Here is a 57671-nt window from a genome sequence, read left to right as displayed (position 1 = left end):
AGAGGCATGAAATGGTCAACGAAAAAATAGCACTAACAGAAACACTGCAAGAACAGATTATAAAATCAGTTAAATCGTATAAAGAAACAAATAACGGTGAAAAGCCTACTGCTCGAGACACGATCCTTTACATATTCAATACCCATTCCAACGTGAATATTGCCGTTGAAGATCTAAAGGGGATCTTACTCAGTGCAGGACTACATCGGTCCACATATAGCAAATACATAAACCAATTAATGGATGCCGACATACTTTACGAAGATAAATCTGGTTATTTACATAAATCGGAAACTGAATTATCTGACATTGTAAAATACCTGCTGGATAAACACAAAAGAAAGATTGAAAGCGGTAAAACGGTTATCGTTGACTTTCAAGAGGAGTTTGGTACCGATAAATTTCTGCTGAATAAACTCGATAGCAGTCCCAATGACGTCTTCAAAATGTTTTCGGAAGCGTATACTGAAGCTTACAGGTTATTGAAGAATGAAAAACCCGATTGTGATGGAATCGTTATTCAGAACCTACCTGATAAATACAAATGTGATATCGAAGACATAAACTCTGCTAAAATCGGAAAAGTCGTAGAATTTGAAGGTATCATATCAATTGCGTCATCTAAAAAGGTAATGCTAAAAAAAGGTGCTTACACATGTGGTTGCGGCAATAATCGGGAAGAAACACTTGACAACATGTTTGAGGACATTTCAAAGGTGTGGTGTAAATGTGGAAAAGAAATGATGTTGAACGAATTGGAATCTGATTATATCGATATTCAGGAAATTAAGTTACAGCAACCGTTAGAAACAATGGATAACCCACAGGAACCTCCAAAATACATTACCGTGTTCTTTGAGAATTCACCGGGACTCTTTAGCGGTAAACTAAATGTTATCGGAATCCCGTTCAAGAGAAAACAGAAAAACGGACTTATCTACGATATTTACATTTACGCTAAAAGTATTGCGGCTGTCGAAGATATTATAGTCGATAGATTGGACGAAAACAAAATAACGTACATAAAACAGGTTGTTGAGTACTGTTCCAAAAACGATATCAAGTTACTCGATAAGCTCTCTGAAATACTGATCCCGACAATCCATAGTCACGAAGACGTAAAAAAAGCGCTGCTACTTCAACAGCTGAAAGGCGCCGTTGGATTAAACCGTAATAACTTACATATCCTGTTAGTTGCAGATCCGGGAGTAGGTAAATCTGAAATGCTTCGTACCGTGTCAAAACTTCCAAAAAACATATACGGATCGATTACAGGAAGCTCGGGTGTTGGATTAACGGCAGCTGTGGAACAAGAAAGAACTTCAGTTGGTGATAGTGGCTGGGTAACTAAACCGGGATTACTCGTCTGTAAAAACGGTGGAACTGCATCACTTGATGAATTAACGGTAAATAAAGAGATGTCAACACATCTTTTAGAGGCGATGGAATCTCAAGAAATCCACATTTCAAAAGCAGGATTAAACATATGCCTACCTGCGGAAATTGCAATTCTTGCTGCATGTAACCCTCGAAATGGGTGTTGGGACAATACAAAAGGATTAATTGAACAGATTGAGCTAACTAAACCAGTTATAGATCGATTTGACTTGATATTTGACATGGGTATTGGTCAAAACAAGGAACTTGATGCTGAAATTGCTCGAAAAACGATTAGAAACCATAACCTCGGATCAGTCAATCCCGATAGCTTATTGGATAAAACCATAGATATTGGAGATTATACGGTTAATCGAGAATTTTTACTGGATTTCATTGAATACACAAGGACACTGTCCGTTAAAGTTCCTAAATCGGTTGAAGATTCGATTGTTGAATATTACGTTAACAGAAGAGCTAATCAAAATACATCAACGCGTCTGGTTGAAACAATAATTAGGCTTTCAACCGCATTTGCGAAAGCCAGGTTAGATACTGAAGTTAATGAGCGAGATTTTAAGGATGCGTGTGCGTTATACACATTATCAATCAAAGTGGATAACCCCTTGAAAAATTTATTTAATTCGAAGTCAGTGTTTGATATCTAAGACGATTAGGAACTTATTTCACCATATCTAAAATACCTGAAACGCCCGTAGCGAAACTCTCGCATATGTGTTCCTGTCGCTACGGTACGTTCGTGTAAGATTTTGAATCTATGGTGGTTCAGTGATCTTATCGACTGGCTGTTTACACCAATATGTTAAATTGTTGAACGTTAACCAGGTTACTGAATAATACTGCCTTCTTGCCGATGTAATTCTGAACTGAATATCAAACATTCGAAACTACACGATCGACGAGTACTGAAAAGCTCATAAAATTGAAACTGTCGCTACTTAGCGTATTCGTATGATTTTGAATCTATGGTGGTTTGTGAACATTTTCCCTACCATTTAGAGTCATGTTGCAATAATTTCGAAAATGTTAAGTTACAATAGTAACAGAATAATTGATTATATTATATCGGTGGTGGTTATTCTGACAAATTACTTCATGTGTATCACAAACGAAGAAAACTGGAACGTTGTAAAAGACAAAAAAGTCTGGGGCGTTTCTGAAATGTACAAAAACACGATTGCGAAAGTTGAAAAAGGCGATATGTTGCTGATTTACGAAATGGGTATAACCGGAAAAGAACCCAAACCACAATACATTCGTGGACTTTATGAAGTCACTTCAGACGTTAATCGTGATGGAAAAAAGATATTTGGAGCACATCCTCGCAATCCAAATGAAACGTACCCTTTGAGAGTTAAATTAAAGGAAATAGAAGTGTTTGAATCGCCGATTCTGTTCAAACCGCTTGTAGAAAAGTTGGAGTTTATAAAAAATAAAAAACAGTGGTCAGGTTCATTGCGACGTGCGATGGTTCCGTTAAACGAAAAAGACTTTAACACCATTCGAAACGGTAAATAACACATTTTATTTATTCTTCTTGATTGAACATAACTTCTTTAGGTTTGTTTGTACATTCCATTTTATGTTCGTGTAGTTCAAGCTGAGACAGTATATGCAATATAAAACCATATTCTTTTTCCTCGAATGCTTTGTTCAATTTATAATCTATTCGGTGTCTGACCTCATGTTCCAACGTCTGACTGTTATTATAACAAAAATTTACCATCATCCTCACCTCCTTTCGTTTGTAATTGAACCGCATTCTGGATGGTATATATACTTCATCGATGTGTTAGAATATATGGATTAAATGTTAGAAAGAATTGCGATACGGAGGTTAAAAAAAGATAATAAATAAAAAAAGTTAGGAAAAGTTACGCATACAGTTTATTGAACATTTTGCGTATACATTCGTGGCCGTCTTCTAAGAATAATATGTTTTTATTTTCCAATTCATCTTTGGTCGCATCCCATTGGGTTTTTAGATCCCTGTAATTTGTAACCGAGGTTATAAAGGCATCTAAATTTAGTTGGATATCCCCACGTTTATTAATACTATCTTGTATTTGCTTAATGTCTTCATAAAGCCTTAATTTTTCATCATCCTGATTCATCAGCATAAGTCCTTTTGGATCTATAAACGCAATGCTTTGTTTATTTCCATTGATAGTCCATAGTATGAAATCAGGATAAAATCCCTTTGTTTCAAAGAATCCAATTCCTGTCCTCGATGGATTTCTAAGAAGATATGCGCGATCAAATGGTAAATTATCCTTATTTCGTTCAATATACTCGGTCAGATAATTCAAAAATTTCCTTTCACTTTCAACAAGCGCTGTGGGCGATAGTTTGATAAATTTCAGACGTTCATCTTCGTTTTTGTAAATTAGCGGTTGGAATAGATGCGTTTCGTTTGCAAAAAATTCCAAAATGGTAGCTTCGTCATATCCAAACGAGCTATTTTCAGAATATATTACATCGTCGTCGGATGAAGCGTTTTTGCGGACATATTTTATTAATGTATCCGTGAATTCATTCATATCCCATTTTAGATCGCGTTCTGTACAATTTATAGTGAATATATAGTCTTCAGGGATCATACGGTGATCTTGTTCATCGAGGACCTCATAACTGAGGTTCTTTTGATACCACCGTTGTTTTTCTTGACCATATATTTTATCCACCATTGATTTTAGAAGTTGAATTGCATAATCTTCTAATTTTTGAAGTTTTCCGAGATTATGATCTTTTGTTATTTCGAGTATTTCTTCCTTACATCTAATATAGTAGGCTTTTTTATTTATGAGCTCAATTAAGTCTTTTTTTGTAAAATACATATTACTATATTTCTTTAAACCCTTATATTTCATTATTTCAAGGTAAACTCTATCAAAATCCATCATAGAAACGATTTCATCAGTAAACAGTAGTTCTTTTATTGTTGAATCGCCATGTGTTTCGGCTATTTTGTCTTTTGAATCAAGCCGTTCAATTTTTGATCTCAAATCAAGACCCACGGTAGATTTGAAATTATTATATGTTGTTATTTGGACTTCATCTTTGAATTCGCCTGCATCTTTACTTTTTCTAGGAATATATAGATTAAAACCCGGTAATGTTGGTTTTATTTTGAGTTTGAACGTTTCGTATTCTGAAATGCCCTCTCCTTTCAAAGTTTCACGGAATACCTCCATGTAATTTGCGTTCATTCCAAATATGTTCAATGTTTCGAGTATTTCCAATTTTTCAGGCACTATTATCGAATCATCTAACCTTTTGTGATCCTTTAGGTATTGGCTACGTTTAAGTGAGTTTTCATAACCTCTAAGACGCACCCCCCTACCAAATAGCTGGATAATTTGTGCCCCTTCTTTTTTACCAATATTTAGTAAACACATTGAGGATACACGGTATGAGTTCCAACCTTCGATAAATTTCTTGGAGCCAATTAGGAAATTTATTTTGGAATTTTTATTTTCGATTTTTCCAAATAGTGTTTTTTCGAGATTGGATTTTATATCGGTTTTGAAGTATTCATTTTCATTTTCGGATTCGGCGAGCTTAATAAACGATGCAGTGTCCCCAATATTTATCACACCAAAGTAATCGGCATCGTGTCCAAACCGAAGACCTATTTCCCCTTCTGCTTTCTTTATATCTACAAATTCCAGAATTTTTGATGATTTAACGTAAAAAAGATCAGATATGACGTTATCATATATTTCATCGATATTTAACTGGTTGTTTCGTATAAGCTCCCGTAAATAGGAGAATTTTCGGTTAAAGATCGGCTGATCATGTTCATCGACAATAGATGATTTGTTAGTAAATATGTTTTTTATACATTTTTTCATTGAGTTTTCTTCATTTACAAATTTTGCAATGAATTTAACCACATTCAATACATCTGACTCGGTTTTTTTGCCACTAACACTACTTCCAACAAATATCATGAGCGGATTTTCCAGTTTGAATTTTCGAATCCCTCTTGAATTGTCATTCATGTATTTTTTCTGTTCGTACAATGACAATAATGCGCCTACGAGGTATTCATCGTTGTCATAATCGTTTTTATTCCTCAAATTCAGTATACTGTAGTCTTTTCCAAAACCGTCCTCATAAAAGTACTTGTATCGGTAATCAAAAATTATAGATGTTGCATATTCCTCAAACAAGTCATCATCAGCCGCTAATTCGCCAAAAGTTGCACTGTATTCAAAAATGAAACCGTGTTTACCAACAAGCGATTCCCGGTTTGATTTCCACTCTTTTCCCCCGCTACCCTTGTGACCTTCATCAACGAATACAATATTATTCTCACCGAAAAATTCAACAGGTACGGATTTACCATCTTGAGTTTTCACATCCTGTTTTAGTTTGTAGTTATCGATTACAATTATTGGGTTCTGAACTCCAAAATTATCTAAATTCAGCTGGAAATTAAAACATCGGTTTCGAATATTACTTATGCTTAATTCGGCCATATGTTGCGCAGTTAGGCTTTCACTAGGTGTTATCAGCAGTATATTATCATACGATGTTTTATTGTACCGCATTATCTGCAAATAATTGATATGCATGATTATCGTTTTACCGCTACCCGTTGCAGCCCAATAAACTAATTTATTTAACCCATTTTCTTTTGGATAAGGAACGTTTTTATCCCTTTCCACTTCCCGCATATGTTCTGCATAATTGATTAATTCATCATAAAATACATCAAATTCGTTGTAATACTTATCCAGGTACAATTCCGTAAATAATACTGCCAGATATTGGTAATATTTCAACAAGATTGGAGTTTCTCTTTTTTCATTTATCTTGTTCAAGTACTCCTGAATATTTTCATCGTATTGTTCCAATTTTTGCCTTAGTTCATCATTAATGTTCAAATTCTGTAAAACTTCAGTAAAGTAAAACTTACCGTTTTGGTTTATTCCTTCCGGAATATCGTCTAGTTTTCGCCTAAAGTCGTCTAGTTTTTTGAATCCGAACAATGAGCTGATGTAGCGGTTCAATAGCAGGTGATTTTGTAGCTTTCGTTGTTGTTTTGCTCTTGCCATGTTAATCCCCGAACATGTTTGCTTTGAATACTTCATCAAGTGGTTTTGCATTAGTTACGAGTGAATTTCCATTCATAAATATCTCATCTACCTGTTCTGTAAGAATATTATTTTCAACGAAATCCTTATCTGCAGTTGGATCGAATTTATCATCCTTGTTTCGCCAAATTACGATTACAGAGTTTCCGTTACGTTTTCCACTAACTACAACATAGCTTACGTTATCGCTATTCGTTTTATAGATCTTGTTTACAGTAATTCCTGCAATGTAATTGAATGTTTCAATTAAATCGATTTTCTGTTCTTTGATCTCGTTATTTTGTTCGATTTTTAGAATATAATTGAAAGGGTTGTCCAAATTATCCAAATTTAAGAATACATTGTTATCTCTTGATTCAAATTCAAGCATGTATTTGATTGCGTAATCTTTGCTCTCCAAAGCTGTCAATGTAGGTATTTTGAATTCGATATTGTTTAATGTGTCTTCATACTGTTCTAATTTATGGTATTTTATAATCTGGTTTGTTGATCCATTATTATCCAGTGGTTTTCCGTCTTTCCAATTTTCCGAATAAATTGCTTTTTGAATCCTTGGTTTGAGTACCGTATCAAAGTACTGCCCCATTTCAACTAAAATAAATTTTCTTTTTCCATTGTCTTCTTTGTTTAAATTAATTACTGCGTGTCCTGTTGTTCCTGATCCAGCAAAGAAATCAAGCACCAAAGATGATTCATCTGCCAAATAATTTATAATAAATTCCATTAGTTTGATCGATTTTGGAGTGGAATCTATAGAATAGCCTAAAATATTTGTTAAGTCGTTGCTAGCCTGACCTGCAGTTCCCATTTCATTAAGAACGGTTGAGGGTATTTCATGCGTTTTTTCTTTTACATACTTTAATTTTCCCGTAGAACTAAAGAAAAACTCCAAAACTTTCTGATTTTTGGTGTCAAAAACTTCTTCATCACTATAGAAATACTTATTCATCTGGTTAAGTTGAGTCCAACCTGCTTTTAGAGTTACATCTTCAGCTAATTTATTGCCTTTGCACATCATTCTTCCATTTATTAATTCAGTAGATTCTACACCACCCCAGGTGCCGTTTAACTCGAAACCATCTTCAGCTTCAAATCGGGTTCCTTTTGGAAAGGTAAATTCTTGAAGTTTGTGCCGTTTAGATTCTTTTTTCTGTGCTCCCGCTATTATTTTTCCATCTGCCCCCAATATTGCATTAAACTGTGTCCGATTTTTAGAGTAACACAATACATACTCATGATATAATTTGAAAAAGCCTGCCTGTGCTGAATGATTCCTATTCCATATTAATTTTGCAAGCCTATTTTCATTCCCTAAACACATATCTGCCAAAGCCGTTAAATTATGTTCTTCATCATCGTCAATACTTATTGAAATAGATCCATTTTCCCGAATTAAATTCTTAGATAGTGCTAATCGATCATAGATCAATGAATTCCAACTACTGTGTTTAAAATTATCCTTATAAATAAATCCATCATAACCTTTGTTATAGGGTGGATCGATATAACAGCACTTAATTTTTTCACGATATTTTTCAAGCAACAAATTCAAAGCTTGGAAGTTCTCAGAATTTATGAGAATACCTGTTATATTATCCTCTAAATTATCAATTTCACTCAAAAGTTCGTATTTGAAGTCTTCGTCAAAGAATTTCGTGTCAAGGGTTAAAGTTGGATTTTGTACCAGTAGTTCAATTTCAGGATTTCCTGTACTTGTGTATCCCAACAAGTTGCTTTTTGAATCCTTGGTTTTCACATTAACATCAAAATCAAACAGTGTTTTCCACTCATCAAGTTGTGAATGGTTAGAAAGGATCTTTGAGTAGTGTTTTTTGTCAATACGGTCAAGAGTGATACAGTAATCCGTAGATACCACAAATTTCTTCTTTTCCCATAGTTTCTTCTGAAAGTTCTCAACTTGTGCTAAAAAGTCAATTATGTTTAGAGAAATTTCTTTGAATACTTTTATACGACGAAGTTCGATGTCATATTTGTTCCAATTGTCCTCAAGAACGTTATCGAGATGAAACATTTCGTTTTTGATGTAAAAGTCAAGTTCACCAGTTAAAAACTTCTTCAAGTCCTTGTGGATGAAATAGTCAGATGTGTTCTTTGTAGCGTACTTATTTAGGTGCCATTCGATTTCCGATTTATCCGACATTGTGCCGTCCATTTTGAGGTGTTTTTTGAATAAACTCGAAATTCCGTAAATCCCAATCTGTTCAGTTATTTTTTCGACGTTGAATTCATTTACCGTATCATTTGTAACGGTTTTTTTACCAGATATTTTGTTTACTTCGTTTTCCTCATCTTTTGTAAGGCCACGGTATCCAAATGTAACCGTTAGTTCCTTAGAATCTTGGTTGTATTCTAGATTGTTGAAAATAAAGAATTTTTTATCCGATGATTTAACGTTGTTTTGTTCAACTTCTGTATCTTCCGAACTAATTTCAAAGTTAACACTCAATGAACCAAGCTTAAACGAATAATTGAGGAAGTTTTCCGAGGTTTTTATGTAGTATTGGTCGTTATTAGCCCAGTAGAGATACACTTCTTCACCGTTGTATGGTATTGCATATTTATTCGATTTTGAATATCTTCTTTTGGAAATAAAGTCTCCACTGTCATAATATCGTGAAAAAAAGTTGATAATATCTTCGTAAATTCCTTCTTCGATTGAATTTTCATTTTTAGACTGATTCAGCAGCTTTTGTAAACCAAGATAGTTTTTAACTCCATCGGTATCTCCATGTAACTTCACAATTGCATCAATTTTTTTACCGAATACCCCTTCCAATTGACTTTTCAGCTCATCAATCTTCTTTTCGATTTCTTTTGTATCTTCTACCGATTTCATTTGTAATTGAATAATGTTAATCAAATCTTCCTCAATGAATTTCTTTATTTCATTACGTTTGATGTTTATAATTCGGTATATCCCAAAATCAAGATCGGATTCCTCGAATTGAAATAGGTTTCGTAAAACAGCTTGCATTTGCGTTAATTTATCGTTATTTACCATTATTAGCACCTTCTAATTTGTAACAAAGACCATAAAATGGACATTTACCCTCTGTTGTATTACAAAACTTACATCCCCAGTTTCGCTCAAATTCCTTATTATTTATTGAATCTTCGACATTCATTATTAATTTTTGTGTTTTTTGAATTCCTTCCTCACTATTTGGAATGTGTTGCATGTGGTTGTCTTCGATAGAATATGCAATCAAATGACTTATGGGTTCAGGATACACTTTACTCAATGCCATCCCATACGTTTGAAGTTGAATTTCAACATTTGTGGATTCGATACCCTTTTTTGTCATGGATTTGAAATCCAATATACACAATTCACCGTTTTTATTACGGATAACCAGATCTGCCTGACCATTTACCACTAGATCAGAATTTATATATGTAAATGGTCTTTCAACATCAACAATTTCGCCGATAAACTCTTTTGCATTCTTGTGGTAATCCCTAACAAGGTCAATTACGCTATTCCGATATTTTTTTGTGTTTTCTTCCTTGCAGTACTTATCTACAATACCCATGATATCGCGGATACTGATGTTTTTGCCTTCCGACATCATAATGTGTAGTTTTTTTAGACAGTTGTGTATAATACTGCCATAAATCTGCCTTTCCCATTCAGGTGTTACAAATCCAAGCACATAGTATAAATAAAACCTAAATGGGCAGTCCATGTAGTAATTTACCGATGAATAAGTCATCCTGATCTTTTCGTCCACAGGCACATAATGATCATCTTCACCAAATGTGGCAGTGAAGGCTGACGGAGATATAAACTTGTAATCTCCAATTTCACCAATAAATTTTGACATTTTTCGATTTCTTCCGTCAATTGCACTTATTGTGAGCAGTTTTTGTGCTCTTGACATTCCCACATAAAATACCCGCCTAACTTCTTCATCAAAATCAACATCATGTTTATTCATCATAAATTGCTTTGGAATGTTAACTAACCTATCATCGGCTCTTGCACCATAACGGCGTTCTGTAACCCCTCCAAGTACCACAACAGGGAATTCAAGGCCTTTAGCTTGGTGTATTGTCATTATTTTTACTACATCCTGACCTTCCGGTGATGCTGCATCCTCTAATTTATTATCTGGAATTTTTGTAAGTAAATATATGAAAGATTTGAAGCTGTTGGAACCAGTGTTTTTCTTGAATTTCTCCAAAATCGTGGTAAATTTCGCAAGGTTTTTCAGTTGTAGTTCCGCTTTTTCAGCATTGTACTTGTCTGCTTCGTCTTTTGAAGCTTCAAATAATCTCCTAAGATAACCTGTAGCATCCATAAGTTCATAAAAAATGTCAAGCTGTGGTTTCTTCACATCTTTATTGCGGATATTTTTGATATTTATAAGTGTATCTATGTCTTTAGTAGCGATACCTTGGTTTTTCAGGCCTTCATAATTATAAACATCACAAAACTTGTGTGGTTCACCACGATAGTCTAATTTTTCGACTGTTTTTTCATCCAAATTCAACAAATCAGAACCCAATATGTCATAATCCAATAATGACATTAGTTTCCTGTTTCGAGATACCTTCTCATTAAGTTCATATTCATTAATGCATGCCATAGCGTGGATCACTGACCGTATTTCCGGTTGATCTATCAATGAACTGTCACCATAAACCACATAAGGGATATTACGTTCCATTAATTCATCAACAAGTTCATTTGCATGATTCCTAACACTTTTGAACAGTACCGCAATATCGCCGTAGTCAACATTGTGTTTTGTTATCAATTTTTCAATCCATTCTGCAATCTTTATTGATTCTTCTTCGGGCGATTCCGAAACAATTAACACAGGATCGCTGTAATGTCCATTTTTAGAAATTATTTTTTTCTCGAAAGTACGGTGTGGCCCCATAAATTTATCAAACGCATCCACTATTTCTTCAGGGGATCTGAAGTTTTCCTCAAGTTTTATCATGTGCGCCTTGATTTTTTCAGGTCCAGAATACCGTTCCAAAAACTGCCTAAAGTTTTCAACCGATGCCCCCCTAAATCCATAAATACTCTGATCTTCGTCACCCACAACAGTGATATTGAATTTGGGTTCTGCTATCAATCGTATAATGGCATCCTGTATCGGGTTAGTATCTTGGTATTCGTCAACAAAAATGTAATCAAACATTTCTCTTACTGAGTTTAATGCGTCCTCATTATTCAGTAACATGTGGTAAAACTGTTTTTGTAGCATTGCAAAATCTAACTTTTTTGGATCGGTTTTATCAAGTTCCGCTTCATAATACTCATAACTTTCAGTAAGCAGTTCTTCAGTCTTTAATGAACGTTTACCCGAATAATACGTTTTGAGCGCTATGGGATCTATATCATTTTCCGTTAACAGGTTGTAAAAATTAGTTAACTTATCAACAAATCTAATCCGTTTGCCCGTTTCGAGCCTTTCTTCAATGCCGTTAAGCCCAAACCCACGATAGTTATTGTCAACGTAAATAAACTGATCTAACTCATCCATTACCTCAAAGACGCTTCCGTAATTGTGATATTCTGGAAACATTTCTAGCATTCGCTGACAAAATGAGTGTATAGTAGAAATCTGCATTGTTTCAACACGATCACCCAATCGTTTTCTGAGCCTATCCTTTAGTTCATCGGCAGCTTTAATGGTAAAAGTCACAACCAATAACTTATTTGGATCATATCCTAGTTCTTCAACCAGATAGACAACTTTTTCGATTATTGTTCGCGTTTTACCAGTACCTGGGCCTGCAACAACAAGTAATGGTGATTCAACGTATTTTATAGCATCCATTTGGCTTTTTGTTAATTTATATGGTGTCGTGTACATCTACATCCCCCTCGTAAAATGTAACTGTTATAATATACCTATTACGTTATATTCACCCCCCATTAAAAACATTGCGATTTAAACGGGAAAATACTCGATTAAAACGAACAGTTCGGTTTAATCTGACGTGTTACGTTAACCATGACCCCCAATAAAGTTTTTTGTTGAGTAAGCCTATTGAAATTCGCCGTAATTCATTTCTGTAACCCGTATTTTATTACGGGAACCGTTCCTATGGCCACATTTAGTAATATGTCAATTATAACATACCAAATTATCACATTAACTTTTTTGACGTATTTAACCCCAAAATAACCGTTTTTCAGGTGATACCATGACAATCAACAACTCAAAGGAAACTTACCACATATGACGGTCAAGTTTCCAAAAACTCACTACGGTGATATAATGGACGATATAACTGACATGATATTGCTCAAAAAAGATTCCAAAGAGCACACTGCACCAAACGACACTAAAAAACTCGAAATCGATAAGTTAGTTGATGAATTCAGCGAACAGAGACGATTTGACAATATAAAAGAAGCTACAATATCCAACGATAACGACCGAATCAGAGTATTCTTGCGATACATATATTACACACTGAATAAAACACCCGAAACTCTAACTAACCGAGATTACATGGCTTTTTTCACATACGTCAAACGAGAGCGAAACTGCAGCGATAACACAGTGAACAAATACTTCAAGCTGCTCAAAGTGTTTTATCGGCTGATGAAATTCAAAAACTTCAGCGACTTTGTAGTTGAAAGTAAAGAACGAAAAAGGTTTTCACGGTTTGATATCAAGCATTACGATGCAATAGATGAAGATACATTAAACCAAGTATTAGTTAAGCTGCTGAAATCGAACAGTGGTACAAAAATTCGTGATGCAACATTTATCCGACTCCTGTGGGATACTGGCTGTCGAGTGTCTGAAGCGTGCAATCTGACATATTCAGCGTCAGACTTAAACAAGGGTGTGTTCAAACTAACACACACGAAAACCAAACAAGATCGGACAGTTGTGTGTTCCAAAGAGACACTGAAACTCCTAAACTATTTTCTACAGCACGACCCGGATAATTCACCTGAAGATCACCTGTTCAAGTCAGCTAATGGTGCCAAGTTGAACAAATACACTCTTTCAGCTCGGTTCCGAAATATTGTGAAGGAATTGAAAAAGGATGGAACAGTCCCCAAAAACCAGTGGCTGGTTATTCACTCATTACGCCACGGCCGTGCGGTTGATTTGCTCAATAAAGGTGTTTCAATCGACGTTGTAAAAGAGTATTTGGGTCATGCCTCAATCGAAACCACCCTCATTTACTCACATTCAACCGAGCGAAAAAACAAAATGCTTGACCAGATTTCAAAGATTTTGTAAGCAGTCCCGTGGTATCCGAGCGCATCGGCCAAAAGTGGTCCGGTGAGATTTATCGCATCCTTTGCAAAAAAAGATGCGGTAGGGGTTGCTAAAGCGCCGGACTTTTTTATTTCACCCACATCTAGACGATAGCTTAAATACGGTGTTACAACGATATAATCGATTTTTTACGTGATTTAAAGTGGACGATGTTTTCGGTTATTCGGAATAACTGTACCGCAATAAATTACCATTTTTTTCCACGTGTTTTGCAACCAGTATTGTGTTTCGATTCTGGTTATAAACTGGGTACACCCGATTGGACAACATTTGAGTCATAACTTGGACACGTGTTTGGAAAGCGCAGAGGGAGGGATTTGAACCGCCGGTCTTTAGTGGAGAACCGGATATCAAGTCATACCACAGTACGTTAACATTGATACTGTGTTACAGCGCATTGTGTAGCCGTTTTTAGGACGTTGTAGCTATCGCGTTTAATATGGTTTGCGCACAAATTTTACGGTACCGCGCACTCGGAATAATAGAAAAGTATATATAGCTGAATCGCTTAAGTACAAGTGCGAGCAGAGGTGGTTGAGCTTGGCCAAAGGCGCCGGACTTGAAATCCGGTTCTCCACTGGGGAGCGGGGGTTCAAATCCCTCCCTCTGCGTTTTTAATTTCACGTTCAAACGTTGTGGCTTTTTTTAGTATTGTTATCTCTTCACTGTTTTCAGCAAATTTAAACGATTTTCCGCGAGAAGGACCTCATTTTTACCACAGGTAGGGTGCCGGATTTTTTTAATACACCATGCTATCTCGATTCTACGGGCTTCTTTTAATTTTTAAGGTGTCGGACTGAGTCCGGCACCTTAGGCTTACAAAACATAATAGTTACTCGACAGATTATCCGTTTTTTACCAATTTATAAATAATATAAGCTCTTTTATTTAATTAGGTAGAGTAAATTTTTTTAATTCTTATTTTGAGATATATCAATCGTTGAAAAATAAGATACGCCCCCCGTGATAACTCTATCGATTTTTTTTAAATACTCCCATTTCCCCCTCTTTTCAAGGTGATTATTTTGATTAAAATCTGTCCGTATTGTTTAAAGCCTGTTGAACATTTTGAAAAGGATTATCACAAATCTGAAGTCAAAGCTGTCAATGTTCATACGAGTAACAAAAATTGTAGTGTTTTACAGACCAGTTTTGTTAAAGATCAAGCGAAATGCTCAAACATTCAGAGTTTGAAAATGAATGCAGGAAAAATTTCAAAAGATTTGAATTTATCTGAAATTCAAAAAAAAGACTTTTTTAATTCGATTATCAAGTTAAAACGAGATCGAAACCACCTGAAAGATTACATTATTTTACAGAGTGCATTAAACACCGTTTTGGTGGGTGGTTAACTTGATAAAACGTTCTATTCTTTTTTTGTTAGTTTTGTTGTGCGTTTCAACAGTAAACGCAGGTACAACAAGTATATTGTCTAGTGATCAAACGAGCGACTATTACGTAGAACTGAATAGTCAATATACTGATGAATTATTACTCTCAGCATTAAACACCACTTCGTGGAGTGCTTATGTTCCGGTCGTTGTCGGGTATGGAGATAATAAAATATATTTTTCTTCGGAAAAAGATTTAGCACGATTTTGTACGGCTTTAGCATATAATGTTAGAACATTGGCGTTTTCTGGAGAATATACAGTATATATCGAAGATCAACTAGTACCAGTTACAACATATTATTCAACATCAACTACGACACGTACAGGATATGTTGAAAACGCACAATATGCGTATATTTATGCAGTGGCATATACTGGAGCAGATTATTATGGGTCCGAATCATGTATTTACTTTAATTCTGAGTCTTTAGCCCATGCTGAGGGAAAAAGTGCGGCTTCTGGTCAATTTACTTCAAGGGCGGTTTCTGGAACCTATGACCATAGGGTAGCGTGTTTAGGATACCAAGGTTACGGGTTTTATTCTGTAACAATCTTTGATTATGTAGATTATGATGATACATTAGTTACTACATTAATAGAACCTCCCGACCGGGGGACTGTATCGATCAATACTGAACCAGAAACAGCAGTCTATGACGGGGATATATTACTAGGTACAACCGATAACGGCGGACTTTTACAAATCGATATTCCGGTAGGGGAATATAATTTAAAACTAGTGAAAGAAGGGTACTGGGACGCGTACGAATCTATCAACGTAAATATTGAGAATGAAACGGAGTTATTTGTTTCACTTGCTCCAAAAACCGCAATATTCCAAGTTTCAAATGAATTTTCTGGGAATTTGTATCCAAATTCCGTTGGAACATTATCTATGGATATAACTCCATTAAAGGAAGCTTATGCAACAAAATTGAGGGTTTCAGGAGTTGAAGTAAGCAAAGTTTATTATCAGACTCAAGAATTGCCAAAAGGATCCGATGGATATTACATATTAGGTGATGTAACAAGCATTCAAAATATTGAAATCGAGTTTAAAACTCCGGCATCCTGGGGAGAAAAGACGTTTACAGTAGAATTAGATGCTGTTGATATCGAAGGTACGGCTTACACAAACCTTGAAACGATTAATTATGAAGTTTTAGAACTTCCATTTTTACTTGAAATGCCTGAAACTTTTGGAATCGGAATAAATGATATTACATTAACAGACCAGTCTGGAACTGCTTATTCAGTTTTAATGGTTCTTTATGATTCTGAAGATGTTGAACAGTGGAGTTCAAGTTCTAATCTTTTAGAATACTGTGATTACACGTTTGAAGTTCCAATTGATGATGCAGGAGATTACACACTTGAATTAACTGCAAAAACAGGAACTGTAAAAACCTATTATTCAATCGAGATCATTGAACCAGTAACTTTGATTACTGAAGAAATCACTGCAAATCCAGGAAGTGTCGCAACAGTGCAGTTTAAGATTTCAAACCCTACTTCAAATGTAAAATATTATACTTCGGAGTTAACGTGTCCGTTTTTTAACGAATCAATTGCTAAAACGTTTTCAATAGCTCCAAAAACGGTTGACAAAACAGTTGACATTTCTTTTGAAGTTCCAGAAGAGCTTGATCTTGAAAACTACCAATTAACTTTAGAAATATTTGATCCTGATAAAACAGATCCGATTTATTTTGGAAATGTTGTTTTAACAATACCCAGTAGTTCACTTTTCCTGGCTTCAGTTCCTGGAGGTAACACTACACTAATTCTTTTAGCTGCTGCAGTTCTTTTAATTGCAGGAACATTTGCAGCATTGAGGCTGAAAAAATGATGAAATCAAAACTATTTTCTATTTTCTGCATTTTTTTAATTGCTTCACTCCCTTCAGCAAGTGCTTTTTCTGTTTTAGGTACTGAAGTAAATGCAGGATGGGATGATGTTGGAGCTCTTGGAATTGGTGGCCTTGCTGTTGGTGCACTTGCAGTAACTGCTGGAGCTCCAGTTCTTGTTGCGGCTGGTGTTGCATGTATTGGTGCAGCCGGTGTGGACTATGCTTACAGATGGGCCACAGGAAAAGATGTTGAAGAATCTGCAGCAGTCACCGGAGCTGCAAAGACTAATGTGACAGATTCAGAATACATTAATAATTCGTATATTTACGAAGAACTTGCAGGATACAGGCAATATTCAGAAGAATCTGCAGCACAAGATATTGCAGAAATTAAAGATAAATTAGAATCTGGAATTGGAACATATTTATTTAAAACTACAGGAACCCTGTCAGATGTTTCAGTTTCAATGAAGGGGCCTGACAAAATATATGGTTTTTCAGCTTTTCCAGTTCAATTAAAGTTTGATGAAGCATTAACTGGCTCAGAAAGTTCTTATGTAAAAATTGAAAGTGTAAAAATCTACCTTGTAGATTCTGATGGCGTTAAATGGAATGAAAAAACGTATTCAGACGATATAAAACTTCAAGAAAATTGTGAAGATTATCCTGATGCAATTGAAGAATATATTTTAAATTTCACAATGAAAGCACCTGATCCATACATTGGAAAGGCAAAATCGCAAGTAACAAATGCCCCAGATAGAGAAATTCTTCAGGAGTTACTAAATGCAGAAGTCAAACAGTTTGAACTTGTCGTTGAAATTGATGGATATGCTAAACTTTACAAAGAAGAATCTGGATGGAGATATAATGAAGATTATGGTCTTGAAATGTGGGAAACCTGGGAAGAATACGATAAAACAATTACAATAGATACAAAACTTACCACTCTTGAAGCATGGGATATGATCCATAACGGTGCTTACTATGTTGATGGGGCCGATGGATCTCTTCCAACAACATTCGTAAACGAAGTGACGCCAATTGCTTACTCTTCATATGCAAATGGAGCAACTTCAAACGTAATTGGTCGAGTTTGGGCAAGTCCAGTACATTGCTACAATTCATCAGCACAGTATAAATTTATCCTTGTTGGTCAGCCCGACAACTTAGAGCCTGTTGAAGTAACTATTGAAGATGATTATCGAGCCATGGTCTTGAAACTGAGAGATGATCTGGTAGCAACAATTGCATCAGAAACTCCTGGAAACTTCCACGACATGTCAGTTCATAACGGGGTTACAACTTCGCTTAATTACTTAAAAACTGACAGTACTGAAGCATTTGAAACCTACTTTTTAGTAATTGCAGATGTTGATGACGATATTGACGCAGCACTTCCAGTGTGGTGTATTATTCAGCCAAGGATTTCTGTAATCGATAACGTGAAATATTCACTTTCTGAAGAATTCAAAGAAGAAATTCTTGAATTGTTATCAGATGGTTCAATTTCTGATTCAGATACTGAAAGAATTACAGAAATCATTGAAATTTCTGAAAACAGTTTAAAAGAAAAACAGTATGTTGCAGAAATAGAAGCTGAAAAATACGAAGATGATCAAAAAGCAAGTAATGCAATTTCAAATGCTTTAGAAGATTATGAAAAAGCCTTTGAATACTATGAAAAGGCCAAAAATACAGATGATCCTGAAGAAATAAAAGTTTACACTTATCTTGCAGGGGATATCTATGAACCTGCAGGGGACTATTGGAGTGAAGCTGCAGAAAAATATAATTTAGGACTTGATGATCAGGGAGACGCCCTAGCTGAAAATGCTGAAAAACTTGAAAGTCTTGCAGCTGAATATGAACCTTCACTCTGGTTTACTGCAGGATCCACTATTTCTGAATGGTGGGATCAGTTTAAGTCTGGTTTTGGCATTGGTGACGTTCCAGACACTGTTTTAATTATCGTTTTACTTGGAGTCTTGGTCTCTGGTGCAATAATTGTCACTAAAATACTATAACAATTCTTTAAAACTTTTTTTAGGTGATTTTTTTGGCTTCAAACTCAAATAGCTCTGGCTCTAAATCATTGCCACCTTGGCTTATTTTTTCTTTGAAAATGGTTGGTTGTGGTGTTGGTTTTGCTGCACTAATGTGGTATGTAATGAATAATTCTGTTATGGGTTCTGATGTTGTTCGGGGTCTTGCAGCAGTTCCTTTTGTGTTCTACTTGATGGCGGAACTATTAGATACGATAGTGGACATGAACAAAGTTGTCTACACACCTCTTTTTAAAAACTATTCTGGAATCGTTGCTGTTGGCTTAACTGTTATAACAGTAGTTTGTATGTTCTTTGTAACTCTCTGGGCCTTGTCGGGTTCAATTACTCTTTCAATTGGTTCAGCAGGTGCTTCAAGCGTTGTTGTTGCAGCAATCTTTGCATTGTATCTCCTTGCTCCAAACACTGGAAAGGAAAAATTCCTTCTGTACCTGTTTGTAGGGGCATCAATTGCAACATGGGGTTCTTATTTATCAATAATTCCAAGTTTCACAGGCTTTGGGCTGTAAGGTGGTTTAAAATGTAGGTGTAAATTATGATTAATCAGTTAATTTTAGTTGTAATGAGTTTTGTGCTATCGATGGTTCTAAAAGAGCAGGTAGAAGTTGTAGGTCAGGTCTTAGGATTACCTGGCCTTGTTTCCTGGATTATTCTAACACTTATTGTGTTAATATGTGTGTGGAAAATAGGTTCTGATAAATGGGATTTAGGCGATTTACTCGCTTCTTTTGTTTTAATTGTACTTGTTTTACTCTATTATTATCAAGATGTTTCCCAGATATTCCTGGAGTGTTCAAGGATTATGCTTGGTGTCTGTCTTGGTGCAATCGTTGTATCTGCAGCGAATGCAAGTAAAAGATAGTGGTGGTGAGGTTATGTGAACTTTGAATCAATAATTCCAATTATTCAATCCTACTGGATTCAGATTGTTTTGATCATGCTTGTAGCTGTTTTAATTAAAAATATTAAGGCAATAATCCTTGCCACCGCAGTTGTTTTTATATTATCTTATTTTGGATTCCAGGATCTTTCAAACTTTGACTTTTCAGGAATCATTGAAAAGATCACTTCTATTTTAGGAGGTATCGAATGGCAGAAATTATTGGTAAGGTAAAACGAAAAAAAGGCTCTTTTGTTTACGTGGATGGTAAAGGAAACGTTATTCAAAAGAATAGAAGTGAAATGAAGAAAAAATCAACTAAAAAATCTAAACGGTGATACTTTTGAAAAATAACATATGGATTGGCCTTGCTGTTGCAGTGATCCTTGTTGCTGCAGGAGCTTGGTACTATTTAGATCAAGGAGAATCTGCAGGAATTATTATTCCAACTGGAACAACATTTTCCTCAGATGCAGCATTTGACAATGAAACTGGTGATGTTTTAATTACATTTAACGCTTCAAAAGAAAATATAACTGCAGATTCGCTTGAACTGTATGTTTCATACGATGAATTAACATTTACTAAAACAAATACCTTTGAAGATGTGGCATTTCCTATTGATGTTGAAGTAACTCCTGAAGATGGAGAAGAAAACCTTTATTACTACGCTGTTATTTCATACAGTGACAAAACTTACAGATTACCTACAGATGCAGGATCCTATGAAACTGTAGAAATTACTGTTGAAAATTCAACTGAAGAAACTGAAGAAACTGCTTTATCATTTACTGCAGTACCCGATTTTAACAGCACCACAAGTGTTGTTTTATTCTCTCTTTCTGCTTCAGAAGAAAACAAAACTGCTGATGTTGTTTTATTCACTTCATACGATAACACAACATTCACAAATACTGTAAATTCAACTGCTTTAGATCTTCCAGGAACTTTCGAGTTCACTGCAGATGCTGCTGAAACAGATCTTTACTACTACTTAGAAATTACATGTGACGAAAACACATCAAGACTCCCTACTGAAGGAGCTGAATGGATCAATATCACAGTTGCTGCTGAGTAAGGTGATTTGATGGCCAATTTCTCACTTGATGTCTGGCTTCCAAAAGCTGTCGGTGCTTCAGCTGTCGTGGGATTACTTCTTTGGTGGACTGGAACTCAGGTAGTTACAATTTCAGAAATTGCAACTTCCCTTTCTTCCATCCCTTTTGCAGTAATCCTATTGATTGAAGGTCTCGATAAATTAGCAGATGTTTCAGGAATGTATAATAAATTAATTCCACAAAACACATCAAACCACCTGTTAAAATCAGTTGTTATTGGAGTAATCGCATTTGTTGCGGTTCTTTACGGAATACTTGGAACAATTAGTTTGTCATTAGGTTCACTTGCAGCACCTGCACTGGTTGCTGCAGGAATATGTGCAGTATATATCTTAGCTCCAGAAACTGGAGATGATGAATTACTATTATTCTTGTGGATCGGTGCAACTGCTGCGACACTTGGCCACAATATTGCTATAATACCACCTATCCCTGGAATCACAGGGTGATTGAAATGAAGAAAATAATTTTCTTCACATTTTTAATTATTTTTTTGCTTGTCTTTCAGATCTTGAACTCATCCAAATCAGATGAAGAGATTATTCAGTTAAAATTATTGAAATTTGGTTATCCTTCATCAGGATACATCATTTGCAATGAAACCGTGTATTATAAAGACGGTTCAAAATCAGAATTAACTAATCCACCTAAAATGTATGAACTCGGTGGGGTAGAAGCATATTATCTTGCTAAAGATTACATTGACAAAGAATATGGCACTTCATTAGAATCAAAGGGCCTGATGATTAGAGTCGAACCCAAATCAATTGAAGAGTCTGAAAACTACTGGAAATTTAAATTCTATTTTGGAGACATTGGCTCAACTGGTCGATTCATGGGTTACATCTCTGTGAATCGTGAAAAGGGCTATGTTGATATGGAAGGATTATTTTAAAAGGTGATTTTATGGATGAATTCTCAAAAGGATGTTATGTAGCATTTTCTGTAAGTCTTTTACTTGCTGGAGCTTTGGAATATATTGGATATCTAACAGTGAACATTTCTGCACTGACTGGATTCTTAGGGTTATAACCAATGCAGAAAAAACTGTTTTTAATTATGATCTTTTGTTTGCTTCCAGGAGTGTATGCAAATAGTGACAATGAAACAGTTTATGTTTTGACAGATTATGATGATCTGAATTATTCAACGTTGATCGTGTATGATGGAAACATGGTTTCAGGTCAGAATGCACTGATCCATGAATTAAAACAAAACATTACTGCACTAAATGAAGAACTCAGTAAAAAAGATAAACAGCTTTCAAGTTATATCGTGGCTAAAGCTGAGAACGTTGAACTAAAAGAAAACATTACAACTCTGAAATCAAAAATCAAACTGTTAGAAGCTGAAAAAGAAATTTTAGAAACTCAAAATGAAGGCTATCAGGACATGATAACAGACCTGATAACTAAACAAAGTAATGATACTAAGGACATCAGCACAGAAGCATACAATAATGCGGTAAAAACTGTAAATAACTTTAAACTTGGTGTTTTAGTCGGAGTAGTAGTATGTTTAGTGTTATTTTTAGTGCTCAGATGGAAGAAAAAACAATTCGATTTTGGAATTTAATTTATGACTGGTACCCATTTTTTTAGTTTTTTTTATTGTCAGGTACCACTAGTACCGCCAGTAACAGAAGTATCTGCCAGTACCCAAACCCCGGGATTTTGGCATTTTAAGATATAGGAGGTCTAAAATGGTACGTATTAATTTAGGCATTGGACGGGCAGATCCCACAAAAAAATTTGGAGAAAGAACTAAAAGAACTTTAGACCTTAAAAACGATGAAGCAAACCATATTACGCTTTTAGGAAAGTCCGGTTACGGAAAAACCACGATAATGCGTGGAATGATAGAAGAAATTTATAGTTCATATTCAGATGCAGGAATTCCACCAATAATTATTGTAATTGAAAGGAAAGTTGACACCTCAAAACCTAAGAAAGTGATTGAAATTTACCATGAAGAGTCTGAATACCTCAGTTCAGCTAAGGCACATCGTAAATATGGTGAAGGAATCTGGAACTATCTTGAACATTATGTTAAAGAAATTGAAAAGGATAAAGAGCTTAAATATGGTTTAATGGGTGATTTTGCCATAGGTTTTCCAAATATTCTCGGAAAATACACAAAAATGGAAAGTGACGAAACTAAATCACTTCTTGGACGACATGGTTTAAGTCCTGCAGCATATCCTGCGAGACGCTTTGTGTTCAGACCTAGGAGGGAGATTGAAAATATCGCTTTTGATAACGGCCCTTTAACTGAAGCGATTAATTCAAAACTTGCTTATCCTGATCTGGCATTTGAAATAATTGCAGATATGAATAATTTAGGTGAACAGACCAGATATTCTGCAATTTTAAAAAATATATGGGATATTTCAAAAATTCGGGATCCAAAAGAGGTATTATTAATTGCAGGAAGTTCTGAAACATCAAATTCAGGACCATCTCAGACTTATTTAAGAATTGACGAAACAATGAATCGTTTAAAAACGGATGTACTGTTTACAGGCGATATAGATAATTCTTTTTTAACAAAACTTACAAATAAAAAAATCAATATTCTCGATTTTTCGCAAAATTCCGAACTAGAAACTTATGAAGAATGTTTAATTTTTAAATTAGTCGTTCAACATGCAATAAACGTTGCAATAAAATACAGAATTCCAGTATTTTTCGTAGTGGATGAAGTTCAAAACTTTATGAAAGATAAAAATGGAAAATGGGCAATTGATAAAATTTTAAGAGAAGGACGTTCTTTATGTATCAATTTGATCTGTGCGACACAATACACCGATAATCTCCCAAAAGATATCTTGATTGGTTCGAGTCATATTGGAATAATGGGAAAATTAGCATCGAACACTGACACAAAAACTCTTGAAAAATTAATTCCTGATTTTAAAGATGTTGTCGATTTTGATGAACCTGGAAGTCTTTCAGAATGGGAAAACATGAAAAGAAAACTTCGATTTAGGGGCTATTTTTCATATAATAAAGATTTCACAGAACATATTGAATACAGGCAACCACAGAGTCTGTAGGTGAGATTTTGGGTATTTTAGAGAATCTTGGATTTAAAAAGAAAAAATCAGATCCTGGAAGTGAAAGATCTGAAAATACTGAAGAAAATATTGATGATCCTGAAAAAGAAACTCCAGGAACATTCAACGTTATTGAAAAAGTAAAAAAGAAAAAAGAAGAGTACAACGCTGAAAGGGAAGCATACGATTCACTTGCTCCCTATTTATCCAGACAAAAACTTTTAATTTGGCATAATGGATCCGGTGCGAAATTATTCGGTTATCCACATGCAGTAATTCCTGACGAAGGAACTTATAAAATATTATATAAAAATAAAGCCACAGACTGGCTTGAAGATTTAATAATTACTATCAAATCGACTCTTTTTAATTATAAAAGACATTATGCAGTTGTTTATGCCCCTAAGTCTTGCGTTGATATTTCTGAAGACATTATAATATTTTTTGTTGATCACTTCAGGGATGATAAATATGCAAATTTTGTAAAATATGCAGTTCCCCTAGAAGACGATGATCCAAGACAAAGAGTAGCTTGGATTACTGAAAGGAAACGTGCTGAAGCATATGAAATTATGTGTGAAAATTTATTGTCTCAAGATATTCCAAACCTTGTTGAAGCTGCATTATACATCAATCCTACGATGAAAATGTATAAAGGAAGTGAAAAGGAAAGCAGCAGAAAGAGCACAAAAGAAAAAAGCTTTGAAGGTGGGGAATTTTCATTTGATAATGCCATTACCAAGATGAAAAATGAAATGATGTGAGGGTGATTTTTTGTCTGAAAAACCTGAAGCGGATCTTGATCTTTCACATCAAGATGCTGAAGAAAATATTGATGAAGTTCCTAGAAAAGTGGGGCCCGAAAATACTAAAGAACTTAATGTTGAAAAAGAAGAAAAACCTGAAAAAGAGACTGACGGGGATTTTGTAGTTTCCAAACCCGAAATTACTGAAGAAAAAGAAAATTCTTCAGATACTAAACCAATTTATGACATTCCAATTGGAAGATCTAAAGCCGGGCCTGAAACTAATGAAGAAGAATTTGACGAAGTGACTCCAAAAACTGCAGGACGAAAAAAGTCCGTTTATCTTGAAAGTGTAGTAAATAAAACCATTATTGATATTTTAGAAGATTTAAAAGAAATCCATTCTGTTTCATATCAAAAAGAAGTTAAAAGAACTTCAAAAAAGATAGGACAGAATATAATATTTTTAAAAGAAACTTTGAAAGGGAATATTTAATTAATACCCCATTTTTCTTTCAATTGAACTAAAGAACCGTCATTTTCCATTTCTAGAAGTGCATCGTCAATAGATCTTTTCAATTCTGGATTAGCATTATCAATTGCAATTGCAACGTAGATAATGTCAAATTTATCCCCTACAATTTTTAGTTCAGTATCATAGTCCTGAATTAGATAAAGAGAAGTAATATGATCAGTCACTTCCGAATCGATTTTACCAGATAACAAATCGTTATTGATATCATTTTGGTTTTCGTAGATTATAATTTTAAAATCCATAGATTTTAAAAGCGATTCTAACCAGTATTCTTCTATTGAATCTTTCAAAACACCAACTGATTTATTTTCAAGGCATTTTATTCCAACACGTACTATCCGATCTGACTAGTATTGTAGAATAAGTATATCCATAGGGCCTTGAAAAATCCATTTTTAACTGTCTTTCCGGTGTTTTTCCAATATATCCTATTCCGCAATCAACTTCGCCCTCGGAAACTGCGTCGAGTAATCCTGAAAATGAATATACTATAAATTCAGGTTGTAAATCGAGTCTTTTTGAAATTTCATATATTAACTCTACTTCAAAGCCTTTAAATTCCCCATCTTCAATATATGAAGTTGGTGCTAGATCAGTACAAACCCCAACAGTTAAAACCTGATTGTTGGCCCCAGTATTATCTTCAGTACAACCTGAAAAAACTATTAAAAATATCGTTGAAATTATTAGAATTTTAGGATTAAACATTCTATTTCTCCATTGCCTGATTTTTTGAATTAATCAAGATTTTGATATATATTATATATTGATCTAATTTTCTAAATGAATTGGATAGATATATTAATATATGGATTAACAGAGGACAAAATGTTAAATATATTTGGATAAATTTTGTGCGTAATAAAAACAAACGATTATATTATAAAAAAACCTTAAATTGTTCACTAAATGAAATAAATACGAGGGGATTAATTATTTCAAAATTAAAATTACCATACTTAATGCTAATTCTTTACATCTGTTTGGGATTATTTTTACAATATATCGAAGTTTCTGAGATCCAGTCTTTTTTTGGGCCATTAAATGGAGATCAGTACTATCAAATGGGTTCGGTAAACCATATATTATCGGGTGGAAATCCATTTGAAAGTTCTTCAATGGTAGGGGGACTTCCGGGATATTTAGCACTTTACGGGATACTATGTGCAGGGTTTTGTAAATTATGTAGTTTAGATGCATTTAATGGAATGATTTATTTTTCTTTGACAATATTTGCATTTGGAAGCTTTATATGGTATTACACATTTAAAAGGATCTTTAAAGACGAATGGACTTCAGTAATAGGCGTTGTTTTAACAAATGGAATCTCAATGTATCCAATACTAAAATATACTGAGTTTACCATTCAAATTATGATTCCGTTATTCATACTGGCCATTTATTTAGTATTCACATCCAAAAAATCATTCAATTATGCATTTTTAGGATTAATCTATGGATTACTTGCAATATCCCACAATATAGCGTTTGTTGGTGCCACATTAATTATTGCAACATTTTTAATCTATGAAATATGTAAAAAATATAGTTCGGATAAAATAAATGGTCTTAGAGAATATTTTAAGGAAAATTTGAAAAATTTTGGAGTATTTTTTATATTTGGGCTACCCATATCCATACTCTACTGGTACAGACCATTATTTGTTTATAAATTACATCAAGTAAATAATTTTATGATTTGGGGTGTTAGCCTAAACTGGTATAACTCCGATGTCCAAATTGAGTTTATATTTGATGTATTAAGGAGTTTGATTAATGTTGATTCGTTATATTCTGCTCTGGTTTCAGTATTCCTTATTAATGGTTTAGTTCAGATGTATAAAACCAGAACGAATAGTCAATGCAAATTTTTAAAAATTTTTGGAATAGGCTGTATTTTTGCAACTTTTTCATATTTTATTACTATTCCATTATTAAACATGCATTTTTTTCCAAATTATATGTCGAAATTCTATCTGGTTACATTATGTTCCATGATATGCATTTATGGGTTAAATAGTTTAAAAAATACCAAAATAATTAAGAATCACCATTTAAGAATGAACTTAGGGTTTACGTCACTATTTATTTTACTTATGGTCCTTACATCCAATATTTTTGTATCAAATATGGATGATTGGTCAGTTGCAGGGAAAAATCCATTCCCAAATTCCCAAATATCATTATATAATTATCTTTTAGAAAATACATCTTCAGAAGATACAATTTTGTCTACAAAAGGATTAAGTTATTTTATAATTGGAACTAGTGGTAGAAAGTTGCTTGTAAATCATTGGGCACAACAGAACGATCCATACTTAGATTTATCAGAACGGGATATCGATGCTGCAATTATTCTTTATGGAAATAATACTGAAAAAAAATTGGAATTAATTGAAAAATATAATGTAAAATATATTTATTGGGATTATCGTTGGAATAGCACGGAATATCAGTTCGTAAACGGGTCAGAAACACCAAAAGATCCATTAATCGCATTTTACAAGGAAAAATACAAAAAACAGCTTGAAGAATACGGCATAAAATATACTGAAAAAACCTGGTGGGTGGATATATATCAAAGAAACGCTCAGACTTTAGACTTATTGATGATATCTCCCGAAAATTATCGAAATTCAATTAAACCGTGGACAACAGATTTGGATCCGTATTTAGAAGAAGTTTGGAATTATAGTTCGGATGGACAAAAAGTTGCGATATTATATAAACTAAATATTGAGTAATCGGTGAAACTTTGAAAAATATAGCAATATTGGGAGCGGGACCCGCAGGACTTAGTTCTGCTTACGAATTAGCTAAAATTTCAGATAACTTCGAAAATGAGTACAATGTTGTAATATTTGAAAAATCGTCTGAAGTTGGAGGCATAAGCAAAACAGCACTAAATAATGGCTATTACTTTGATTTAGGGGGACATCGGTTTTTTACAAAGATAGAAGATGTTTCTAACATGTGGAATGATATTTTAAAGGATGAATTTATTTTAAGACCTCGACTGTCAAGAATCTATTATAATAAAAAATTTTTTAATTATCCGGTTAAAGTGTTTGATGCAGTTAGTAAGCTCGGATTAAAAGAAGATTTTTTAATATTTATGTCATTTATGAAATCCCAAATGTTAAAAAGAAAGGAAATAAGCTTTGAAGATTGGGTATCGAATAGATTCGGATATCGGCTCTATAGTATCTTTTTTAAAACATATACTGAAAAAGTTTGGGCGACCCCTTGTGATAAGATACAGGCAGAATGGGCATCTCAAAGAATTAAAGGCTTATCAATTGGTGCAATTATCAAGAGAGAACTATTGGGGGACAAAAACGAGGTAATAAAAACACTTATCGATGAATTTTTATATCCTAAATACGGTCCAGGCCAGATGTATTCAGAACTTGCAAAAACACTGACTGAAAAAGATGTAAAAATAGCCTACAATTCATATATCTCGGCTATAACGACTAAAGAAAATAAAATTGTAAGTATTGTAGATAATAATGATAATGAATTTGAAATTGATGAATTAATATCCAGTATACCTATAGATGATATGGTAAGACTTTTAAATCCTCCCAACGAAGTTTTAGATGCAATTACTAACTTAAAATTCCGAAGTTTTATAATCGTTAATCTAGTGTTTGATAATCTAGTTGATTTAAAAGATACGTGGATATACATCCATGAACCTGAAGTAAAGCTTGGAAGAGTTCAAATATTTAATAATTGGTCCCCACATCTTGTAAAGAATTCAAATTGTTCATCAATTGGTGCAGAATTCTTCTGTAGTGAAAACGACGAATTGTGGGTCCTGCCAGATAATGAAATAATAAAAAAAGCTGAAGAAGAAATAAAAAAAATAGATTTAATACCGGATAACTTTAAAATAACGGATGCAAAAGTCGTAAGAGTCCCTAAAGCATACCCTGTTTACGATGAAGGGTATAAAAACAATTTAAATATCGTAATAGACTATTTAAATGCTTTTGAAAATCTTCAGTTGATTGGAAGAGCAGGGATGTTCAAATACAACAACATGGATCATTCGATATATACGGGATTTTTGGCTGCAAGAAACATTGCATACGGCAAAAAGTATGATATTTGGGGCGTAAATCAAGATCAAGAATACCATGAAGAAATAAAAAGTGATAAATGGTAGAAATGGATTCTTTAAAAAAAGTCTATATGTTTTATTATTTATTTTAAATCTTAAAAATACGGGAATAACAGAAAGTTCTGTTGTTATCGTGCTATATCGAGTAATATCTTATTTCAATATCGTAATTTTAGGAAGTATTGCATATATTATGTATGGAATATACAAAATAGGGATATATTTCTAAGTTTGAAAAACAAAAGATTATATTAAAAAAACCTTAATGGTATAACTAAATGAAATAAATAGGGGGGATTAATTATTTCAAAATTAAAATTACCATACATAATGTTAATTTTATACATTATTTTAGGATTATTTTTACAATACTCTGAAATTTCAGGATTTCAGTCACCTCCATCCCCCATTTACGGCGGAGATTATTATTATCAAATGGGTTCCGTAAATCATATATTATCTGGTGGAGATCCATTTGAAAGTTCCTCCATGGACGGAGGAATTCCCGGATATTTACCACTTTACGGAATATTATGTGCAGGATTTTGTAAATTATTTAGTTTGGATACATTTAATGGAATGATTTATTTTTCTTTAGCAATATTTGCATTTGGAAGCATACTTTGGTTTCAAACGTTTAAACAAATCTTTAAAAATGAATGGCTTTCAGTAATTGGCGTTATTTTGGCAAATGGAATCTCAATTTATCCAATATTAAAATATACTGAGTTTACTGAACAAATTATGATACCATTGTTTATTTTAGCGCTTTATTTAACATTCACACACAAAAAATCGGTTAATTATGCGTTCTTAGGGATTATTTATGGATTGCTTGCAATATCCCATACTGTGGCATTTGTTGGGGCTACATTAATTATTGCCACATTTATGACCTATGAAATATGTGATAAATACAAATTTAATAAAATAAATGGAATTAAATCATATTTAAAAGAAAACTGGAAAAATTTGGGGATATTTGGCATTTTTGGATTTCCTTTGTCCCTACTCTATTGGTACAAACCAATATTTGTTTATAAATTGCGTCAAGTAAATGATCTATTAATTTGGAATGTTAACCGAGACTGGAATAATTTAAATGTTCAAATTAACTTTGTATTTGAAACTTTGAAAAATTTAATCAACGTTAATTCATTATATTCTGCCCTGGTTTCTTTATTATTTTTACTTGGTTTAATTCATATATATAAAGCTAGGAAAAATGCCCATAACGAATTTTTAAGAATATTTGGAATAGGGTGTATCTTTGCAACTTTTTCATATTTTATTACTATCCCATTATTAAACATGCATTTTGTTCCCAATTATATGGCAAACTATTATATATGGTGTATGGGAATTTTAATAAGCTTATATGGATTAAATTTATTAAATAACACTAAAATGTTTAAAAAAGACCATTCAAAAATGAAATTGTGTTTTTCAGCGATTTTTATATTACTTTTAATTTTATCATCAAATGGATTTATTTCAAATGTTGAAAACAACTCATGGATGAAAAGGGGATATAATCCAATGCCTGAACCGTACCCCTCACTTCAAAAATATATCTCAGAAAATACTGAGGTAAGTGACACGATATTATCTACAAAAGAACTTAGTTTTGCCGTAAATAGTATTAGTGGTAGAAAATTGGTAGTTAACAGATGGGCACAGCAAAATAACCCCTATTTGGATTTTTCAGAACGAGATATCGATGCATCGATTATACTTTATGGGAATAATACTTCAAAAAAATTGGAACTGATCAAAAAATACGATATAAAATATTTATACTGGGATACTAACTGGAATGGGCTAGATTACCGAGTTAGTGAAAATAATTCATTAAGTCATTGTGATCCATTAATTGCATTTTATAATCCATTGTACGAGCGAAAACTGGATGAAAATGAAGTAAAATATTATCGGGTGGACTGGTGGGTAGATCCTTCGCTACACGATGTTTCAAAATTTGATTTATTAATGATATCTCCCGAAAATTATCGAAATCCTGTTAAACCGTGGAAAGAAGATTTGGATCCTTATTTGGAAGAAGTTTGGAATTACAGTGTCGACGGTCAGAAAATAGCAGTGCTTTACAAAATACGGGTGGAATAATGGGTGAAAAAGTTTCAATAGTAATTCCTGCATATAATGAAGAAATTGCAATTGGAAATACGTTAGATTTAATAAATTCAGTAATTAAAAACATTGAAGAATATGAATTTGAGCTTATAGTTGTAAATAATAATTCTAAAGACAATACTAAACAAGTTGCAGAAAAACATGGTGCATTGGTACTTGATGAGTTAAATCAGGGTTATGGAAATGCATACAAAAAAGGAATGGGCTTTGCAACAGGGGATATATTAATTACGGGAGATGCTGATGCATCATACCCGTTTGAAGACATTCCAAGATTTTTAAGATTAATGGCTGAAAATGATTTTGATTTTATCAATACAAACCGGTTTGCTAATTTAGAAAAAAATTCAATGCCAGTTTTAAATTATTTTGGAAATAAAATGTTAACCCTGATGGCAAATGGCATTTATGGAGTAAATATTAAAGATTCACAATCAGGAATGTGGATATTTAAAAAAGAAATCCTTGAAAATATGGATTTTGGTATAATGGGGGCAGGCATGCCATTTTCACAAGAAATAAAGATTTATTCAAATCATAATAATAACAAATTCGTCGAAATTCCAATAAAATATCGGAAAAGACTTGGTGAAAAAAAGTTAAACCCATTAAAAGACGGATATGATAATTTTATAAATCTATTGAATTTCAAGAAAAAGTTAAAATAATCAATAAAATGTAGTGTGGGAAGTTGGACACATTAAAAAAACAGTTGTTAACTAAAAAAACGCTTTTATCATTTTTGATATCGTTTTTGATAATTTATTGGATATTTTCAAAGCTTGATTTTTATTTAATGATGAGTTCTATTAAAAATACCAATTTTTTCTGGTTTTTTGTGGCATTTGGATGTTTTTATGCATCTATTTTTTTAAAAAGTATTCGTTGGAAACTTTTATTAAACGATGCAGAACTTGAAGTTAAATTAAAAGATTCTATATTGATATTCTATCTCTCGATGTTTGCAAATTCAATAATTCCTGCAAAGATAGGCGATATTTACAGAAGTTATCTTTTAAAACAAAAAAACAATGCTCCAATATCCTTGAGTTTTGCAACAGTATTTGTTGAACGTATTTTTGATTTAATGACGATGATTCCACTTCTTTTGATTTTTGGTATTATTTCATTTAATTCCGATATACCTGTGGAAGTATTCATAGCTTTGAAGTATGGAATAGCGTTAATTATATTATTAATTGTATTTACATTGATTTTTTTAAAATTAAATGCTAAAATCATGGATAAAATAAATAATAAACTAATTAAAAATGTTTTTACTAATTTTGAAAAAGGAATTAGAACTTTAAAAGTAAGATCAATTCCAAAATTGTTTTTACTTTCTTTAATCTCCTGGATAACTGAAGGCTTTACGATATATTTCATATTTTTATCGATAGGATTGAACTTTGATGTTTTATTTTCGATATTTACTGATTTATCAAGTTCCCTCTTAACGGCGATTCCATTTACGCCTTCAGGCCTTGGAGTTGTAGAATATGCTTTAGTATTTATTTTAAATCTTAAAAATACGGGAATAACAGAAAGTTCTGTTGTTATCGTGCTATATCGAGTAATATCTTATTTTAGTATCATATTTTTAGGAAGTATTACTCATTTTATGTATGGAATAAAAAAATAGAGACATATTTTCTAAGTTTGAAAAACATGTGTTTTTCTAACTTTTTTTAAATTGTTAAAATTCTTAAATTTTTTTCGATTTTTCGGTTATAAAACCCAGTAATAAAATCAAAGTATGAATATTTTACTTTTCTTTGACTTTTCAAACTTCAAAACGTGATATTATGATAATTGGCTATGCAAGAGTATCAACAAAAGACCAGAATTTAGAAAGACAACTCGATGAACTTAAAAAAGCAGGTTGTGAAAAAATATTTTTAGAGAAGATCTCTGGAACCAAAAGAAACCGTCCGGAATTTGATAAAATGTTTGGAGTTTTACGTTCAGGAGATATTATTCTGGTAACTGAACTTACAAGAATTTCAAGAAGTACAAAAGATCTAGTTGAAATTGTTGAAAGCTGTAAATCTTTGGGCGTTGAAATAAAAAGTCTAAAGGAATCTTGGCTTGACACAACATCAGCACATGGTAAATTATTATTTACTATTTTTGCAGGATTGGCTGAATTTGAAAGAGATTTAATTTCTGAAAGAGTAAAATCTGGATTAACTGCTGCTCGTTCAAGAGGTAGACTTGGCGGGCGTCCTAAAATAGATTCTGAAAAAGTCGAAATGGCATTAAAAATGTATGATTCAAAAGAATATACCATAAAACAGATTTTAAACGCTACTGGAATCAGCAAGTTTACACTTTATAATTATCTAGAGAAACGGGAATAAATTTCAAAAAAAAAATGAATAATAAGACGTATTTTATAAAATTAAGAATTTTTAAATTTTTTTATAATAAAAAACTACTCGAGAAAAGCCCATTAATAATTACTCCGAAGAATTAATTAAATAATCAAATAATTAATTCGAAAATAAAACAATAAAAATAGCTTTAGTATATAACTAATATTGGGGGGTATTATGACGATGATCAATAAAGTATTTGTTGTAAGTGATTTACATTTTGGCGGATATAATTCAGTAAAGAATCCATTTCCTTTAATTTCTTTTTTTAACGATGATAACCGATTTAATGACTCTATAATTGTTATAGCAGGAGATCTGTTGGACAGTTGGACACAAACTTGTAATAGGAAACCACCTAGTTATGAGGATATGATCAAAAATTCAATGGTATGGAATCAGATAATAAATCGAGCGAAAAAAACCCCAACATGGTTCATTAATGGTAACCATGATATGGACTTGGACTTAACAGAACTTGGTGTCGAAGATATTATTCAGGTTGATCCTAAAGATTTATGCCTTGACATTATTCAAAACAGATTATACATAGACCATGGGAATTGTGTTGACTTGTTCAATGTTAAGCCAAAACCAAGACCTTGTGATGATCCCATACTCCAGTATCCTCTCGGATACTATAAAACAAGATTAAATCATACAAAAAAAACAATCCCTATGCAAAAAGATCATTTTGTTAATGTTGCAAAATACAATGTAATACAGATGATTTATGATTTAAAATCTAAAAATGAAAAAATAACGAATGATTTTCTTTCAGAAATATCTCAAATGCTTATTGAGGGTTTTAAAAATGATATTAAAATACAATTTAATGTAGATGACATTAATAAAGTGAAATGTAAGATGAATGATGACACAGAACTTGGTTATGGCGATATTTTAGAATCATTTGGAGATTTTGTTAATCGGTTCTATATTGATAACTTATTACCTTCTCTTTCAAAAGATCAGCAATCAGATAAATTTATTTATGATAATTTTGCTAATTCTATTGATGTAGTTCAAACTGGCGGATTATTTTGGTATTCGCAATCAATATTTGATTTATATGGTGCCGATAAAATTATATTTGGACATACCCATATGAACCAGCTAAACGTTGGTCAAAACTTTGTATATGCAAATTCAGGTTGCTGGTGTGTAAATCCAGTTGGACCCAATGTAACCAATATTGAAATAAATCTAGATGAAAATAAAGTATTATCAAGAAATGAGACCATTTCATTTAACATATAATCTTATCCTTACTGATGACACGGTTAAGAAGATAAATCGTGTCAGAAAATTTTTAAAATTATAATTTTGATTTTTTTATTTTTAAAAAGAAAAAAGAGTAATTTTAATCAAGATAATCCATAACAAAGTAATTGTTTTTATTTGGATCACTATGTGCTTTTTCAGTGAATTTAACTTTCATTCCTGCTTTTTTAACATCAACGTGAAGCCCTGCATCTTCATGATCTAAAAGTTCATGTGTTATTACCTTGCCGCCGTAAAAATATTTTTCAGGAGCTTCTTCAAGGATAAAAACAGAATAGTACGTATTGTAAAGATAGCTCTTTAAAATCTCATAATCAAGCATATTTACTATTTTTCCGGAGTAGTCTCTTAATTCCCCCTGAGTTCGATTTCTCATTATATCTGGGACGCCGTCTCGCCCTTCATGGAATTCTTTGAGTCTTTCTCTCGCAACATTTATCTCGCAATTTTTCATAAAACTCCCCTTAATTTGGTTTTAACTTGGGTATATCCTTATTATAATGTAATTAGTATATAATGTTTAGCATGGTATATACCAAATAATAACATATATATAGCATTTAGTAGTAATACTATTAATTGGAAACACTTGTTATGACTGAAAAATATTAAGGGCGAAAACATGTCAAAAAAACTACTTTCAAGAATAGGAAGTTCTCACGGGATCATAATGGACAATTCCGACAAGGATCACGTCCACGTATTAAATCCTGGAGAAGATGAAATAGAAAAACGTCACATGACCATTGATGGAATGAATTGTATTGTTATTTTTAACGCTGATGAATGGGAACTTAAACAACTCCAGAAGAAAAAACAGCTCGAAGATTTGAAAAAAGAACTTGAATAATTATTATTTCTAAATTTTATACTGTTTTACACGTTAACCTCACCGCAAAATTATTATATTATAATAATATTATAATAAAACTATAATTGCACAATACTGGTGAGACTAATGGAATTAAATGAAATTTATAATCAGGACTTTTTTGAAGGTGTCAAAAAACTTTCGAATAATTCGGTAGATTTAATCATTGCAGATCCGCCATACTATAACATCAAGGGAGATTTTGATTTTAAATTAAATTTTGATGAATGGAAAATCCTGCATGAAAAAATGGCGAAAGAATTTAAACGAGTTTTAAAGTTAAACGGCAGTATTTTACTTTACGGCCATGCGAGAAACATTGCATACCAGCAAGTTATTTTTGACGACCTCTTTTTCCTTGAAAATAATTTAGTATGGCATAAAACAGACTGCCAAACTCGTAAAAACATTAAAGGATACAGGTGTTTTGCCCCAGTTACTGAAAGAATTCTTTTTTATTCAAATGAATTTAGAAAAAACAATAATTCGTTGAATAATCCGATGTATCGAGAATATGTGGAAACTTTCAAACCGATTATCGAATATTTCATGGAAGAAAAAGAAAAAATCATGAAATTACATAATTTAAGTACAAACGGGGACTTTATTCGGTTCATGGATGAATACATGCAAAGTACAACTCCGGCAAGGCATCACTTCTCATGGAGCCAATGGTCGTTTCCATCAGAAAAAACGTATGCCAAATTACAACATATTGGGGACGGAATACTTGAGAAAGAATATCCGTTATTTAGAAAGCACTACGAAGAACTAAAGAATCAGTTTGAAAGCTCGAGAAGATACTTTGTAAATTCTGAACACACTGATGTTTTATTTTTCTCTCAGGAAAGTCATATCACGAGAAAATATAATCATCCAACACAAAAACCTCCCAAATTAACAAAGATGTTGATTGAAGCTACAACAAAACCTGAAAGTTTAGTATTGGTTCCATTTGTAGGTTCAGGTGTTGAATGTGTAACCTGTAAAGAACTTGAAAGAAACTTTATCGGGTTTGAAATCGATGAAAATTACTTTGAAATTGCGAAAAATAGATTAAATTAAATTTAATTTTTACCTTTTTATTTTGTAATTTAAATCGAAAATACGATATATTATAAAATTATACTGTTTTTAAAGGTTTATTCTATGGAATTGGGGGATTCATTTGGAAGATTACATAAAAAATTGGAACAATATTATTATGAATTGCAGTTTTGACAATACTTATAAGATGGCTTGGGCAAAAGCCCTAGTTGAAACTGCCTCTTTAAAAAATATCGATTCAGATTTAGTTATCCCTTTTGAAAAAATTGCAGAACTATTTTTAAAATATTATTGGGACCAGACGATTTACTTTGATTTAATCCAGGGTTCAAATTTAAAAAAGATTCCTGAAGTTTTGAAATATACTAAAGAACTCATTAATTTGTATCATAACCTAAAAGGAGATTATTTTCCAGAACATTACGAAAAAATTATTTTTGAAGGTTTTGGAATAGAAAATGAAAGAAATAAAACGATTAAAAGAATTGTTAAAACTCTTGGACAGGATGTTTCATGGCGATTTATGAATTTGGGCGGTGAAACTTATCAGTTATACGAATTAAACGAAAATACTGTAATTTTATCGTTAGAAAATGCTAAACTTTTAAAAAAGTATTCTGATTTTTTACTTCCATTGATAAACTACCGCTGGACCCAGATGCTTGAAAGTTTCAATCATTCTCCAAGAATTTCTTCAAAAGTAAGGGCAATTGACGAAAATAAAATTAAAAGAGATGTTTTAAATAAATTTAAAGAATATTTGGACTATGAATTTGATGATGGTAAGAGATACTGTTTTTACTCCGGAAAAGAACTGAATGATGAAGATTGTACAATAGATCACGTGATTCCATGGTCTTTTATGTATTCTGACGATATATGGAACTTAGTATACTGTGATAAATCTGAAAATTCACGTAAATCGAATCGAATTCCAGATGAAAATATAATAAATGCATTAGAACTTAGGAATAAACTCTTACTTGAAAAATTAAAAGAAAATAATAAAACAGGTAAGCGAGTTGACGAATTAAAACTTGCAATTGAGAAAGACTACGTTAAAAAATTCTGGATTTCTTCGAGGGGATAGATATGGTTGAATATGGAAAACTTGTGCGGGATAAAATTCCGGATATTATTTTTGAAGAAGGTAAAATTTCTTTAATCCATACTGCAGACGAAGAAGAATTTAAAATAAAATTAAATGAAAAATTAATTGAAGAAGCGACAGAATTTAGTGAAAATCCATCAATTGAAGAATTAGCAGATATTTTTGAAGTAATAAATGCAATTTGCGAATTTTACGGATTTGATTTAAAAGAAATTGAAGAAGAAAGAATAAAAAAGCTAAATGAACGCGGCGGGTTTAGTGAAAGGGTTATTTTAGATATTGTTGAATAAATTTTATTTTTGTGCAAAAATAAATTAAAAATGTACAAAATTATTCTTTGGTTAATATCCCTTTCTTTTTTAAAACATTGATATAATCAATTTTTGAAAAAGTACATTCAATATATTTTTCAAACTGATTTTTATCATCAAAATTCAGTTCTTTGGATATTTTACTAATATATGGGTCCTTTAATTCAAGCCACGAATGGCTCATAACGGTAAAAACAGACGTTCTATTACCATTTTCATCTTGAAAATAATACTTAAGATGATTACCCCCATTTTCTTCTTCAAAACCTTTTTTCTTCATTGATGATTTAACTTTTCTTATTTTGTAACTATTCCCCATATTATTCCCCTAAATATGTTATTAGTCTGTTTTTTAATTCCAATCCATCTTTACTTAATTTTTCATTAGGATATTTTAGGTACCCGTCAATTAATGTTTCAAAAGATAATTCAAAATGTTCTTTTGCTAATTCGTAAGTGTCACCAATTCCAAATAAATTTAAATCATTAAATGAAATTTCCCAGATTTCTTCATTTTTGATATATAAAACATTTAATAACATTTCTTTTTTTAGTTTGTAGCCCATAAATTCTCCAGATATCGTTTCAGTACGTTTAACATCAAATTCGGGACAATCCGCCCTATTGATTTTTTTCGACAATGCTAGTAATTCATCTTCCAAACTTTCAAGTTTACTTTCTAGTCTACTGACATACATTTTAAGTAGTTCATCATAAGTGGTTAAACTGCCAATGTATTTTGTTTTTCCAGATTTAATCATTCTTTCAGGGATTGGGGCTAAAATGCTTACAATTTCGTCATTAAATATATCTTTTGCAGATTTCAAAAGTTCATTCATTGTTGGCTTATAGTTATTTAAAATTAATTCTAAAACCTCAAAATAATCTGAAAGAGCTTCTTTTCGTTCTTCGGAACTGTGTTGGAATTCCAATGACGATTTCAAATCATGCATAAGTTTATCAAAAACCACTGTCTTATCTTCAAAAACTTTTTCCAGAGTAGTTTGTTCAGTTTTAAAAATAATGCTGTCAAAATATGAGTTAATTTTATCATATATTTTTTCAGTTCGACCTTGCAATGAAATTTCCCCTATTGAGTCCATAAAGATCTGGTTGGATGGATAAACGGAGTAAAGTTTAACAAATTTTTTGTTGGCTTTGTCATACTCCCCATTTATTTCCACAGGTTTTTCCATATTTTCGAGTAATGCGTCTTTTAATTCAGGATTTAAATTAAATTTCCCTTTTATTAAATCTTTTTTAGATGTTAAAAATCCAAATTGGTCGATATCTGTTGCGATCCTGCTCAAAATACCATGCATTTTTTTTCTGACTGGCTTGTGATACTCATTATATAATTCATTAATATTTTTTTTCGCTTCAGGTTTGAATAAAATATATTCTGAAATATCTTTAGGCTGTTCTTTGGATAATGCGATTCCCATTATTTCATTATCTTTCGGCCATAGGTCTTTTAAATTAGATACCAGCTTATTAGGCTCTCCTTCAATGATACTATTATCTACGTGGTCTTTTAAAGATTCAATATCTTCAGAATCATTTATTCCTGAATAAAATTTATTTAATTCATTGTAAGACTTATTTAAGTCTCCCGCAAAAGTTTTAGATACAGTCACACAAACATCAGCGGAACCTGGTTTGATATCATTTAAATAAAATTGATATAATTCAGGCGCTTGTTCACCAGGTCTTAATTTATATGCAATCTGTTGAAAAGTTTCTAATATTTTTGCAAATTTTTTTATGTCAATATTATGGTCTACAACATGTTCCCCATCGATTTTTAACCATATTTTTTTATCTTCGACCACAATAATCCCCCAAAAGAACTAAAAAAGTTAATTTGAATATTTAAGTTATTTTTGAATAATTATAGATACATAGTCTTGCAGATAATTTAATCCTTTCGATTTAATCATATTGATAAATTTAGTAGTATTTTTCCCCAAAAATAAAACAAATCTGCACAAAAATACTAAAAATTTAAAAGAGTTCACTTTTTTCAAGAAATTTAAAATTGTTTAATTCATACCGAAAATTTAATATTTTAATCGAGGTTATTATGATTAAACCGTTGACAGGTATACAACAAAATAGATATAGTTTAAAATACAAATCATTTATCATATTTTTCCTTTAATGTATGTTTTGTTAATTAACTGCATACAAAAATAGACTATTTTTGTAAATGGGTTTGAAAGAATTGTCAGGAAAAGGGGATATGCTGGGGAAGTATGGGCAACAAGTCATTGGGGATCAAATTACAAAAATTTAGCCCTATACTAGATAGGGATTGGGAAAAATATAATAAAATAAATCAGGGGGTAAACATGACTATTTATGAACCTACTCAATATGCAGGCCATGGGGGACACCCGTTCCGCCAGTTTGGCAATGACTGTTCTGTTATACATAGTATAAGAGTATGGATAGATTCACTTGATAAGCATAGAATTATTAAGGCACTTGAAGTGACATTTACCGATGGAATCACGACAAAAATGTGTGGGGAATCGCATGGGAATGTGCATACTGAGTATGTATTTAAACCAGGTGAAAAAATCGAAAGTATGTCATTGTGGGATTGTGGAAACCCAAAAAAACTGCGTGCTGGTAGAATCCTATTCAAGACATCAAACGGAATTACGGTGGATACTGGAAAATGTAAGGGTAAAACTGAATTTCCTGTAAATGTTGGTTCCGGTATTTTGGTAGGAATTGAAGGGGGATCGGGGGCTGATGTTGATAGAATCGGCTTCATATTTATAAAACCAATTAAAGAAATGATTTTGGAAAATGTGATCTATCCGACCCTTAAGTTTGAAACAACAGGTATCATGCCTGTCTACCTAGACGAATATTTGGGCCATAACACTTCAGATCATACTATTTCTTGGAAGTTTGGAGATTCCATTAATAAAACGTTTGAACATACATGGAGCAGCACCTCTAATGTTGAACTCTTTGGAGAATATAGCGTTAAAGCAGGTGTTCCTGAAGTAGTTGAAGTAGACGGTAAGTATGGGTGGAAAGTAGGTGCTGAAACTAGATTAGAAAGGTCGGAAAAAGAGTCTAAAGAGCTTAATTGGGATACAGAGGGAACTCTGGAACCCGGGGAATCCATAAATCTGGTCGCGATCACTAGGAGGGGTTCACTTCCAGGTATTGATATGTCGGGAGATTTAAAAATTGTTACAAAGGATGGTGAGTCGAAATCGTTCAAAATGACGGGATTATATAATGGAATTACTTATACTCAGGTTGAAACATGCTCAAAAAATGAAAAATTGTAGCCCATGTTTTATTTTTCATTATAGAAATATTTTAATATTATTTTACAGGATATTTTACACCTGTAAAATTATTTTTTTTAATGAGTTTTTAATAGTTCATTTTAATAACAAAAAATTCTTTGAAACATGTTTCAAAAATGCAATTTTTGTTGCAATTTTGAAACAGGGTTTTAAAATAACTTAAAAAGAATAATTAGTTTTTTTCTAAGTTATGCCAAAATCATTTTTCCACAAAAATAAAACAAATCTGCACAAAAATAAATCCGCAAATTAAACCATTTAAGAAAAACAGCCCATAAAATAACACTTAATCCCAAATAAAAATAATTAATATATAAATAAAATACTATTTTTAACTAAAAACTAAAAAAAACACCCTATAATAATATCCCGAAGAGTATTTTTGTCCGGACACACAAAAATAAATAACAATTTTCCTTCTTATAAGGTATTTTTTAAGCCGGTTATTATGTCCGAATAACCGAAAAAGATAACAAAATAGATTATGTTATAAAATAATGGTTTAACCTGTGTTAATGGTCGTAAAACCTGTGAATCCCAAAAACATTTTTGGACAAAAATAGAAATATATATTTTTTAAAGTTCTTTTTGCATTTTTTCCATTTTATTTACAATATCATAGATTTCCAACGCAGTCTTACCGATTTCAGTCAAAGCATAATATGCCTTGGGTAAAGCAACGTCTTTTTCTTCTTTTCTTTTTTCAATAAACTTCTCATCAGTTAATTCTTTCATTACTCTACTTAAACTGCCCTGATGAACGCCCAAAAGTTCACTAATTTCACTAAAATATAATTCATCATGTTTTCCGAGCAATTCTAAAACTTCTCGGACGTGTTTTTTAAAAAGAACTCTTGTAACCATGGACTTACCTTTTTGCTTTATAATACAATTCTGCTAATTAAAGATATAATACATTAACACACACTATTGAATATTTTTTTATTTTTGATTATTAACTCAATTATGCGTAAAGAATAAATATGAGGTAAATTAAATTATTACTTGCAAAAGTGCGTAAATACTCAAAAGTGAAAAGAGGTATCATATGAAGATTAGAAAAAAATCATGGCGAAAACCAAGAAAAATGTACCCGACATTTTCAGGCGTTATAAAAGCGATTGGAAATTCAGGAACTCTCGATGTTTCAGTTCCTTATGAATACATCGGAAAAAAAGCATTTTTAACGGTTATTGATGACGATGACGAAATTGAAGCATGTTTCAACAGAAAATCTGAAAGTTAAAATTTGCAAAAATGTCTAAATATTGTGCAGATTAACACTAAAATTTATATATTATTATAATTTAATTATAATTAAAATAATATATTATTATAAAATTGGTGAAAAAAATGTGTGAAAATTCTGAAAAAGAAAAATTGATAAAATATATTGAAAGTCATATCGAGCTTATTAACACAGATGTCAAGACTGTTTCAGTTTGCGGCGCAATTACTAAAGAAGGCATTACGTTACAGATCAAAGACAAGTTTTCTGGAGAGTTAGACGAAATGAAATATGAAGATCTTAGAGCGGCTTTTGAATTTTTATGTGGCATTTACTACGGTGCAAACGTAATCATAAATTCAAAACTTTCTGATTTGATTTATCAGTGTTAAATATGAATTATTTAAAACGGGGGCGTTATTTTGGGCAGAGGGAAAGTTTTAAAACCACATAAACGGCTCCATACCGATCTAGAAACCGGAAATGGTGAAACCCTCGAAGACTACGAACGCTTTGAAGAAATTTCAAAACGCTGGAACATGGACAAAAACAAAACTTTCCGGAAGATGATAAATTTAATCTTTGAAAATATCGGTGTTTACGAAAAATTAAGAGATTATGCAGAAGAACTCGGAAAAAAAGACGCTGAAATTTTAGAATTGAAAAAAGAAATCGCTTTAAAAAATCAGGACCTTTCAAAACGGGATCTTGAAATTGAAAAATTAAACGCGATTCTTCCAGAAAGTTCCGAAGACCAGACCTATTCGTGGCTTCAGAAGTGGTTAAAAGACTGGAGAACAACTCCAGACGAAACGAGAGAACTTGCTAGACCAATGATAATTAAAAAGGGCGTTGTAGTCAGAAATGAAATAAACACGCTTTTAGGGCTTGTTGATTACGAGCCAACAGTAGAAAGCGAATTTGAAAAAGTTAAATCGGGAGCAACGTGAGAAAAGGGGGTGAAAAAGTTATGGATGATAAAAAAATTCATGAATTAAGGCTTTATCTCGTTGATTATCTAAAAGCGTACCATTTAGACGATTTCAGGATTGAAAAGTATCGTGTAAAAGTCGATATCAAAAATATCTACGAAAATTATGGTTTTGAATTCGTAAACTATCTCGAAGAAGAACCAAAAGAAGCGGTAAATCTGTTAGAAGAAGCATACACTGAAGCTTACTATTCAGTCAAAGGAGATAAACCGCATTTTGTGCTTTCAATCTACAATCTGCCTGACACCATCAACAAAAAGAGCGGAAAAGTCGTCACGATTGAAGACATAAACGTTGAAACGCACGGCCGGCTTCTCGAAGTTGAAGGAATAATCGTTCTTGCAACTAAAATCAAAATGGCGTTAAAACGGGGCGTTCACATCTGCACGAGCTGTGGTGAAAAGAAAATTGAATATATTGAAAAGCCTTTCGAAGCACAGTTTGAACCGGTTTGTCCGAAATGTGCTCAAAATATGATGTTGCTGGAAGACGATTCCGAAACAAAATACGTAAACTTTCAGGAATTAAAGCTCCAGCAACCTCTTGACCTGATGTCGGACCCTGAAGAACCGCCAAAGTTTATTACAGTGCTACTTGAAAACAGTCCCGGTTTTTACACTGGGCGAGTAAAAGTTACGGGAATTCCTATAAAAATCCAGAGAAACAAGAAAGTTCCGATGTACGACCTCGTGTTTTCTGGAATTCACTGCGAACCTGTAAGCGAGAAATTAGAATCGGATTTTACTGAAAATGAAATCGAATCTTTTGAAAAAATTGCTAAAAATGAAAATGTTATCGAAATTTTAGCAGATCGGCTGATTCCAGACCTTAAAGGATACATGACTGTTAAAAAAGCAGTTTTCCTCCAGCAAGTTAAAGGGGTTAAAAAGGGAAACAAGCGAAATGACAGCCATATTTTATTGATTACTGACCCCGGAACTGGAAAATCACTTTCATTAAGAAAAATTGCTAAGATTCCGGGAAACGTCTACGGCTCTGTGAACATGGCTTCAGGTGTCGGTTTGACTGCATCAGTCGTCCAGGAAAAAACCGAAATCGGTGATAACACCTACGTCATAAAACCGGGGCTTTTGGTTAAAGCAAACGGTGGAACCGCCTGTATCGACGAGTTTGCAACGAATAAGAAGTTACATGAAAATCTTCTCGAAGCAATGGAATCTCAAACCATTCACATCAGTAAAGGTGGACTTAATACAAAGTTGCCTTCAGAATGTGCAGTTCTTGCAGCGGGAAACCCAAGATGGGGTAGGTTTGACCCAAATGTGTCGATCATGGAACAGATCAATATTTCACCGCCAATTCTGAGCAGGTTTGATTTGATTTTCCCGCTGATTGATGAACCAGATAGAACAAAAGACCGCGGAATTGCACACCATATAATAAGTATTCATCGAGCACACCTTGACAAAGGCAAAGATAAGGAAATTGACCTTACATCAAAAGTTATTGATGATATCGAGATTGATTTTGGATTTATCTGTAAATATATCACCTATGCACGACAGCTCGAGCCAAAAATCACCGATGAAGCTGAAAATATCTTGACAGATTACTACCTGAAAATGAGAAAAGGGGTCGTCCAGATTACCGCAAGACAGCTTGAAGCTGCAATAAGGCTTTCAGAAGCGATTGCAAAAGCAAGGCTGAAAACAGAAGTAACATGTGAAGATGCACTCGAAGCTGTTGAATTAATCAACGAATCATTGAAAGAAACTGCATTTGACCCAGAAACCGGCCAATACGATGTTGATAAAATAATGGGTGTTTCTAAAAAGGAACGGTCCAGACTAACAGAAGTTTATGATGCAATAAAAGATTTGGGAAGTATTAAAGATCTTGTTTTATACGATGACCTTTTAGAAGCCCTGAAAATGAAAGAAGCCATATTAAAAGAAGCTATTAAAAAATTAATAACTAACGGCGACATTGACGAGCCAAAAACCGGAATGTACCGAATAATTTAAGGTGGGAATATGGGAGCAGATCTTTACATTGAAGATAAAATAGGAAACAATCTTGGATATTTTCGAGATTCTTACAATGATTCAAACGTTTTCTGGAAGTTTGAAGGAAGTTACTGGGAAATGATTGAGATTGCTACTGAAGAAATGTATTCTGAAGTAAACTGCGAAAAAGCGATTTCCTACATGGAAGAAAAATTAGCAAATGATGAAGTTTTCGAAAAAAATATTTCAGAATTACTCGATGTTGAACAGGAATACTTCAAAAAAGAATCTAAACAGTTAAAAAAATTCGTTAAAAAAGCAAGAGACGTATTAAACGGTAAAATTGAAGGAAAAATCATATTTTCTGTTTAATTTGCAAAATGCGATTAAAAAAAGAAATTTTGTTCAGGTAGTTATTAAAAAGGCCGTACAGTCTTCAAAAGATAAATATACGTTAAAAGTCGTGGTTGTGAGATTACGAATATACTCCCTTGAATGCTGTGGCCCCACAGTAACAAAGTACACTTTGAATTTAAAGGTTATGTTTCGACAAATCAGGTAAATTATGAAGGGGTGAAAACAGTGAAATTTCACTATATTATTCAAAAAGACAGAATTACTGAAAGCTATGGGGTAGCAAACGGTAAAAAAGAATTAATAAGAATTTCTGAACTTGTAAAAGATGAAAATTGTACTTTAAAAGTATTAAACCGCCCTGATTTTTTAAAAATCAAGAGAAAAATCGACATGAAAACCAACAGAAAACGAGCAAAAACTTTCAAAATCGAACGAATTGACTACATGAATGCATGAAAAAAATAATGGGATCAGACTGAGGATATTTAAAAATCTAAAAGTTTGTACGATGCGAATTGTACAAATTTAGATCCGAATTTACCCCAAATAGCAATATCAAGTTATAATATTTAAAATTATTCATAATTAAGACCAAATAATCCTTTAAAATGTTTAAAAATCATTTAAAAGATCTATAAAAATAGTTTAGATCTAGAAAATGATCAAATTTAAAAATAAAGTGCACGGTGTGGTCGTGTTCCCATTCCCGACATTAATTTAAATTTTTCATTTATAAAAGTTTCGGAAATGTTCGGAAAATGCAAACAGATCATCAGCAGAGGTTGAAAAAGTGGACTCTTATTCTTACTGGAAATATGGACTTTTAAACCTTCAGGTCGAAGTGGACCCAAAAGGCAGACTGATTAACAAAAAAGCACTCGAAAAAGTGCTTAAAGAGCTTGAAAAAATCGTTGAAGAAAATGACGATAAAATCTTTTACAGATAGGTGATAATTCATGATTTCAATAGAAGATGCTGAATTACCAAGAGAAATGATTGAAAATAGAATAAAAGACACTGAAAAACAGATTGAACGATTTGAAAACTTTATTGAAAGTCTCAAAATAAGAAAGAAAAAGTATGAAGAAAAATTAGCTGAAATGGATGGTGAATAAGATGAGTGATACGATAACTCTCGGACTTATTGAAAATGTTGATCGGAGAACTGCACGATACATCCTTCATAAAGTAGAAGATATGAACGCAGTTTCTCCAGATATATTAAGAAAAGCAACAGAACCAAAAAAACAGTATCGAAAAACACTTTCACTTTCCGATATTGAGAAAAAAATCGTTGAAAAGCATGGCAAAGCTACATCGCTTTTAATGAACTGCTACATTGTAATGAACCGCGAAGGACTTATAAACGAAAATTAAGGGCCAATTATGAACGAATTAGAGAAAAAGTTGCTTTATGGAACAAAACCTGATCCTGTAGTAGCAACTGAAGAACAAAACAAGTACATAATGAAATTCCGCGAAGAAAGGGAATTTGATAATATTAAACCTTCAACCATAAAAAACGATATAACGTCTTTAAAAGTGTTTTTAGCTTTTTGTGAAGATGCTAAAAAAGAACCATATACACTAAGTACTCATGACTTTGTAATATTTTTCAATATGTTAAATAACCGTAGAAACTGTACTGTAAGAACACAAAACAGGTATTTTAACCTTTTAAAAGTATTCTACAGGCTTTTAAAATATGATAATTTTAAAGAATTCGAGCGAGAAAGCATTGAAAGAAAAAGGTTTTCAAAATTCGAAAAAAAACACTACGATACCATTAATTTTGATACCTATAACAGGATAATAAAAGAGATAATCCTCAGTAACAGCAGGACAAGACTTAGGGATGCGCTTATCGTGAGAGTACTCTGGGAAACTGGTTGCAGGCGGTCTGAAGCACTAAGCATAAGGTACAAAGATTGTGATTTTGAAAAAGGGCGATTTAGAATAAGAGATACAAAAACTTACGAAGAAAGAACTGTCGTTATTGCAGAGGAAACCGTTGAAATAGTGCGGGATTATATAAAAGAAAACATCAGAAGGGATTCAAACGATTATATCTTCCAAAATGAAATGATACAAAACGGTAAACGTGTAAAACTCGACTGGATCACAAATGTATTCAAAAAAGCAGTTCGAAAATTAAAAGAAGAAGGGGTAATTCCTGAAGGTAAAAGAATTGTAATCCACAGCTTAAGGCATGGAAGAGCGACTGATCTTTTAGATAAAGGTGTTCCAATCGATGTTGTAAAAGAGATCCTGGGCCACAGGTCCCTTGAAACAACGCTTTATTATTCGCATTCAAAAGAAAGAAAAGATGGGATGCTTGATAATATTCAAAAATTACTTTAATCTTTTTTAAAATTGTTTTCATTCAATTTAAAATTAAAAAGTACCTCTTTTTATAGGCTTATTTTATAATATAATTATGTTATTTTTACGAAATTTTAATTAATTTAGGGGGAAATTCATGTCATTGTTTAAAATTTCTGGAAAATCTGTTGAAAAAATGAATTCAACGAAGAATATTGAGAGAAAAATTCAAAATTTGTGTGAAAACAACCTTGAAGAAATATTTGGTGTTAAATTTTTAAGGTCTGAATACCCGACAACTACGGGCGGCCGTATGGATACGTTAGGAATTGATTTTGAAGGAAATCCTGTAATTATTGAATATAAACAGGTTGAAAGCGAAAACATAATTACTCAAGGGTTATTTTATCTTGACTGGCTTATTGACCACAAGGGAGATTTTGAACAGGTTTTAAATAAAGCCGGTGTTGAAATGGAAGTTTCATGGGATTCTCCGCGTGTTATTCTTGTTGCAAAATCTTATTCTAAATATGACACTTACGCAGTAAACCAGTTTTCTGGAAATATCGAGCTCTGGAAATACATGATTTATGATGATGAAGTGTTACATATCGAGAGAATAAACCTTGCAAAAGATGAAAAAGAAAAAGCTATTCGCCATAAATCAAGAGTAACTTATCAGACGTATGAAATAGACCACCACTTGGCAGGAAAACCTGAAAATATTGTAAATTTATATTATCTAGTTCGGGATGAAATTTTAAAACTTGATGAAAATATTTCTGAAAAAATAAAGAAATTATATATCGCTTATACTCTTGATAAGAATTTTTGTGAGTTCGTTGTTCAGAAAAACGGTTTAAGAGCTTACATTAATATTAATAAAGACATACTTGAAGATCCAAAGGATATTTCGGAAGATGTATCTTATAAGGGTCATTGGGGTTCAGGCTGTACTTCTTTAAAAATCGAAAAAGAAGAAGATATTCCTTATGCAATGGAATTAATTAAACAAAGTTACGAGAAAAACCTTTAAATTTTCCTTTCTTTTTTAAATTAATATATAAACCCTTTTTATAGTCTTAATTTATAATATAATTATATTATTTTTAGTTATAAGGTGGGCGTAATGGCAAAATTAGGCTTTGAAGAAGACCTCTGGAAGGCAGCAGACAAATTAAGAGGAAATATAAACGCTTCAGATTATCGTAATGTCGTATTAGGACTTATTTTTTTAAAATATATCTCAGACGCGTTTGAAGAGAGATATAATCAGTTACTTTTGGAAGTTAAAGACGGGGCAGACCCTGAAGACCCTGATGAATACAAATCAAACATTCATGGAAAAAGTGTATTCTGGGTTCCAAAAGAATCTCGATGGGAATACATCCAAGAACGTGCTAAATTAGACTCTATTGGAGTTGTTATTGATGGCGCAATGGAATTAATTGAAAAGGAAAATTCAAGATTAAAAGGAATTTTGCCAAAAGAATATGCAAACCCGACACTTGATAAAAGGAGACTTGGTGAACTTGTTGATTTAATCGGACGTATAACTTTAATCGACAGGGAGCACTCACAAGATATACTTGGTAGAGTTTACGAGTACTTTTTAGGGCAATTCGCAAGTGCTGAGGGTAAAAAAGGTGGTGAATTTTACACTCCTGACTGCATTGTAAAATTACTCGTTGAAATGATTGAACCTTACAAAGGAAGGGTATACGACCCTTGCTGTGGTTCTGGTGGAATGTTTGTTCAAAGTGAAAAGTTCGTAATTGAACATTCTGGAAAAATTAACGATATTTCAATCTACGGGCAAGAATCAAACCCGACAACATGGAAACTTGCAAACATGAATCTTGCGATTCGAGGTATTGAAGCAGATATTAAATTTGGGGATTCTTTCCACAATGATTTACACCCTGATTTGAAGGCTGACTTTATTCTTGCAAACCCGCCATTTAACATCAGTGACTGGGGAGGAAATCTGCTTACTGATGATAAAAGATGGAAACACGGAGTTCCACCAACAGGTAATGCAAACTTTGCATGGGTTCAACACATGATCCACCACCTTTCAACAACTGGAATTGCAGGCTTTGTTCTTGCAAACGGTTCGATGTCATCAAATACATCAAGCGAAGGGGAAATCAGAACCAATATAATTAATGCAGGGCTTGTTGATGCAATTGTTGCGCTTCCTTCTCAGTTATTCTATAACACACAGATTCCTGCATGTTTATGGTTTATAAGACGTGGAAAAGAGGTTCGAAAAGGGGAAACTCTCTTTATCGATGCTCGTGAAATGGGGGAAATGATAAGCAGGAAAAACAGATCTCTTACTGAAGAAGATATTAAAAAAATTGCAGGCGTTTATCATTCCTGGAGAAATGGTGAAGGTTATGAAGATGTTCCTGGATTTTGTAAATCTTCAGATATTTCCGATATTGAAAAACAGGGTTTTATCTTAACACCTGGTCGATATGTTGGATTTAAAGAAGAGGAAGATGACGGCATACCATTTGAAGAAAAAATGGAAAGTTTAGTGTCTGAACTTAAAAAGACGTTTGAAGAAGGGGAAATTCTTGACAAACGGATAAAAGAGAATTTGAAAAAACTGGGGTACGAAATTTAAGGTAATGGTGGGAATATGGCAGATGGCAAAATCGAAGTGGATAAAAAAATTCTTCAAGATATATTTTCAAAAGATTTTTGGTATGTAATTCCAGAATATCAAAGACCTTATGCTTGGCAATCTGATAATATTGCTGATTTAATAGGAGATATACATTACGCTCAAAATAATGGTACTAACGAATATTTTGTAGGTTCATTGGTTTTAAAAAAAACAGAAGAGAAAGATTTTAGTGAATACGATGTTTTAGATGGCCAACAAAGGCTAACTTCCTTCATAATCTTATTTGCATGTTTAAGAGATAGGATTAAAGATGAAGTATACAAAGATACTCTCCAATCTTTAATATATCAAGAAGCAAACAAACCAAGAAAAATTCCTTCTCGAAATAAGATGCAATATCAAATAAGACATAATGTGGAAGAATTCATGAATGACCATATTATAACAGCAGGCGGAACAGAAAAATATGACGATTTAAGATCTAAAAAGAAAAAGGGGGATAAATCCATATATAATATGATCAATGCGATATTTTCGGCCTATGAAAATTTAAATAAAATTGAGGATTTAGAAGAATTTGTAGATTACCTGTTAAATAACGTTATATTGATTTATGTTTCAACCGATAACGAAGAGGATGCATTTAGGCTCTTTACAATTCTTAACGATAGAGGAATTTCACTTACGTCTGCAGATATTATAAAATCCACAAATATCGGTGCGCTTGTAAATGAAAAAGATCAGAACGAATATGCTCGATTATGGGAGGAAATGGAAAATAAAATTGAAAACAGAAAATCTGGAGATTTTGATAGATTTTTGGGATTTATCCGTACAATATTCATAAAAGAAAAAGCTCAAAGTGTGTTAAGACAGGAATTTGATAAAAAAATATATTTAAAAGATGGAACGGGCATATTAAAAAAAGGAAAAGAAGTAATGGATGTAATTTTGGAATATGATGACATCTACGACCAGATAATAGAGCTTGAAAATAAAAATTTATCAAACGAATTTAAAAATTTAGTTACCAACATGAAAATAGGTATTTCTTCGGAAGAGTGGATACCTCCCTTATTGTTGTACTATAAAAAATTTAAAATGAGTAAATTAACGGAATTTTTAAAATTATTGGAATACAAATTTGTGGGAGATTTGGTATGTCGTGAGAGTCCAGATAAACGAAGAAAAAATATCTTTGAAATATTAAGGGAGATCGAAAAAACAGAATTAAACTCAATTGATGATTTATTATCAAACAAACTGCATTTTATGTAGATAAACGAAAATTAAGAAATGAGTTAAACAAGGACATTTACAAAAAACAATATGCAAAATACATGTTATTAAAGGCAGAATATTTAATGAACGAAAACATGGTTCACATCTCTAATTACAAAACAATAAGTATTGAACATGTTTTACCCCAAAATCCCCCAAAAAATAGCAACTGGATAAAAAATTTCAATGAAAAACAGAGAGAATCATGGGCGCATAAAATAGGAAATTTGGTATTATTGAGTGCATCTAAAAATTCAAAATTAAGTAATTTGGATTTTTCTGAGAAAAAAGAAAAATATTTACTTGAAAAAATGGACCCTTTTAAATCCACATCTGTTTTTTTAAAAAAGAGTAATAGTTGGACACTAAAAACAATAGATCAACGTCATAAAAAATTAGTAGATCTCTTGGTTTCAAATGGTAACTCTTAGGCGGGGGGTAAAATGTCTAATTTATGTGAAGATACGATTGAACAGGGGACTCTTGAGCTTTTAGAAAGTATTGGATACGAAATAATTTCCGGTCCTGAAATTGCGCCTGATGGCACTTCTCCAGAACGTAAAGATTATTCTGAAGTTGTACTTGTTTCTCGCCTTAGAAACGCAATTTCAAGAATAAATCCAAAAGTTCCAGAGGTTGCAAGGGAAGATGCACTTCGAAAAGTCCTGAGGCTTGAAAATCCAAATTTACTCATGAATAACGAGAAGTTTCACGAGTTTATATTTAAGGGAATTGATGTAGAATATCCAATTGATGGAAGAGTTAAGGGAGATAAGGTTTACTTACTCGATAAAAACCCGTTAAAAAACGAATTTGTTGCAGTAAACCAGTTTACAATCATTCAGAATAATAAAAACAGGCGGCCAGATATCGTTATATTTGTAAATGGGCTTCCACTTTCTGTAATCGAACTTAAAAATCCTACAAAAGAAGATGCTACAATTTGGAGTGCTTATAACCAAATTCAAACGTATAAATCGGAAATTTCAGAACTTTTTAAGTATAACGAGCTTATCCTAATTTCTGATGGTACGGAATCGCGAATAGGTACGCTTTCTTCAAATAAAGAATGGTTTTTACCGTGGAAATCAATTGATGGAACTTCTGAAATTAATAATGGAGTAAGCCAGCTAAAGATTTCAATTCTTGGAATGTTTGATAAAACGCGGTTTATTGACATAATAAAGAATTTTATTGTTTTTAAAAAGGATGGAAAAGACATTATAAAAGTTATTGCAGGATACCACCAGTATTTTGCGGCAAATCGTGCAATTGAAAAAACTATTGAAGCAGTTTCGGGAAATCGCCGGTGTGGTGTTGTATGGCATACACAAGGGTCTGGAAAAAGTCTTACAATGGCATTTTATGCGGGAAAACTTGCGATTACTCCAGAACTTAAAAATCCTACAATCGTAGTTGTAACTGATAGGAATGACCTTGACGACCAGCTGTTTGGAACGTTTGCGTCATGTATTGATGTATTAAAACAGACTCCTGTTCAGGCAAAAAATGCAGAAGACTTAAAGGAACAATTGAAAGTTGTATCGGGTGGAGTAATCTTTACAACGATGCAGAAGTTTTCTGTTGATGAACTTAATGCAAAATATCCAATGCTTTCTGATCGAGAAAACATAATCGTGATGGCTGATGAAGCTCACAGGAGCCAGTACGGACTTAAAGCGAGATCTGTTGAGAAAAACGGTGAAGTTGGTATAACTTATGGTTTTGCTAAATATTTGCGTGATGCGCTACCAAATGCTTCATTTATTGGATTTACAGGAACTCCGATAGACTTTGAAGATAAAAGCACCCGTTCGATATTTGGTGAATATATCGATATTTACGATGTAAGACGGGCAGTTGCTGATGGTAGAACTGTAAAAATCTACTATGAAAGCCGTGTTGCAAAAATCGGAATTGAAAACGACGTTCTTGCTAAACTTGATGCAGAATTTGAGGAAGTTACCGAATTTGAAGAAAATTATAAAAAAGAGAAATTAAAGGGCAAATGGGCACAGCTTGAAGCGATTGTTGGAAGCAATGACAGGATTTCAAACGTTGCACAGGATATTGTCAATCATTTTGAAAAACGGGAAGAAACGCTTAGTGGAAAAGCAATCGTTGTATGCATGAGCAGGCGAATTTGCGTTGACCTTTATGACGAAATTATTCGTTTACGGCCTGAGTGGCATAATGACGATGACAAACTCGGTGTTTTAAAAGTTATAATGACCGGTTCTGCGGCTGATGGCACAGAATGGCAAAAACACATAAGGACAAAAGGAAAACGAAAAGAGCTTGCTGACCACTTTAAAGATTCTGAAAGCGAATTTAAAATTGCGATTGTTCGTGATATGTGGCTTACTGGCTTTGATGTTCCGTGTTTACACACACTTTACATCGATAAGCCTATGAAAGGGCACGGATTAATGCAGGCGATTGCAAGGGTAAACAGGGTGTTTAGAGATAAGCCTGGAGGACTTGTTGTTGACTACATCGGAATTGCACAGGATTTAAAGTATGCGCTTATGAATTACACTTCATCTGGCGGTACTGGAAAACCGACGTATGATATAGAAGATGCAGTAAACCTCATGAAATCAAAATACGAAGCTATGAAAGATTTCTTTTATGGTCATGACTATTCAAAATTCTTTAATGGCACAAATATTGAAAAAATGGATGTAATTCCAGAAACTTTAGAATTTATCCTCAATCAGCCTGACGGGAAAAAGCGGTTTGTTAAACTTGCGCTTGAACTTATAAAGTCATACGCTCTATCTCTGCCGCATGAAGAAGCCGTAAAAATCCGTGAGGAAGTCGCGTTCTTTACAGGGGTTAAAGCGGCACTTTATAAAAATACGGAAATTTCAGGAAAACCAGAAGATGAACTAAACAGCGCGATAAAACAGATTGTATCTGGTGCAGTTCGTACTGATGGAATAATCGATGTATTTGGTGAAGCAGGACTTGAAAAACCCGATATTTCGATTCTGTCTGAACAGTTCCTCGAAGATGTAAAAAACATGAAATATAAAAATTTAGCACTTGAAACGCTTAAAAAAATATTGAATGACGAGATAAGGGCTAAATTTAAAAACAATCTTTTGCAGGAAAAGAAATTTTCAGAGATGATTGAAAACGCGATTAAAAGATACCACAATAAAGCGATAGATTCGGCGGCAGTTATTCAAGAACTCATAGCAATTGCAAAGGAGATTGAAAACGCTAAAAGAAGAGGGGAAGAATTACATTTAACTGAAGAAGAACTCGCATTTTACGATGCGTTATCAGACAACGATTCAGCACAGGAAATTTTAGGAACAGAGATTTTAACAGAAATTGCACGAGAACTTACGGAAACATTAAGGAATAGCGTATCTATTGACTGGGAAGTTAGGGAAACTGTAAGGGCAACTTTAAGAGTTAAAATTAAAAGGTTACTTCGAAAATATGGCTATCCTCCAGACAAACAGCAGATTGCAGCTGACCTTGTTTTAAAACAGGCTGAAACAATTTCTAAAGAATGGATTAAGACTTAAATTTACATGAAAAAAGGTTTGATAAAAAATGGAAAATGAATTTAAAGATACAGAGATTGGAAAAATTCCTGTTGATTGGGAAGTTTTAGAACTCAAACAGGTGACTGAAAATATATTTAGTGGAGGAACCCCCGATACAAGAAAACCAGAATATTGGAATGGCGATATCCCTTGGTTATCTTCCGGAGAAACTAGAAATAATTCTATAACGGAGACTGAAAAAAAAATTACTTATAAAGGAGTAGAAAACTCAAGTACTCGACTCGCAAAAAAAGAAGATATTGTGATTGCATCAGCAGGTCAGGGTTATACGAGGGGACAAGCATCATTTTGTAAAATTGACACATACATTAATCAGTCAATTGTGGCCCTAAGAACTAAAAAAGAACTAGTAAATCCATTATTTTTATATTATAACATTACATTACGATATAATGAATTAAGGGCAATTTCAGATTCACACAGTTCTAGGGGAAGCCTTACTACAAAACTATTAGCCCCATTGAAAATACCAATTCCCCCCCTCGAAGAACAGCAAAAAATCGCACAAATACTCTCAGCACTCGACGACAAAATCGAAAATAACAACCAACAAAACAAAATTTTAGAAGAAACCGCTAATTCAATTTTTAAAGAATGGTTTGTCGATTTCAATTTTTTAAATGAAGATGGACTTTCCTATTTAGAAAATGACGGAGAAATGGAATTTAACGAGGAATTGGAAATTGAAATTCCCGAGGGTTGGAATGTTAAATATTTAGATGAAATTTGCACAGTTATGGGCGGCGGAACTCCGAAAACAAACGTGCCGGAATATTGGCAAGATGGAACTATTTTATGGGCTACACCAACAGATATGACTTCAAAAAAAAGCCCTGTGATAGATACAACTGAAAAAAAGATTACGGAACTTGGCTTAAAAGAAAGTTCTGCAAAATTAGTTCCTAAAGGGTCTATTTTAATGACGAGTAGGGCCACTATTGGGTATTCAAGTATTGCTATGAAAGAGATATCTACAAATCAAGGATTTATTAACATAATATGTGATAAAAAAGTTTCAAATTACTTTATTTTATATTTGCTCGAACATATTAAAGATAAAATAATTGCTCTCGCAAATGGAAGTACGTTTTTAGAGATTAGCAAAACTAATTTTAAAAATATTAGAGTTATCGTTCCAGATTATCAAACAATGGAAAAATACAATGAAATAATTGAAGAATTAATTAATAAAATTTATAAAAATTCAAAAGAAAATCAAAATTTATCAAATTTAAGAGATTTACTGCTTCCAAAATTAATGA

General features: G+C 32.8%; 56 protein-coding genes and 1 tRNA gene (1 of these 57 only partly in view). 47 read left to right on the top strand and 10 right to left on the bottom strand.

Annotation, left to right across the window (positions count from 1 at the left end):
- The first annotated feature begins 11 nt into the window (after window positions 1-11).
- Window positions 12-2045, top strand: coding sequence for an ATP-binding protein (locus HNP90_RS03465; RefSeq protein ID WP_011976472.1), 2034 nt, complete (start codon window positions 12-14; stop codon window positions 2043-2045).
- A gap of 448 nt (window positions 2046-2493) precedes the next feature.
- Window positions 2494-2916: an EVE domain-containing protein gene (locus HNP90_RS03460; RefSeq protein WP_258558914.1), complete on the top strand. Its 423-nt coding sequence runs from the start codon at window positions 2494-2496 to the stop codon at window positions 2914-2916.
- Window positions 2917-2926: 10 nt separating this feature from the next.
- On the opposite strand, the gene HNP90_RS03455 is transcribed toward HNP90_RS03460, so the two are convergent.
- The 4 genes from HNP90_RS03455 to HNP90_RS03440 all read right to left on the bottom strand — a co-directional run bounded on the left by HNP90_RS03455 (window position 2927) and on the right by HNP90_RS03440 (window position 12352).
- A complete protein-coding gene (locus HNP90_RS03455) occupies window positions 2927-3124 on the bottom strand; it encodes a hypothetical protein (protein WP_048059353.1) in 198 nt (65 codons plus the stop codon).
- Between the two features lie 148 nt (window positions 3125-3272).
- A complete protein-coding gene (locus HNP90_RS03450) occupies window positions 3273-6461 on the bottom strand; it encodes a DEAD/DEAH box helicase family protein (RefSeq protein WP_011976470.1) in 3189 nt (1062 codons plus the stop codon).
- A 1-nt stretch (window position 6462) separates the two neighbouring features.
- Entirely contained in the window at window positions 6463-9522 is a 3060-nt protein-coding gene (locus tag HNP90_RS03445) for a site-specific DNA-methyltransferase (RefSeq protein ID WP_011976469.1), read from the bottom strand.
- A complete protein-coding gene (locus HNP90_RS03440; RefSeq protein WP_011976468.1) occupies window positions 9512-12352 on the bottom strand; it encodes an ATP-dependent helicase in 2841 nt (946 codons plus the stop codon). Before HNP90_RS03440 ends, HNP90_RS03445 begins: the two co-directional genes overlap by 11 nt.
- A gap of 369 nt (window positions 12353-12721) precedes the next feature.
- Here HNP90_RS03440 and HNP90_RS03435 point away from each other — a divergent pair, with 369 nt between their 5' ends.
- From HNP90_RS03435 to HNP90_RS03365, 17 genes are all read left to right on the top strand, one after another.
- On the top strand, window positions 12722-13744 hold the full coding sequence (locus HNP90_RS03435) for a tyrosine-type recombinase/integrase (protein WP_011976467.1): 1023 nt from the start codon (window positions 12722-12724) through the stop codon (window positions 13742-13744).
- Between the two features lie 563 nt (window positions 13745-14307).
- Window positions 14308-14394: transfer RNA gene (locus HNP90_RS03430), tRNA-Ser, on the top strand.
- 405 nt (window positions 14395-14799) lie between these two features.
- On the top strand, window positions 14800-15135 hold the full coding sequence (locus tag HNP90_RS03425) for a hypothetical protein (RefSeq protein WP_011976466.1): 336 nt from the start codon (window positions 14800-14802) through the stop codon (window positions 15133-15135).
- A gap of 1 nt (window position 15136) precedes the next feature.
- Window positions 15137-17026, top strand: a complete 1890-nt coding sequence (locus HNP90_RS03420; RefSeq protein ID WP_011976465.1) for a PEGA domain-containing protein — start codon at window positions 15137-15139, stop codon at window positions 17024-17026.
- Window positions 17023-19053 carry a hypothetical protein gene (locus tag HNP90_RS03415; protein WP_011976464.1) on the top strand — a complete coding sequence of 677 codons (2031 nt, stop codon included), beginning with the start codon at window positions 17023-17025 and terminating at the stop codon, window positions 19051-19053. Before HNP90_RS03420 ends, HNP90_RS03415 begins: the two co-directional genes overlap by 4 nt.
- Window positions 19054-19085: 32 nt before the next feature.
- Entirely contained in the window at window positions 19086-19601 is a 516-nt protein-coding gene (locus HNP90_RS03410) for a hypothetical protein (RefSeq protein WP_258558913.1), read from the top strand.
- Window positions 19602-19627: 26 nt separating this feature from the next.
- Entirely contained in the window at window positions 19628-19954 is a 327-nt protein-coding gene (locus HNP90_RS03405) for a hypothetical protein (RefSeq protein ID WP_011976462.1), read from the top strand.
- A gap of 15 nt (window positions 19955-19969) precedes the next feature.
- A complete protein-coding gene (locus HNP90_RS03400) occupies window positions 19970-20206 on the top strand; it encodes a hypothetical protein (protein WP_048060393.1) in 237 nt (78 codons plus the stop codon).
- Window positions 20182-20310, top strand: a complete 129-nt coding sequence (locus tag HNP90_RS09430) for a hypothetical protein (protein ID WP_258558912.1) — start codon at window positions 20182-20184, stop codon at window positions 20308-20310. The genes HNP90_RS03400 and HNP90_RS09430 overlap by 25 nt, the downstream gene beginning before the upstream one ends.
- Before the next feature lie 5 nt (window positions 20311-20315).
- Window positions 20316-21050 carry a hypothetical protein gene (locus HNP90_RS03395; protein WP_011976461.1) on the top strand — a complete coding sequence of 245 codons (735 nt, stop codon included), beginning with the start codon at window positions 20316-20318 and terminating at the stop codon, window positions 21048-21050.
- A 9-nt stretch (window positions 21051-21059) separates the two neighbouring features.
- On the top strand, window positions 21060-21539 hold the full coding sequence (locus tag HNP90_RS03390; protein WP_011976460.1) for a hypothetical protein: 480 nt from the start codon (window positions 21060-21062) through the stop codon (window positions 21537-21539).
- 5 nt (window positions 21540-21544) lie between these two features.
- Window positions 21545-21985 (top strand): hypothetical protein, encoded by a 441-nt coding sequence (locus HNP90_RS03385; protein ID WP_011976459.1) that lies wholly within the window; start codon window positions 21545-21547, stop codon window positions 21983-21985.
- A gap of 11 nt (window positions 21986-21996) precedes the next feature.
- The gene (locus HNP90_RS09425) at window positions 21997-22122 is read left to right on the top strand and encodes a hypothetical protein (protein ID WP_258558911.1); all 126 of its coding nucleotides are present in this window, start codon (window positions 21997-21999) and stop codon (window positions 22120-22122) included.
- A 3-nt stretch (window positions 22123-22125) separates the two neighbouring features.
- The gene (locus tag HNP90_RS03380) at window positions 22126-22665 is read left to right on the top strand and encodes a hypothetical protein (protein WP_011976458.1); all 540 of its coding nucleotides are present in this window, start codon (window positions 22126-22128) and stop codon (window positions 22663-22665) included.
- Between the two features lie 127 nt (window positions 22666-22792).
- The gene (locus HNP90_RS03375) at window positions 22793-24145 is read left to right on the top strand and encodes a helicase HerA domain-containing protein (RefSeq protein ID WP_011976457.1); all 1353 of its coding nucleotides are present in this window, start codon (window positions 22793-22795) and stop codon (window positions 24143-24145) included.
- A gap of 8 nt (window positions 24146-24153) precedes the next feature.
- Entirely contained in the window at window positions 24154-24909 is a 756-nt protein-coding gene (locus HNP90_RS03370) for a hypothetical protein (protein WP_011976456.1), read from the top strand.
- A 10-nt stretch (window positions 24910-24919) separates the two neighbouring features.
- Entirely contained in the window at window positions 24920-25387 is a 468-nt protein-coding gene (locus tag HNP90_RS03365) for a hypothetical protein (protein WP_011976455.1), read from the top strand.
- Here HNP90_RS03365 and HNP90_RS09420 read toward each other — a convergent pair.
- Window positions 25384-25716 (bottom strand): type 2 periplasmic-binding domain-containing protein, encoded by a 333-nt coding sequence (locus tag HNP90_RS09420; protein ID WP_258558910.1) that lies wholly within the window; start codon window positions 25714-25716, stop codon window positions 25384-25386. The two genes, HNP90_RS03365 and HNP90_RS09420, sit on opposite strands and share 4 nt — an antisense overlap.
- 19 nt (window positions 25717-25735) lie before the next feature.
- Complete coding sequence (locus HNP90_RS09415) at window positions 25736-26134, bottom strand: ABC transporter substrate-binding protein (RefSeq protein ID WP_258558909.1); 399 nt, start codon at window positions 26132-26134, stop codon at window positions 25736-25738.
- Between the two features lie 356 nt (window positions 26135-26490).
- Here HNP90_RS09415 and HNP90_RS03355 point away from each other — a divergent pair, with 356 nt between their 5' ends.
- The 7 genes from HNP90_RS03355 (at window position 26491) to HNP90_RS03325 (ending at window position 35341) form a co-directional block, all read left to right on the top strand.
- Window positions 26491-28170 (top strand): hypothetical protein, encoded by a 1680-nt coding sequence (locus HNP90_RS03355; protein WP_309500985.1) that lies wholly within the window; start codon window positions 26491-26493, stop codon window positions 28168-28170.
- A gap of 11 nt (window positions 28171-28181) precedes the next feature.
- A complete protein-coding gene (locus tag HNP90_RS03350; RefSeq protein ID WP_011976453.1) occupies window positions 28182-29600 on the top strand; it encodes an NAD(P)/FAD-dependent oxidoreductase in 1419 nt (472 codons plus the stop codon).
- A gap of 285 nt (window positions 29601-29885) precedes the next feature.
- Complete coding sequence (locus tag HNP90_RS03345) at window positions 29886-31679, top strand: hypothetical protein (RefSeq protein ID WP_011976452.1); 1794 nt, start codon at window positions 29886-29888, stop codon at window positions 31677-31679.
- The gene (locus HNP90_RS03340) at window positions 31679-32374 is read left to right on the top strand and encodes a glycosyltransferase family 2 protein (RefSeq protein ID WP_011976451.1); all 696 of its coding nucleotides are present in this window, start codon (window positions 31679-31681) and stop codon (window positions 32372-32374) included. The genes HNP90_RS03345 and HNP90_RS03340 overlap by 1 nt, the downstream gene beginning before the upstream one ends.
- A gap of 23 nt (window positions 32375-32397) precedes the next feature.
- On the top strand, window positions 32398-33348 hold the full coding sequence (locus HNP90_RS03335) for a lysylphosphatidylglycerol synthase transmembrane domain-containing protein (protein ID WP_011976450.1): 951 nt from the start codon (window positions 32398-32400) through the stop codon (window positions 33346-33348).
- Between the two features lie 163 nt (window positions 33349-33511).
- The gene (locus tag HNP90_RS03330; RefSeq protein WP_011976449.1) at window positions 33512-34066 is read left to right on the top strand and encodes a recombinase family protein; all 555 of its coding nucleotides are present in this window, start codon (window positions 33512-33514) and stop codon (window positions 34064-34066) included.
- A 192-nt stretch (window positions 34067-34258) separates the two neighbouring features.
- On the top strand, window positions 34259-35341 hold the full coding sequence (locus tag HNP90_RS03325; RefSeq protein WP_048060391.1) for a metallophosphoesterase: 1083 nt from the start codon (window positions 34259-34261) through the stop codon (window positions 35339-35341).
- Window positions 35342-35444: 103 nt separating this feature from the next.
- On the opposite strand, the gene HNP90_RS03320 is transcribed toward HNP90_RS03325, so the two are convergent.
- On the bottom strand, window positions 35445-35819 hold the full coding sequence (locus HNP90_RS03320) for a hypothetical protein (RefSeq protein WP_011976447.1): 375 nt from the start codon (window positions 35817-35819) through the stop codon (window positions 35445-35447).
- A 168-nt stretch (window positions 35820-35987) separates the two neighbouring features.
- On the opposite strand from HNP90_RS03320, the gene HNP90_RS03315 reads away from it, so the two are divergent.
- The 4 genes from HNP90_RS03315 (at window position 35988) to HNP90_RS03300 (ending at window position 38684) form a co-directional block, all read left to right on the top strand.
- A complete protein-coding gene (locus HNP90_RS03315; protein ID WP_011976446.1) occupies window positions 35988-36215 on the top strand; it encodes a hypothetical protein in 228 nt (75 codons plus the stop codon).
- 108 nt (window positions 36216-36323) lie between these two features.
- On the top strand, window positions 36324-37301 hold the full coding sequence (locus HNP90_RS03310; protein ID WP_011976445.1) for a DNA-methyltransferase: 978 nt from the start codon (window positions 36324-36326) through the stop codon (window positions 37299-37301).
- Between the two features lie 103 nt (window positions 37302-37404).
- Complete coding sequence (locus HNP90_RS03305) at window positions 37405-38373, top strand: HNH endonuclease domain-containing protein (RefSeq protein ID WP_011976444.1); 969 nt, start codon at window positions 37405-37407, stop codon at window positions 38371-38373.
- Window positions 38374-38375: 2 nt separating this feature from the next.
- Window positions 38376-38684, top strand: coding sequence for a nucleoside triphosphate pyrophosphohydrolase (locus HNP90_RS03300; protein WP_011976443.1), 309 nt, complete (start codon window positions 38376-38378; stop codon window positions 38682-38684).
- A gap of 40 nt (window positions 38685-38724) precedes the next feature.
- On the opposite strand, the gene HNP90_RS03295 is transcribed toward HNP90_RS03300, so the two are convergent.
- Window positions 38725-39024, bottom strand: coding sequence for a hypothetical protein (locus HNP90_RS03295; protein WP_011976442.1), 300 nt, complete (start codon window positions 39022-39024; stop codon window positions 38725-38727).
- A 1-nt stretch (window position 39025) separates the two neighbouring features.
- Window positions 39026-40537, bottom strand: a complete 1512-nt coding sequence (locus tag HNP90_RS03290; protein ID WP_011976441.1) for a hypothetical protein — start codon at window positions 40535-40537, stop codon at window positions 39026-39028.
- Window positions 40538-40960: 423 nt separating this feature from the next.
- On the opposite strand from HNP90_RS03290, the gene HNP90_RS03285 reads away from it, so the two are divergent.
- Window positions 40961-42019 carry a jacalin-like lectin gene (locus HNP90_RS03285; RefSeq protein WP_048060390.1) on the top strand — a complete coding sequence of 353 codons (1059 nt, stop codon included), beginning with the start codon at window positions 40961-40963 and terminating at the stop codon, window positions 42017-42019.
- A 597-nt stretch (window positions 42020-42616) separates the two neighbouring features.
- Here the strand turns inward: HNP90_RS03285 and HNP90_RS03280 are convergent.
- Complete coding sequence (locus HNP90_RS03280; RefSeq protein WP_011976439.1) at window positions 42617-42904, bottom strand: helix-turn-helix transcriptional regulator; 288 nt, start codon at window positions 42902-42904, stop codon at window positions 42617-42619.
- Between the two features lie 184 nt (window positions 42905-43088).
- On the opposite strand from HNP90_RS03280, the gene HNP90_RS03275 reads away from it, so the two are divergent.
- The 16 genes from HNP90_RS03275 to HNP90_RS03205 all read left to right on the top strand — a co-directional run.
- The gene (locus HNP90_RS03275) at window positions 43089-43286 is read left to right on the top strand and encodes a DUF2080 family transposase-associated protein (RefSeq protein ID WP_011976438.1); all 198 of its coding nucleotides are present in this window, start codon (window positions 43089-43091) and stop codon (window positions 43284-43286) included.
- A 107-nt stretch (window positions 43287-43393) separates the two neighbouring features.
- Window positions 43394-43660, top strand: coding sequence for a hypothetical protein (locus tag HNP90_RS03270; protein ID WP_011976437.1), 267 nt, complete (start codon window positions 43394-43396; stop codon window positions 43658-43660).
- A 30-nt stretch (window positions 43661-43690) separates the two neighbouring features.
- Window positions 43691-44218 (top strand): hypothetical protein, encoded by a 528-nt coding sequence (locus HNP90_RS03265; protein ID WP_011976436.1) that lies wholly within the window; start codon window positions 43691-43693, stop codon window positions 44216-44218.
- A gap of 20 nt (window positions 44219-44238) precedes the next feature.
- Complete coding sequence (locus HNP90_RS03260) at window positions 44239-46245, top strand: ATP-binding protein (protein ID WP_048060482.1); 2007 nt, start codon at window positions 44239-44241, stop codon at window positions 46243-46245.
- A 9-nt stretch (window positions 46246-46254) separates the two neighbouring features.
- Window positions 46255-46599, top strand: a complete 345-nt coding sequence (locus HNP90_RS03255; protein ID WP_011976434.1) for a hypothetical protein — start codon at window positions 46255-46257, stop codon at window positions 46597-46599.
- Window positions 46600-46809: 210 nt separating this feature from the next.
- Window positions 46810-47040, top strand: coding sequence for a hypothetical protein (locus tag HNP90_RS03250; RefSeq protein ID WP_048060481.1), 231 nt, complete (start codon window positions 46810-46812; stop codon window positions 47038-47040).
- A 334-nt stretch (window positions 47041-47374) separates the two neighbouring features.
- Window positions 47375-47530, top strand: a complete 156-nt coding sequence (locus HNP90_RS03245; RefSeq protein ID WP_011976432.1) for a hypothetical protein — start codon at window positions 47375-47377, stop codon at window positions 47528-47530.
- A 10-nt stretch (window positions 47531-47540) separates the two neighbouring features.
- Window positions 47541-47699, top strand: a complete 159-nt coding sequence (locus tag HNP90_RS03240; protein WP_011976431.1) for a hypothetical protein — start codon at window positions 47541-47543, stop codon at window positions 47697-47699.
- 1 nt (window position 47700) lies between these two features.
- Window positions 47701-47961, top strand: a complete 261-nt coding sequence (locus HNP90_RS03235; protein ID WP_011976430.1) for a DUF2540 domain-containing protein — start codon at window positions 47701-47703, stop codon at window positions 47959-47961.
- Between the two features lie 9 nt (window positions 47962-47970).
- Entirely contained in the window at window positions 47971-48945 is a 975-nt protein-coding gene (locus HNP90_RS03230) for a tyrosine-type recombinase/integrase (protein WP_011976429.1), read from the top strand.
- A 118-nt stretch (window positions 48946-49063) separates the two neighbouring features.
- Entirely contained in the window at window positions 49064-49942 is an 879-nt protein-coding gene (locus HNP90_RS03225; RefSeq protein WP_011976428.1) for a DUF5655 domain-containing protein, read from the top strand.
- A 93-nt stretch (window positions 49943-50035) separates the two neighbouring features.
- Window positions 50036-51541 (top strand): class I SAM-dependent DNA methyltransferase, encoded by a 1506-nt coding sequence (locus HNP90_RS03220; RefSeq protein WP_011976427.1) that lies wholly within the window; start codon window positions 50036-50038, stop codon window positions 51539-51541.
- Between the two features lie 15 nt (window positions 51542-51556).
- Window positions 51557-52822: a DUF262 domain-containing protein gene (locus HNP90_RS03215; protein WP_196792595.1), complete on the top strand. Its 1266-nt coding sequence runs from the start codon at window positions 51557-51559 to the stop codon at window positions 52820-52822.
- Entirely contained in the window at window positions 52795-53256 is a 462-nt protein-coding gene (locus HNP90_RS09340; RefSeq protein WP_196792596.1) for an HNH endonuclease family protein, read from the top strand. The genes HNP90_RS03215 and HNP90_RS09340 overlap by 28 nt, the downstream gene beginning before the upstream one ends.
- Before the next feature lie 12 nt (window positions 53257-53268).
- Entirely contained in the window at window positions 53269-56367 is a 3099-nt protein-coding gene (locus HNP90_RS03210; protein ID WP_011976426.1) for a type I restriction endonuclease subunit R, read from the top strand.
- A 28-nt stretch (window positions 56368-56395) separates the two neighbouring features.
- Window positions 56396-57671 carry the 5' portion of a restriction endonuclease subunit S gene (locus HNP90_RS03205; protein ID WP_011976425.1) on the top strand. The gene runs 23 nt beyond the window's last position, so the window shows 1276 of its 1299 coding nt (coding positions 1-1276); its start codon is at window positions 56396-56398; its stop codon lies off the right edge, out of view.

This window comes from Methanococcus maripaludis (genome assembly GCF_013760955.1).
GTDB lineage: Archaea > AGJL01 > Methanococci > Methanococcales > Methanococcaceae > Methanococcus > Methanococcus maripaludis_A.
This window is presented reverse-complemented; position numbering and strand designations above follow the sequence as displayed.

What these genes read in the sequence shown, in the direction of transcription:
- HNP90_RS03405 (WP_011976462.1), top strand. Translation starts at nt 19,628, where the DNA reads ATGATTAATCAGTTAATTTTAGTTGTAATGAGTTTTGTGCTATCGATG.
- HNP90_RS03450 (WP_011976470.1), bottom strand. Translation starts at nt 6,461, where the DNA reads ATGGCAAGAGCAAAACAACAACGAAAGCTACAAAATCACCTGCTATTG.
- HNP90_RS03325 (WP_048060391.1), top strand. Translation starts at nt 34,259, where the DNA reads ATGACGATGATCAATAAAGTATTTGTTGTAAGTGATTTACATTTTGGC.
- HNP90_RS03345 (WP_011976452.1), top strand. Translation starts at nt 29,886, where the DNA reads ATGTTAATTTTATACATTATTTTAGGATTATTTTTACAATACTCTGAA.
- HNP90_RS03240 (WP_011976431.1), top strand. Translation starts at nt 47,541, where the DNA reads ATGATTTCAATAGAAGATGCTGAATTACCAAGAGAAATGATTGAAAAT.
- HNP90_RS03275 (WP_011976438.1), top strand. Translation starts at nt 43,089, where the DNA reads ATGAAGATTAGAAAAAAATCATGGCGAAAACCAAGAAAAATGTACCCG.
- HNP90_RS03220 (WP_011976427.1), top strand. Translation starts at nt 50,036, where the DNA reads ATGGCAAAATTAGGCTTTGAAGAAGACCTCTGGAAGGCAGCAGACAAA.
- HNP90_RS03225 (WP_011976428.1), top strand. Translation starts at nt 49,064, where the DNA reads ATGTCATTGTTTAAAATTTCTGGAAAATCTGTTGAAAAAATGAATTCA.
- HNP90_RS03270 (WP_011976437.1), top strand. Translation starts at nt 43,394, where the DNA reads ATGTGTGAAAATTCTGAAAAAGAAAAATTGATAAAATATATTGAAAGT.
- HNP90_RS03355 (WP_309500985.1), top strand. Translation starts at nt 26,491, where the DNA reads ATGGGTTCGGTAAACCATATATTATCGGGTGGAAATCCATTTGAAAGT.
- HNP90_RS03210 (WP_011976426.1), top strand. Translation starts at nt 53,269, where the DNA reads ATGTCTAATTTATGTGAAGATACGATTGAACAGGGGACTCTTGAGCTT.
- HNP90_RS03445 (WP_011976469.1), bottom strand. Translation starts at nt 9,522, where the DNA reads ATGGTAAATAACGATAAATTAACGCAAATGCAAGCTGTTTTACGAAAC.
- HNP90_RS03295 (WP_011976442.1), bottom strand. Translation starts at nt 39,024, where the DNA reads ATGGGGAATAGTTACAAAATAAGAAAAGTTAAATCATCAATGAAGAAA.
- HNP90_RS03285 (WP_048060390.1), top strand. Translation starts at nt 40,961, where the DNA reads ATGGGCAACAAGTCATTGGGGATCAAATTACAAAAATTTAGCCCTATA.
- HNP90_RS03455 (WP_048059353.1), bottom strand. Translation starts at nt 3,124, where the DNA reads ATGGTAAATTTTTGTTATAATAACAGTCAGACGTTGGAACATGAGGTC.
- HNP90_RS03330 (WP_011976449.1), top strand. Translation starts at nt 33,512, where the DNA reads ATGATAATTGGCTATGCAAGAGTATCAACAAAAGACCAGAATTTAGAA.
- HNP90_RS09415 (WP_258558909.1), bottom strand. Translation starts at nt 26,134, where the DNA reads ATGTTTAATCCTAAAATTCTAATAATTTCAACGATATTTTTAATAGTT.
- HNP90_RS03340 (WP_011976451.1), top strand. Translation starts at nt 31,679, where the DNA reads ATGGGTGAAAAAGTTTCAATAGTAATTCCTGCATATAATGAAGAAATT.
- HNP90_RS09425 (WP_258558911.1), top strand. Translation starts at nt 21,997, where the DNA reads ATGGATGAATTCTCAAAAGGATGTTATGTAGCATTTTCTGTAAGTCTT.
- HNP90_RS03375 (WP_011976457.1), top strand. Translation starts at nt 22,793, where the DNA reads ATGGTACGTATTAATTTAGGCATTGGACGGGCAGATCCCACAAAAAAA.
- HNP90_RS03315 (WP_011976446.1), top strand. Translation starts at nt 35,988, where the DNA reads ATGTCAAAAAAACTACTTTCAAGAATAGGAAGTTCTCACGGGATCATA.
- HNP90_RS03235 (WP_011976430.1), top strand. Translation starts at nt 47,701, where the DNA reads ATGAGTGATACGATAACTCTCGGACTTATTGAAAATGTTGATCGGAGA.
- HNP90_RS03280 (WP_011976439.1), bottom strand. Translation starts at nt 42,904, where the DNA reads ATGGTTACAAGAGTTCTTTTTAAAAAACACGTCCGAGAAGTTTTAGAA.
- HNP90_RS03440 (WP_011976468.1), bottom strand. Translation starts at nt 12,352, where the DNA reads ATGTACACGACACCATATAAATTAACAAAAAGCCAAATGGATGCTATA.
- HNP90_RS03465 (WP_011976472.1), top strand. Translation starts at nt 12, where the DNA reads ATGGTCAACGAAAAAATAGCACTAACAGAAACACTGCAAGAACAGATT.
- HNP90_RS03380 (WP_011976458.1), top strand. Translation starts at nt 22,126, where the DNA reads ATGCAGAAAAAACTGTTTTTAATTATGATCTTTTGTTTGCTTCCAGGA.
- HNP90_RS03320 (WP_011976447.1), bottom strand. Translation starts at nt 35,819, where the DNA reads ATGAAAAATTGCGAGATAAATGTTGCGAGAGAAAGACTCAAAGAATTC.
- HNP90_RS03300 (WP_011976443.1), top strand. Translation starts at nt 38,376, where the DNA reads ATGGTTGAATATGGAAAACTTGTGCGGGATAAAATTCCGGATATTATT.
- HNP90_RS03460 (WP_258558914.1), top strand. Translation starts at nt 2,494, where the DNA reads ATGTGTATCACAAACGAAGAAAACTGGAACGTTGTAAAAGACAAAAAA.
- HNP90_RS03260 (WP_048060482.1), top strand. Translation starts at nt 44,239, where the DNA reads ATGGATGATAAAAAAATTCATGAATTAAGGCTTTATCTCGTTGATTAT.
- HNP90_RS03255 (WP_011976434.1), top strand. Translation starts at nt 46,255, where the DNA reads ATGGGAGCAGATCTTTACATTGAAGATAAAATAGGAAACAATCTTGGA.
- HNP90_RS03435 (WP_011976467.1), top strand. Translation starts at nt 12,722, where the DNA reads ATGACGGTCAAGTTTCCAAAAACTCACTACGGTGATATAATGGACGAT.
- HNP90_RS09430 (WP_258558912.1), top strand. Translation starts at nt 20,182, where the DNA reads ATGGCAGAAATTATTGGTAAGGTAAAACGAAAAAAAGGCTCTTTTGTT.
- HNP90_RS03215 (WP_196792595.1), top strand. Translation starts at nt 51,557, where the DNA reads ATGGCAGATGGCAAAATCGAAGTGGATAAAAAAATTCTTCAAGATATA.
- HNP90_RS03390 (WP_011976460.1), top strand. Translation starts at nt 21,060, where the DNA reads ATGGCCAATTTCTCACTTGATGTCTGGCTTCCAAAAGCTGTCGGTGCT.
- HNP90_RS03310 (WP_011976445.1), top strand. Translation starts at nt 36,324, where the DNA reads ATGGAATTAAATGAAATTTATAATCAGGACTTTTTTGAAGGTGTCAAA.
- HNP90_RS03230 (WP_011976429.1), top strand. Translation starts at nt 47,971, where the DNA reads ATGAACGAATTAGAGAAAAAGTTGCTTTATGGAACAAAACCTGATCCT.
- HNP90_RS03415 (WP_011976464.1), top strand. Translation starts at nt 17,023, where the DNA reads ATGATGAAATCAAAACTATTTTCTATTTTCTGCATTTTTTTAATTGCT.
- HNP90_RS03385 (WP_011976459.1), top strand. Translation starts at nt 21,545, where the DNA reads ATGAAGAAAATAATTTTCTTCACATTTTTAATTATTTTTTTGCTTGTC.